The sequence below is a fragment of the Cupriavidus sp. CPT47-8839-RL05A genome (genome assembly GCF_058792255.1).
Genome location: NZ_JBYTEG010000005.1, coordinates 283399 through 325311, shown reverse-complemented (window position 1 = coordinate 325311; position 41913 = coordinate 283399). Strand labels below are relative to the sequence as shown.

General features: G+C 68.7%; 41 protein-coding genes (1 of these 41 only partly in view). 24 read left to right on the top strand and 17 right to left on the bottom strand.

Going from position 1 to position 41913, the window contains the following annotated elements; all coding sequences use genetic code 11:
- Positions 1-197 precede the first annotated feature (197 nt).
- Complete coding sequence (locus AC3WVS_RS08425) at positions 198-476, top strand: GIY-YIG nuclease family protein (RefSeq protein WP_492318212.1); 279 nt, start codon at positions 198-200, stop codon at positions 474-476.
- 68 nt (positions 477-544) lie between these two features.
- On the opposite strand, the gene AC3WVS_RS08420 is transcribed toward AC3WVS_RS08425, so the two are convergent.
- Together AC3WVS_RS08420 and AC3WVS_RS08415 are read right to left on the bottom strand one after the other, a co-directional pair.
- Positions 545-967 carry an organic hydroperoxide resistance protein gene (locus tag AC3WVS_RS08420; RefSeq protein ID WP_492318211.1) on the bottom strand — a complete coding sequence of 141 codons (423 nt, stop codon included), beginning with the start codon at positions 965-967 and terminating at the stop codon, positions 545-547.
- Positions 968-1014: 47 nt separating this feature from the next.
- The gene (locus tag AC3WVS_RS08415; RefSeq protein ID WP_492318210.1) at positions 1015-1491 is read right to left on the bottom strand and encodes a MarR family winged helix-turn-helix transcriptional regulator; all 477 of its coding nucleotides are present in this window, start codon (positions 1489-1491) and stop codon (positions 1015-1017) included.
- A 181-nt stretch (positions 1492-1672) separates the two neighbouring features.
- On the opposite strand from AC3WVS_RS08415, the gene AC3WVS_RS08410 reads away from it, so the two are divergent.
- Together AC3WVS_RS08410 and AC3WVS_RS08405 are read left to right on the top strand one after the other, a co-directional pair.
- Positions 1673-3139: a DegQ family serine endoprotease gene (locus tag AC3WVS_RS08410; protein WP_492318209.1), complete on the top strand. Its 1467-nt coding sequence runs from the start codon at positions 1673-1675 to the stop codon at positions 3137-3139.
- Positions 3140-3399: 260 nt separating this feature from the next.
- Positions 3400-3732 carry a hypothetical protein gene (locus AC3WVS_RS08405; protein WP_010809792.1) on the top strand — a complete coding sequence of 111 codons (333 nt, stop codon included), beginning with the start codon at positions 3400-3402 and terminating at the stop codon, positions 3730-3732.
- 153 nt (positions 3733-3885) lie between these two features.
- Here the strand turns inward: AC3WVS_RS08405 and AC3WVS_RS08400 are convergent, their stop codons facing one another.
- The 5 genes from AC3WVS_RS08400 to AC3WVS_RS08380 form a co-directional block, all read right to left on the bottom strand.
- A complete protein-coding gene (locus AC3WVS_RS08400; protein WP_492318208.1) occupies positions 3886-5469 on the bottom strand; it encodes an MFS transporter in 1584 nt (527 codons plus the stop codon).
- On the bottom strand, positions 5466-5954 hold the full coding sequence (locus AC3WVS_RS08395; protein WP_492318207.1) for a MarR family winged helix-turn-helix transcriptional regulator: 489 nt from the start codon (positions 5952-5954) through the stop codon (positions 5466-5468). The genes AC3WVS_RS08400 and AC3WVS_RS08395 overlap by 4 nt, the downstream gene beginning before the upstream one ends.
- Before the next feature lie 123 nt (positions 5955-6077).
- Positions 6078-8048: a transglutaminase TgpA family protein gene (locus AC3WVS_RS08390; RefSeq protein ID WP_492318206.1), complete on the bottom strand. Its 1971-nt coding sequence runs from the start codon at positions 8046-8048 to the stop codon at positions 6078-6080.
- A complete protein-coding gene (locus tag AC3WVS_RS08385; RefSeq protein ID WP_492318205.1) occupies positions 8045-9067 on the bottom strand; it encodes a DUF58 domain-containing protein in 1023 nt (340 codons plus the stop codon). Before AC3WVS_RS08385 ends, AC3WVS_RS08390 begins: the two co-directional genes overlap by 4 nt.
- Before the next feature lie 5 nt (positions 9068-9072).
- Positions 9073-9999, bottom strand: a complete 927-nt coding sequence (locus AC3WVS_RS08380; RefSeq protein WP_492318204.1) for an AAA family ATPase — start codon at positions 9997-9999, stop codon at positions 9073-9075.
- 253 nt (positions 10000-10252) lie between these two features.
- Here AC3WVS_RS08380 and AC3WVS_RS08375 point away from each other — a divergent pair, with 253 nt between their 5' ends.
- A complete protein-coding gene (locus AC3WVS_RS08375) occupies positions 10253-11074 on the top strand; it encodes a phytanoyl-CoA dioxygenase family protein (protein WP_492318203.1) in 822 nt (273 codons plus the stop codon).
- 15 nt (positions 11075-11089) lie between these two features.
- On the opposite strand, the gene AC3WVS_RS08370 is transcribed toward AC3WVS_RS08375, so the two are convergent.
- Positions 11090-11932 carry an IclR family transcriptional regulator gene (locus tag AC3WVS_RS08370; RefSeq protein ID WP_492318202.1) on the bottom strand — a complete coding sequence of 281 codons (843 nt, stop codon included), beginning with the start codon at positions 11930-11932 and terminating at the stop codon, positions 11090-11092.
- A 118-nt stretch (positions 11933-12050) separates the two neighbouring features.
- The gene (locus AC3WVS_RS08365) at positions 12051-13652 is read right to left on the bottom strand and encodes an MFS transporter (protein ID WP_492318201.1); all 1602 of its coding nucleotides are present in this window, start codon (positions 13650-13652) and stop codon (positions 12051-12053) included.
- Positions 13653-13713: 61 nt separating this feature from the next.
- Between AC3WVS_RS08365 and AC3WVS_RS08360 the strand changes: the two genes are divergently transcribed.
- Complete coding sequence (locus tag AC3WVS_RS08360; RefSeq protein WP_492318200.1) at positions 13714-14694, top strand: LysR family transcriptional regulator; 981 nt, start codon at positions 13714-13716, stop codon at positions 14692-14694.
- Positions 14695-14747: 53 nt separating this feature from the next.
- On the opposite strand, the gene AC3WVS_RS08355 is transcribed toward AC3WVS_RS08360, so the two are convergent.
- Positions 14748-14957: a hypothetical protein gene (locus tag AC3WVS_RS08355; RefSeq protein WP_492318199.1), complete on the bottom strand. Its 210-nt coding sequence runs from the start codon at positions 14955-14957 to the stop codon at positions 14748-14750.
- Positions 14958-15097: 140 nt separating this feature from the next.
- Entirely contained in the window at positions 15098-15661 is a 564-nt protein-coding gene (locus tag AC3WVS_RS08350; protein ID WP_492318198.1) for a YggT family protein, read from the bottom strand.
- 238 nt (positions 15662-15899) lie between these two features.
- Here AC3WVS_RS08350 and AC3WVS_RS08345 point away from each other — a divergent pair, with 238 nt between their 5' ends.
- Positions 15900-16358 (top strand): MarR family winged helix-turn-helix transcriptional regulator, encoded by a 459-nt coding sequence (locus AC3WVS_RS08345; protein WP_011616392.1) that lies wholly within the window; start codon positions 15900-15902, stop codon positions 16356-16358.
- A 132-nt stretch (positions 16359-16490) separates the two neighbouring features.
- Positions 16491-17180, top strand: coding sequence for a glycine zipper 2TM domain-containing protein (locus AC3WVS_RS08340; protein WP_492318197.1), 690 nt, complete (start codon positions 16491-16493; stop codon positions 17178-17180).
- Here the strand turns inward: AC3WVS_RS08340 and AC3WVS_RS08335 are convergent.
- The 3 genes from AC3WVS_RS08335 to AC3WVS_RS08325 form a co-directional block, all read right to left on the bottom strand.
- Positions 17177-18718: an acyl-CoA synthetase gene (locus AC3WVS_RS08335; protein ID WP_492318196.1), complete on the bottom strand. Its 1542-nt coding sequence runs from the start codon at positions 18716-18718 to the stop codon at positions 17177-17179. The genes AC3WVS_RS08340 and AC3WVS_RS08335 overlap by 4 nt on opposite strands.
- A 127-nt stretch (positions 18719-18845) precedes the next feature.
- Positions 18846-19556: a dienelactone hydrolase family protein gene (locus AC3WVS_RS08330; RefSeq protein ID WP_492318195.1), complete on the bottom strand. Its 711-nt coding sequence runs from the start codon at positions 19554-19556 to the stop codon at positions 18846-18848.
- Positions 19557-19650: 94 nt separating this feature from the next.
- Entirely contained in the window at positions 19651-20358 is a 708-nt protein-coding gene (locus tag AC3WVS_RS08325; protein WP_492318194.1) for a phospholipase D family nuclease, read from the bottom strand.
- A gap of 235 nt (positions 20359-20593) precedes the next feature.
- Here AC3WVS_RS08325 and AC3WVS_RS08320 point away from each other — a divergent pair, with 235 nt between their 5' ends.
- On the top strand, positions 20594-20800 hold the full coding sequence (locus AC3WVS_RS08320) for a dodecin (protein ID WP_010809809.1): 207 nt from the start codon (positions 20594-20596) through the stop codon (positions 20798-20800).
- A 177-nt stretch (positions 20801-20977) separates the two neighbouring features.
- On the opposite strand, the gene AC3WVS_RS08315 is transcribed toward AC3WVS_RS08320, so the two are convergent.
- Positions 20978-22645: a ShlB/FhaC/HecB family hemolysin secretion/activation protein gene (locus AC3WVS_RS08315; RefSeq protein ID WP_492318193.1), complete on the bottom strand. Its 1668-nt coding sequence runs from the start codon at positions 22643-22645 to the stop codon at positions 20978-20980.
- Positions 22646-22828: 183 nt separating this feature from the next.
- Complete coding sequence (locus AC3WVS_RS08310) at positions 22829-24247, bottom strand: collagen-like triple helix repeat-containing protein (RefSeq protein ID WP_492318192.1); 1419 nt, start codon at positions 24245-24247, stop codon at positions 22829-22831.
- A gap of 729 nt (positions 24248-24976) precedes the next feature.
- On the opposite strand from AC3WVS_RS08310, the gene AC3WVS_RS08305 reads away from it, so the two are divergent.
- The 14 genes from AC3WVS_RS08305 (at position 24977) to AC3WVS_RS08240 (ending at position 39021) form a co-directional block, all read left to right on the top strand.
- Positions 24977-26164, top strand: coding sequence for a collagen-like triple helix repeat-containing protein (locus tag AC3WVS_RS08305; protein ID WP_492318191.1), 1188 nt, complete (start codon positions 24977-24979; stop codon positions 26162-26164).
- A gap of 368 nt (positions 26165-26532) precedes the next feature.
- Complete coding sequence (locus AC3WVS_RS08300) at positions 26533-26709, top strand: Flp family type IVb pilin (protein WP_492318190.1); 177 nt, start codon at positions 26533-26535, stop codon at positions 26707-26709.
- Between the two features lie 24 nt (positions 26710-26733).
- Positions 26734-27210: an A24 family peptidase gene (locus AC3WVS_RS08295; RefSeq protein ID WP_492318189.1), complete on the top strand. Its 477-nt coding sequence runs from the start codon at positions 26734-26736 to the stop codon at positions 27208-27210.
- Between the two features lie 72 nt (positions 27211-27282).
- Positions 27283-27759 carry a TadE/TadG family type IV pilus assembly protein gene (locus AC3WVS_RS08290; protein ID WP_492318219.1) on the top strand — a complete coding sequence of 159 codons (477 nt, stop codon included), beginning with the start codon at positions 27283-27285 and terminating at the stop codon, positions 27757-27759.
- Between the two features lie 29 nt (positions 27760-27788).
- Positions 27789-28742 carry a Flp pilus assembly protein CpaB gene (gene cpaB / locus AC3WVS_RS08285; RefSeq protein WP_492318188.1) on the top strand — a complete coding sequence of 318 codons (954 nt, stop codon included), beginning with the start codon at positions 27789-27791 and terminating at the stop codon, positions 28740-28742.
- 19 nt (positions 28743-28761) lie between these two features.
- Complete coding sequence (locus AC3WVS_RS08280) at positions 28762-30174, top strand: type II and III secretion system protein family protein (protein ID WP_492318218.1); 1413 nt, start codon at positions 28762-28764, stop codon at positions 30172-30174.
- 46 nt (positions 30175-30220) lie between these two features.
- Positions 30221-31462 (top strand): CpaE/TadZ family protein, encoded by a 1242-nt coding sequence (locus AC3WVS_RS08275; protein WP_492318187.1) that lies wholly within the window; start codon positions 30221-30223, stop codon positions 31460-31462.
- A 1-nt stretch (position 31463) separates the two neighbouring features.
- Positions 31464-32780, top strand: coding sequence for a TadA family conjugal transfer-associated ATPase (locus AC3WVS_RS08270; protein WP_492318186.1), 1317 nt, complete (start codon positions 31464-31466; stop codon positions 32778-32780).
- The gene (locus tag AC3WVS_RS08265) at positions 32773-33699 is read left to right on the top strand and encodes a type II secretion system F family protein (protein WP_035815910.1); all 927 of its coding nucleotides are present in this window, start codon (positions 32773-32775) and stop codon (positions 33697-33699) included. The genes AC3WVS_RS08270 and AC3WVS_RS08265 overlap by 8 nt, the downstream gene beginning before the upstream one ends.
- Positions 33700-33730: 31 nt before the next feature.
- A complete protein-coding gene (locus AC3WVS_RS08260) occupies positions 33731-34729 on the top strand; it encodes a type II secretion system F family protein (protein WP_492318185.1) in 999 nt (332 codons plus the stop codon).
- Entirely contained in the window at positions 34726-35589 is an 864-nt protein-coding gene (locus tag AC3WVS_RS08255; protein ID WP_492318184.1) for a tetratricopeptide repeat protein, read from the top strand. The genes AC3WVS_RS08260 and AC3WVS_RS08255 overlap by 4 nt, the downstream gene beginning before the upstream one ends.
- Entirely contained in the window at positions 35586-35933 is a 348-nt protein-coding gene (locus AC3WVS_RS08250; protein WP_492318183.1) for a DUF3613 domain-containing protein, read from the top strand. The genes AC3WVS_RS08255 and AC3WVS_RS08250 overlap by 4 nt, the downstream gene beginning before the upstream one ends.
- A complete protein-coding gene (locus tag AC3WVS_RS08245; protein WP_492318182.1) occupies positions 35930-37618 on the top strand; it encodes a TadG family pilus assembly protein in 1689 nt (562 codons plus the stop codon). Before AC3WVS_RS08250 ends, AC3WVS_RS08245 begins: the two co-directional genes overlap by 4 nt.
- A gap of 38 nt (positions 37619-37656) precedes the next feature.
- Entirely contained in the window at positions 37657-39021 is a 1365-nt protein-coding gene (locus AC3WVS_RS08240) for a sigma 54-interacting transcriptional regulator (protein WP_492318181.1), read from the top strand.
- Between the two features lie 21 nt (positions 39022-39042).
- Here the strand turns inward: AC3WVS_RS08240 and AC3WVS_RS08235 are convergent, their stop codons facing one another.
- Positions 39043-39399 (bottom strand): YgiW/YdeI family stress tolerance OB fold protein, encoded by a 357-nt coding sequence (locus AC3WVS_RS08235; protein WP_492318180.1) that lies wholly within the window; start codon positions 39397-39399, stop codon positions 39043-39045.
- A gap of 137 nt (positions 39400-39536) precedes the next feature.
- Here AC3WVS_RS08235 and AC3WVS_RS08230 point away from each other — a divergent pair, with 137 nt between their 5' ends.
- Together AC3WVS_RS08230 and AC3WVS_RS08225 are read left to right on the top strand one after the other, a co-directional pair.
- A complete protein-coding gene (locus tag AC3WVS_RS08230; protein WP_439669590.1) occupies positions 39537-40685 on the top strand; it encodes an exonuclease SbcCD subunit D in 1149 nt (382 codons plus the stop codon).
- On the top strand, positions 40682-41913 hold the 5' end (the start) of the coding sequence (locus AC3WVS_RS08225) for an AAA family ATPase (protein ID WP_492318179.1). The gene runs 1831 nt beyond the window's last position; the window shows 1232 of its 3063 coding nt (coding positions 1-1232); it begins with the start codon at positions 40682-40684; the stop codon falls past the right edge of the window. The genes AC3WVS_RS08230 and AC3WVS_RS08225 overlap by 4 nt, the downstream gene beginning before the upstream one ends.

Sequence of the window (41913 nt, the reverse complement as noted above, 5' to 3'; positions counted from 1 at the left end):
AACAGGTCCGTGAAACAGCTCCGCGCCGATGATAGTGCGGATTCCCGTGTGAAAGTAGGTCATCGCCAGGCTCTTATACCGCAGAACCCCCAGCCCCAAAGGCTGGGGGTTTTTGCTTTGGCGCGGCGCAAGATGGAATGGCTCGCCGCCGCCGCTCCGGCGTAATACCATTACCGCTGAATCCCCATTACCCATCCATGTCGGCTGACAGCGCCTGGTACCTCTATCTGCTCGAATGCACCGGCGATTCCATCTACACCGGGATCACGACCGATGTTGCCCGCCGCTTCGCCGAGCATCTGTCCGGAAAAGGCGCTAAATACACGCGATCGCGAAAGCCGATACGCGTCCTGGGCCAACTGCGCTTCGACACGAAATCCGAAGCGTTGAAGGCGGAAATCGAGATCAAGCGCCTGAGTTCGACGCAGAAGCGCGCATTTTGCGCGCAACTGCCAACAGGCGAGCCGGCCCAGTAGCCGCAGGGCGACAAAACAAAAAGGCCGGTATCGCCTTCGCGATACCGGCCTTTTCCATGCCTGCAGGATCAGACCACAGCCAGCGTCACGTCGATATTGCCGCGCGTCGCGTTCGAGTACGGGCACACCTGGTGCGCCTGTTCGACCAGCTTTTCAGCAGCCTCGCGCTCGAAGCCCGGCAGCGAGATCTTCAGTTCGACCTGGATACCGAAGCCTTGAGGGATCGGGCCGATGCCGACCGCGCCTTCGATCGTGGCATCGGCGGGCACGGTGATCTTCTGCTGGCCGGCCACGTAGCGCATGGCGCCCAGGAAGCAGGCCGAATAGCCGGCAGCAAAAAGCTGTTCCGGATTCAGGCCATTGCCGGCGCCACCCATTTCCTTGGGCACGGCCAGCTTGGCGTCGAGCTGGCCGTCGGACGTGGTGGCACGGCCGTCACGGCCGCCGGTGGCGGTGGCATGGGCGGTATAAACGACTTTTTCGAGTTTCATCTAAAGCTCCGGTTTGTTGCCCGAGAGGGGCGTATCAATGCTTGCCGTCAGTCCGGCAGGCTGGAATCGGTCCGCGCCTGTTCAAGCGTCGACCGCAGTGCATGCAGGCGCTGCGTCAGGGCCTGGATCTCTTCGACCGGGCACTGCGTGGCGCACAACATCTGTTCAGGAATACGCGCTGCGCGCTGGCGCAATGCGTGGCCGGAGTCGGTCAGGCTGACCAGTACCCGCCGTTCGTCGGCTGCGTCACGTGTGCGCGTGACCAGCCGCGCCGTCTCCAGCCGCTTCAAAAGCGGCGTCAGCGTCCCCGAGTCCAGCGCCAGCCGCGCGCCGAGTTCCGAGACCGTCAGCGTTTCTGCCTCCCACAACACTAGCATCACCAAGTATTGCGGATAAGTAAGTCCAAGCTCACTTAACAGCGGCTTGTACAACTTGGTCATGGCCAGTGAGCTCGAATACAGCGCAAAGCACAGCTGGCGATCCAGTAACAGCAAATCTGGGGAGGGGTCCGTGTCGCGTTCCATGACGATATATTAGACGCAATTAGATTGTGCGCAATATAAATTTTCATTTCCGGAAATGTGCTCGATACGCCCGTGCATGGCCAGGTGCTGATCCTTAAGTCTGTTTTAAGTCTGGGTCGCTAGCATGACCGTGTTGCGTCGCAAAATGCCGACGCCTGATGCACAAGGAAAGGAACCACACATGATGCGCCAGACCATTGCTCGCACGGCCGTTGGTATCGCGGCCCTTGCCGCCCTTGGCGGCGGCTATGCCTATCTGCAGAAGGAAGTCATCACGCCGGGGTACGCGGCACCTGCGCCAGCCGCCGCGCCTGCGCAGCCGGTGGCCGCCGTGGCCGCACCGACGGATTTCTCCGGCATCGTGGCACAGTACGGGCCCGCCGTGGTCAATATCAGCGTCACCGCGCGCGCCCAGCGCACCTCGGCGCAGATGCCGCCGGGCATCGATCCGGACGATCCCCTGTTCCAGTTCTTCAAGCGTTTCGGGCCGCAGCTCCAGGGTCCGCAGGGCGGCCAGCAGCAATTGGTGCGCGGACTGGGCTCGGGCTTTATCGTGAGCCCGGACGGGCTGATCCTGACCAATGCGCACGTCGTCGACGGCGCGCAGGAGGTCACCGTCAAGCTGACCGACCGCCGCGAGTTCAAGGCCAAGGTGCTCGGCAGCGATCCGCAGACCGACGTGGCCGTGATCCGCATCGATGCCAAGAACCTGCCGGCCGTGCGCCTGGGCGATCCTTCGCGGGTGCGCGTGGGCGAGCCGGTGCTGGCGATCGGTTCTCCCTATGGCTTCGAGAACACGGTGACCGCGGGCATCGTCAGCGCCAAGTCGCGCTCGCTGCCGGACGATACCTATGTGCCGTTCATCCAGACCGACGTTGCCGTCAATCCCGGAAACTCGGGCGGGCCGCTGTTCAATCAGCGCGGCGAGGTGGTCGGCATCAACGCGCAGATCTACAGCCAGACCGGCGGCTACCAGGGCCTGTCGTTCGCGATCCCGATCGACGTGGCCACCAAGGTGCAGCAGCAGCTGGTGGCGCATGGCAAGGTCACGCGCGGGCGTCTTGGCATCAGCGTGCAGGAGGTGAACCAGGCGCTGGCGCAATCGTTCGGGCTGCCCAAGCCCACTGGTGCGCTGGTCAACTCGGTCGAACCCGACAGCCCGGCCGCGCGCGCTGGCCTGAAGCCCGGCGATGTCATCATGCAGCTGGACAATGACGTGATCGACCATTCGGGCGACCTGCCCGAGCACGTGGCCGATATCAAGCCGGGCACGCAGACTTCGCTGAAGATCATCCGCAAGGGCCAGCCGATGACGCTGTCGGTGACGGTGGGCACGGCCAAGGACCGGGCCGTCGCACAGAAGGGCGGCAGCAGCGAGGCTGGCGGCCGGCTGGGGCTGGCGGTGCGCCCGCTCACGCCGGCAGAGAAGCGTGACAGCGGCATCGACGGCGGCCTGGTGGTCGAGGACGTGACCGGTCCCGCTGCGCGCGTCGGCATCCAGCCGGGCGACGTGATCCTGTCGCTCAACGGCACGCCCATCAGCTCGGCCGAGCAGCTCAGGTCGCTGGTATCGAAATCGGGCAAGCAGGTGGCACTGCTGGTGCAGCGCGACGATGCGCGCATCTTCATTCCGCTCGACCTGGGCTGATTGCCGCGGGCACGCCAGACTGCCCGCAAGCCGTTAACTGGCAAGGCTTTGTTGCCCGCGCGGGCCGTATACCCCGACGTATACCGACACGTATACGAAGCCGGTATACGGCCCGCTAAGCCTTGCCGGAGGCGGGATTCAGCGCAACGAACTGCTTACAGAAAGCGCGCCAGCAGGTATTATCTCGACTGCGATGCACGAAGCATGCGGCGGCAGCCCCCGCCGACCCTGGTTCTGCTGAATCGACAAAGAGGAAGTCTATGCAGTTGGATTTCACCCGCGCCATCACGCCGGGTACCGATAGAGCGCGGCGACTGACGTCCACGACGTCCACCGCCGGCTCCGCGCCGAAGCCCCGGCGGCGCAAGAAGGTTGTCGCCCCCCACTGGGAGCGCGGCTATCGCTCACACTTCTACCGCAACGAACGCGGCGACAAGCTTGGCGAAGTGCGCCTGTCCGAGCGCGGCGATATCCCCGTGGTCTACCACTGGGCCGCCGGCAATTACTCTGGCGCAGAAGGCTCGCTGGCCCACGCCCGTGCGCGCGTGGAAGAGACCATCGGTTTCGGCATGCGCCAGCTGTCGCTGTTCTGAGCAGGTACTTCGCCGGTGCCGCATCCGCCGGCACTGCGACCCGTCCGCGCCATCGCCTCGTGCGCGGTGCCTTCGCTTCTCCCCAAGATTCCGCGTCTGTTCCGCAGTAGTTCCAGTCGTCGCACCGCTTGCGCGTAGCCGCTCGCGCGGGCTTCAGGGCAGCCGCCGCTGCAGCAGCATGTACGCCGCCGCGCCCAGCGCCAGCACCGCAATCAGCCGATAGATATCCTCGCAGGCAATCAGCCCGGCCTGCTGCTCGATCAGCCCGCTCAGTTGCGCGAGCGCGCCCAGGTGGGCCTGCGCCGCATCGAAGCCGCGCGCGGCCAATGCCGCCTGCATGGCAGCCATCCAGTGTTCGGTTTCGGCGGGGCGCTGGCCCACCGCGTGCAGCAGGCTGTCGTGCACCGCGAACTGGCGGTTCTGCAGCAGCACCGCACCCAGCGCCGAGGCAAAGGAGCTGGCGACCTGCCGCATCAGGTTCTTGCTGCGGTAGCCATGGGCGAATTCATCGGGATCCAGCGCCCGGAACGTCAGCCCGGCAATGGGGATGATCACCAGCACGCCGAACAGGCCCTTGCCGACCAGCCCCCATGCCAGCGCCGGCGGGCCGGCGTCGGGCGGCATCTGCGAGAACCACCATGCCGTGGCGGCCATCAGCACCAGGCCGGCGACCATCAGCGGCTTCTTGCGCGTCAGGCGCGGCGCCACCTGCAGGTAGACGAAGATGCCGGCCAGGCTGACCAGCGCGGCAAAGGTGTTGAGCCAGCCGGTGGCCGCCAGCGGGATCTTGAGCGCCTGCTCGGCGTAGATCGGGAACAGGTAGCCGCTCAGGTTGCTGATCATGTAGTACACGAAGTACATCGCCAGGCCGGTCAGGTACACCGGGTGGCGCAGGGCGCGCAGGTGCAGCACGGGTTCGCTGTGGTGCCACTGGTGCCACAGGAACACGGCCAGCAGCGCCAGGCCCGCGGCGGCCACCAGCGCGAGCCGCAGCGGGTGCGAGAACACGTCGAAGCGCGCCTCGGTCAGCGCCGCCTGCAAGGTCACGATGGCGGCGCCGAACAGCAGCAGCGGCCCGAGCGCGGGGCCGCCGGTATCGGTGCGCGGCTCCGCATCCGGCAGCAGCAGCCAGGCACCCAGCGTGGCCAGCGCGGCGAACGGCAGCACGCCGTAGAACACGTCCTGCCATACGCCATGGTCGATCAGCTCGGCGGCGAAGGCCGGGCCCAGCGCCGACGCCGAGAAGATGCCGATCATGAAAATGCGGGTGGCGCGCGGGCGCGCCGTCGGGCCGAACAGCACGTTGACCAGGATGCGACAGCTGGTGAACAGCGCGCCGCCGCCCACACCCTGGATAAAGCGCGCCACCACCATCTGCGGCAGCGCATGGCTGGTTGCGGCCACGACCGTGCCCGCCATGAACAGCAGTAGCGCCCCCGTCAGGTAGTAGCGGTAGCCGAACCGGCGCGACAGCCATTGCTGCTTCAGGATCATCAGCATGCTGCCCACGGCGTAGGCCGCCTGCACCAGCGCGAAGCTGCGCGGGTCGGCGTCGAGGCCGCCGACGATATGGCTGGAGGCAAACACGAACATGATGTTCTCGAGGAACTCTACGCCGGTGGCCAGCGCCAGCAGCATCATCAGCAGGGTCTGGCGCTGCCTGTGGCTCAGCCAGCGCAGCCACCGCATGCTGACGCGCAATCGCCACAGAGGCTGCCAGGGTGAGCCGGGATTCATGGCTGGAGCCCCTCCAGGGTCTGGTGCAATTGGGTCAGCGCACGCGTGGCGCCGGCCAGGCCACCTGCGCCGAGCGGCGCCCAGGCCTCGCCGTAGGCGCCATGCACCGCCGGCGCGGCGCGCTCCAGCAGCCGGCGCCCGGCCGGGGTCAGGGTCAGCTCCAGGCTGCGCCGGTCGCTGGCCGACGCCCGCCGGCGCAGCAGCCCGCGCGCTTCCAGGCCGTCCAGCAGCCGCGTCATCTGCGTGCGCGTGGCGTCCAGCGTGGCGCCCAGCTCGGACGGCATGCTGGGCCGGTTTTCGTCGACGGCAAGCATGCTCAGCAGCAGGTACTGGCTCATGTCCAGTTCGAACGGGGCCAGCGCCTGGTCGATATGGCCGCGCAGCAGGCGCGCGGTGCGCAGCAGCAGCCTGGAGGCCAGGATCAGGTCGCGCGGGGCCTCGGGATGGCTGGCGCAGAAGCGGTCGATGCGTTGTTCGAAAGACATGGCTGGAGGCGTTGCGATCCACGCGAGCGGCGGATCGGTTACATTCGATATAGTTACAGATGTAATTATATCAAGCGAAGCTAATCCCGACAGGGCGTGTCGGCCGGCGTGGCTGGCGGGGGCTTAATGCCGCAACGCCGCGGCGATATGGCGAATGCCTGCCCGCATCGCTGCCAGCGCCTGCGCATGGCCCGCGGCCGGCAGGTTGCCGTAGCGCAAGTCGACATAGGCGGCGCTGACGGCAGCGATCGCGTCGGCCGCGCGCGGCAGCCGCGCACTGGCGCGCGCGGCGAAGTCTTGCGGTCCTTCGGCCTGGGCGCGCTCGCAGCCGTGGCGGGCCAGCAGGGCGCAGAAGCGGGCATAGGCCGTATCGACCGGGTCTGCCGGCCCGCGGCGCCGCCACAGCGGCACCAGCGCCAGCAGGCACAGTGCGCCCAGCACGCCGGCCAGCAACTGCCCGGCGCCCACGCCGGCGCCGAGTGCCAGCAGCAGCCGCTGCTGCTGCGCATGGTCGTACTGCAGCACCCAGCGCTGCCAGGTGTAGACGACGCCTTCATAGGCCCAGCGCAGGTCCTTCAGCCAGGCCGGTTGCTGCGACGGCCGCCAGTCCGCGGCTTCGCTGCCCACTACCGCATCCAGCCCCTGTTCGATGCGGCCCGGGGCAACGGCGCTGGTCGGGTCCACGCGCACCCAGCCGCGGCCGTCGAGCCAGACCTCGGCCCAGGCATGCGCATCGGACTGGCGCACCACGTAGTGGTTGCCGATGGGGTTGTACTCGCCACCCTGGTAGCCCGTGACCACGCGCGCGGGCACGCCGGCGGCTCGCATCAGGAAGACGAAGCTGCTGGCGTAGTGCTCGCAGAAGCCGCGCCGGGTGTCGAACACGAAGCTGTCGACCTGTTCGCTGCCCAGCGGCGGCGGGCTCAGCGTATAGGCAAAGGGCGCCGCCGCGAACAGCCGCAGCGCGGCCTGCACGCGCGCGGCGGGATCGGCATGGCGGTCGGCCCATTGGGCGGCCAGCGCGCGGGCGCGCGGATTGCCGTCCGGCAGGCTCAGGGCCAGCCGGCGCGTGGCGGGTGTCAGCGCTTCGGGCGCGGGGGACAGCGTGGAATGCGTGCGATAGCGCATGCGCTGGTCCACCGGTCGGCGCACCATGAATTCGCCGTCGGGTGTGGCGGCGGCGTCCACGCCGGCGGACAGCGCCTGGCCGCGGTCCAGCGCGAACAGCCAGCGCTGCTGGCTGGGCTCGAGCGTAATGCTGATGTCGATGCCTTCCGTGTTGCCACCGGCGGGCGCGGGCGCCAGTTGCTGCCGGCGCTGCCGCGACGGGTGCCAGGTGGTGCCGTCGTATTCCCACAGCACCAGCGCACGCCAGTACAGCGCTGCGGCGGGCAGCGGCGGGCCGGCGACCTCGGCACGCAGGGCGACTTCGGGCGAACGGATCAGTTGCCCGACGCTGCCCGGCCGCATGGTGTCGCTGATGCCCGTAGTGCCGCGCGGCGCCGATTGCGGCAGTTGCCACAGCGGATGCTCCAGCCGCGGGAACAGCACGAACAGCGCCAGCGCCCAGGGCAGGCCCAGCAGCGCCATGCGTCCCAGCAGCGGCCAGATCGCCAGCCGGCTGCGCGCCTCGGGGTGGTGCAGCAACAGCCAGTTGCGCAGCACCCAGGCGCCGATTGCCAGGCTGTACAGCGCCAGCCAGAACGGCTGGTCGGACAGGTACAGCGTCAGCAGCAGGTAGAACGACAGCTGCGTGACCAGCGTCGCGTCCGACAGCGCGCGGCATTCCAGCAGCTTGAGGATGACAAAGGCGCCCAGCAGCGCCACGGCGAGCTCGCGCCCCATGCCGCCGCCGTCCTGCCACACCAGCGCGCTGGCCACCAGCAGCACCATGACCGCGGTGATGCCGAGCATCCAGCGCGAGGGCAGCGGCGCCCGCCGCCGCCACAGCAGCCAGCGCCAGCCCAGCAGCAGCAGCAGCAGCAGGCTGACCGCCACTGGCAGCGTGCGTGCCTGCGGCGCCAGCACCAGCGCCAGCTGGCCCAGCAGCAGCCCATGGTCGTCATGCTGCAGCGGCCGCGCGACGGGTTTCACGCCCGGTCTCCGGCGCGGCAGGCCGCGGGCCGTTGCGGCCATAACGCCAGCGCTTCCAGGCAGGCGCGCCGGTGGCTGGCGCCGCGCGCCGGCGGCAGTTCTACGCCGGGCAGGCGCAGGCCGATCTCGGCATCGTCACCGGCGGCCAGCAGCCACGCGCACAGGCGCGACAGCCGCGCTTCCGCCTCCATGCCGGCCGGGAGTGCGTGCCAGTCCAGCCAGCGCGCCGGCTGCTGCGGCGGATCGCCGGCGCGGCTGAGCCAGCGGCCGGTACGCGCGCTGTGCTTCCAGGCGATGCGGTGCAGCGGGTCGCCGCTGCGGTAGCGGCGCAGCTGGTCGATGCCGTCGTCGCTGCTGGCCGCGCTCGCGGCCGTGTGCACGCCATCGCCAGCGTCGGGCCGATATGCGGCAGGCGGTGGCGGGGCGTCGGGCTCCGGGGCGGGATAGACCAGCGTCGACAGGTCCAGGTCCGCATAGCTCCAGACCCGGAACAGGCCGAACGGAAAGCGGCTGGCGATCGCCACGCGCGGCAGCACCAGCCGGCCCCGGCGCGCAGTCGGCACGTGCAGGGCGAGCATGCCGCCGGAGTTGCCATCGAGCGTCAGCATGGCGGTTGCCACGTTTGGCAGCGTCGGCACGCGCGCCTCGATGCCGATGCGCGCGTCGGCATCGCGGTTGTCGATGCGCAGCTGGAACACGGCATCCTGCCCGGCGTGAGCCGGCGCCGCCGGGCCCGCGGCCACGGCGAGGTCGAGCAGGTTGCGGTAGGCCAGCCACATGCAGGCCATGCCGATGCCGGCCAGCAGGAAGGTCAGCGCAAAGCCCAGGCTGATGCTGTAGTTCAGCGAAGTCAGCAGCATCGCCGCCAGCACGACCGCAAAGCCGACGCCGCCGCGGGTGGGCAGGATATAGAGGTGGCGGCGGTCCAGCAGCAGTATGCCCCCGGTAGGGCGCCGGCCCGCCGTGCGGCACTGCGCCATGGCCGGCGCGCCGCGGAGCACGCTTTTGCGCGCCGCCATGGCCTTCAGGGAATGGCCACGCCGGCCTGCAGCGCGGCCAGTTCGCCAGCAACGGCGGCGTGGCCGCCCGCGCCGGCCGGCAGCAGCCGGTGCGCGGCCACCGCGGTGAAGACCGCCTGCACGTCTTCCGGCAGCACCATGTTGCGCTGCGCCAGCAGGGCCCAGGCGCGCGCGCAGGCCAGCAGCGCCAGCCCCGCGCGCGGCGACAGCCCCGCGGCAAAGCCGCCGTGGCTGCGCGTGGCCTGCACCAGCGCCAGCACGTAGTCCACCAGCGCCGGGCTGGCGTACACCTGTGCGGCAGCCTCCTGCAGCGCCAGCACCTGGCTGCCATCCATCACCGGCGGCAGCTCCGGCGCGCTGGCGCCGCCCAGGTACAGCACGCGCTCGAAGGCGGGGTCGGGATAGCCGAGCGACAGCCGCATGGTGAAGCGGTCCAGCTGCGATTCGGGCAAGACATGCGTGCCGATCTGCTCCAGCGGATTCTGCGTGGCGATCACGAAAAACGGCGACGGCAGCGCGTGCGTGGTGCCGTCATGGGTCACCTGCCCCTCGGCCATGGCCTCGAGCAGCGCGCTCTGGGTCTTGGGCGGCGCGCGGTTGATCTCGTCGGCCAGCACCACCTGCGCGAACACCGGGCCGCGATGGAAGCGGAACTCGCCGGCGTCGCGGACAAAGACCGAAACCCCGATCAGGTCGGCCGGCAGCAGGTCGCTGGTGAACTGCACGCGCTGGTATTGCAGCCCGAGCGTGCGCGCCAGCGCATGGGCCAGCGTGGTCTTGCCGACGCCGGGTACGTCTTCCAGCAGCAGGTGGCCGCGTGCCAGCATGCAGGCCAGCGCCAGCCGCACCTGCAGCGGCTTGCCGAGAACGATGCGGCCCAGCTGGGCCTGGGCCTCGGCCAGCGAAGCGACGATGCGTGGGCGAGCTGTCACGTTGGACCTCGGCGCAAAAGGTGGAAATAGCGGGTGGATGCAGGGAATATCGGGTGAAGACCAGCGCATTGTAGCGGCGCGGGCGGCACGCAGCACCGTCTGTTTCCGTACGGAGAGTGGGTGCCCCGGTGCTGTCTGCATGGTTATGGTGCAGCGTCTGCGCCAGATTGCGCCGGTTCTGGCATCATGAGCCTGTCGGGCCACCGCGGCCCTTCCCATTCCTCTTTCCGCTGCCTGTACCGCGCCTGCTGCAATGACCTCGCTGGACCCCTGCGCCGACCTGCCTTCCTCCGTCCTGTCTGCCGATGCCGGTGCGCTGCCGCGCCTGGTGCAGGCCTTCCACGCCAACGGGTTCGTGATCCTGCGCGGCTTTGCCGACGAGCCGGCGTGCGCGGCGCTGGAGGCGGTGACGCGTGAGCACCTGGCCGCGGCGGTGCCGCCGGTGGAGTTCGAGGCCGACCTGGGCTACCCCGGCGCGCCGGCCGCGCGCGATGCCGCCGGCGGCGGCACGGTCAGGCGGCTGCGCCAGGCCTACGGGCGCGACGAGGTCTTCCGCCGCTGGGCCAGCGACCCGAAGCTGGTGCCGGTGGTGCAGGCGCTGCTGGGCGAGCCCGCCCGCATCACGCTGGCGCACCACAACTGCGTGATGACCAAGCATCCGCACTACGGCAGCCAGACCGGCTGGCACCGCGATACGCGCTACTGGTCGTTTGCCCGGCCGGAACTGGTGACGGTGTGGCTGGCGCTGGGCGACGAGGACGAGCGCAACGGCGTGCTGCGCGTCATCCCGGGGTCGCACCAGGCGAAGCTGGAGCCGGGCCAGCTGGACCCGGCCGAATTCCTGATCGAAGCCCACCCGGCCAGCCAGCCCCTGCTGGATGCCGCGCAGCCGCTGGCGCTGCACCGCGGCGACGTGCTGTTCTTCGACAGCCGGCTGTTCCATGCGGCGGGCCGCAATGTGTCCAACGCGGTCAAGCTGTCCGTGGCGTTTGCGTATTTCGGGGCCAGCAACCGGCCGCTGGATGGCACGCGCTCGGCCGAGTTCGGCAGCGTGGAGCTGCCCGCGGCAGTCTGATCCCCGCGGCTGCGCTCAGGTGCGCAGCCCGACCAGCCCTGAGATCTTCTCCGAAGCTTCCAGCAGCGGCGGCAGGAAACGCTCCAGCATCTCCTGTGCGCTGGTGCGGTTGGCCTGGCCGCTGATATTGATGGCGGCGATGGTGTGGCCGGCGCGGTTGCGGATCGGCGCGGCCAGCGACACCAGCCCTTCTTCCAGCTCCTGGTCGTTGAGCGCCCAGCCGCGCTTGCGGATGTCGGCGACGATGGCCTTGAGCGCGTCCACGTCGGTGACGGTGCGGCTGGTGCGCGCGCGCAGGTCGGTGGCGCGCAGCACGCTGTCGAGCTCGGGCTCGGCCAGGCCGGCCAGCAGCACCCGCCCCATCGACGAGCAATAGGCCGGCAGGCGGCTGCCGATCGACAGGTTGATGGTCATGATCTTGCGCGCCGGCACGCGCAGCACGTAGACGATCTCGGTGCCGTCCAGCACCGAGATCGAGCAGCTTTCATGCACCTGCTGCGACAGCGTCTCCATGATCGGCTCGGCCAGGTTCCAGAACGGCATCGAGGTCAGGTAGGCGAAGCCCAGGTCCAGGATCTTGGGCGTCAGCCGGAACAGGCGGCCGTCGGCCTGCACGTAGCCCAACCCCACCAGCGTCAGCAGGATGCGGCGCGCGCCGGCGCGCGTCAGGCCGCTGGCCTGGGCGATCTCGGTCAGCGTCTGGGCCGGGTGCTGCGCGTTGAAGGCCCGGATGACCGACAGCCCGCGTGCAAAGGACTGCACATAGCTGTCGCTCGGCTTTTCGGGCGTGGCGGCGGCGCTGTCGGCGGTCTGCGGTGCTTGCGGCGGGTTCTGGCGGGAATCGGTGGGGCTGGCCATTTGCGTAGCCCGGCGCGGTTCGCCGGATTGGCACGGAAAGGCCGAAAGGGTAGAGGAAATGGCGGGATTGCGCCAGTACCGGCCCAGGACATGGCCTGGCGCCTGGCGCGTGGGTTCCTTACCGGAAGCTGCGCTGCGCAAGCACGAACACTGCCGCCACCACGCACAACACGGCAAAGCCGTGCAGCATGTCCATGCCGGCCAGCAGCGTGGCCTGGCGGTCGACTTCCAGCGAGATTTTGGCCAGACTCGTTGCCGAGAGCGCATCCGGCGCCTGCAGCACCGGGTTGTAGCGGGTGATGTGCTCCACCAGGTGGGTGCGGTGCTGCGCCAGGCCGTCCTGCATGAACACGCTTGCCAGCCCCGTGCCCATGGCCGAGGCGATCTGCTTGCACACGTTCTTGAACTGGTAGGCGTGCGAGAAATCCTCGACCGGCACTTCCAGGTAAGTCATCGACGCCACCTGCACCATCAGCAGCACCGGCGTCAGCCCTTCAAGCAGCACCACCGGCACCAGCGCGTAGTCCGGCGCGCCCGGCATCAACTGCTGCGACAGCAGCATCGCCGCGCACGCGTAGACCACAAAGCCGATGGCGATCACGCGCCGCTTGCGGAACACCAGCGCCATGCCCAGCGTGATGAGGATGGCGCCGATGGCCGACACCGTGCCGCTGGTCGACAACAGCATGCAGGTGGTGCGGAAGGTCAGCCCCAGGCCGGTCTGCGTGAGCGAGGGCAGCAGGAACGACCAGGCCGACGAGAGCAGGTAGTACAGCGTGTAGAAGCCGAGTCCGTACAGGTACTGGCGCCCGGCCAGGCGCGAGAAGTCGATCCACGGGTCCGGATGGCGATACAGCCGCCAGCCGCTGAAGGCGAACAGTGCCAGCCCGCACAGCGCGGCCAGCGGCATTTCCAGCGAACTGAAGAAGCGCGTGTAGCGCATCTCCTGCAGCGTGTGCAGGAACACCAGCGCGCCCAGCGCGGCGCCGATGGCGGCGGGCCAGTCCAGTGTCGATACCGGCGGATGCGGGTCGCGCGGCGCGCGGGCCGGGTAGGTCAGCGCCACCGACAGCAGCACCGGCAGCGCAATGCCGGCCTGGAACAGGAACACCGCGCGCCAGCCGATATCGTCCAGGAAGATGCTGGTCAGCCAGGGCGTGATCGCCAGCATCGAGAACGCGCCGCCGCCGAAGCGCAGCATCAGCGGGCCGCGCTCTGCCGGCGTCGACACCAGCTGCACCAGGATGCGCGAGGCCGCGAACAGGCCGCCGGCGCCCAGCCCCTGCACCGCCTTGCCGGTGATCAGCCCGGTGGGGCTGGCAAACTCGGCGCAGATCAGCGAGCCCAGGACAAATACCAGCAGCGCCCCCATGGTGAAGCGCTTGTAGGTGATGCGGCGCGCGACCTGGTCCAGCACCATGTTCATCAGCACCGCGGTGGCCGCGTAGGCCGAGATCGCGTACAGGTAATCTTCCGGCGCGGCACCGACGCCGCCCTGGATATGCTGGCTGGCCACGCCCATCATCAGCGTGGACGAGAAGTCGATGCCGGTCACCAGCCCGAGCGTCAGGCCGAACAATGAAAGACGCCAGTGACCCATTTCCGGGTGACTGGCGAGTTGCATGCGCGGGCGCTGGGGTGTGGGGGCGGCGGGGGCTGGGGCTGCTGGAACTGCGGGGGCTGAGGCGTCCGGTCCAGCCGGGACAGGCTTTTGTTGCATCGCTCAAGCATAATGTAGGCCTGCCGTCGGGAACTACAGCTTGTCAGGGAAACATTGTCCGGTGAACGAAACAATCCAATGGAATGATTGGGAGGCGTTCTGCTGCGTGGTCGAGCAGGGGACGTTCACGGCCGCCGCGGAGCAGCTGGACTGCCCCAAGTCGCGCGTCTCGGCCGCGGTGGCGCGGCTGGAAACCGCCATCGGCGCCAAGCTGCTGGAGCGCACCACGCGGCGCATGCGCCTCACGGATGCTGGCAAGGCGGTCTACCGCGATGTCGCCCCCTTATTTGCGCGGCTGCGCGAAATTCGCCAGGAAACGCTGGCGCGTGAAGAGCGCGTGCAGGGCGTGCTGCGCATCGCCACACCCTATGAGTTCGGCGCCCAGCAGCTGGGTGGCGTGATCTGCCGCACGCTGGCGGCGCACCCGGCGCTGGACGTGGCCGTGGAAATCACCCAGGGCCTGGTCGACCCGATCCGCGACGGGTTTGACGTGGCCTTCGTCGTCGTCGATACCGACCTGCCGGACTCCGGCACGGTGGCGCGCCGCATCTACCATGTCGAACGCGGCCTGTTTGCCGCGCCGGCGCTGGCGGCCAGCCTGCCGGCGCAGTTGCGCCCGGAAGACCTGGCCAATATGCCGACGCTGACCACACCCGGCGACACCGTCTGGGAATTCACCCGCGACGGCCAGACCGTGTCCGTGCCGATCCGTCCGCGCATGCAGACCCACAACGCCGAACTGCGCCTGCAGGGCGCGCTGGCGGGGCTGGGCATCGCCCGGCTGTCGGTCATTTATTGCGAGGCCGAGATCGCGCAGGGGCGGCTGGTGCGCGTGTTGCCGGACTACCCGCTGCCGCCGCTGCGCGTATTCGCGCTGCTGCCGGACCGGCGCCTGCAGCCGCGCAAGGTGCGGGCCTTCATGGAAGCGATCGAATCGATGATGGTGTCCGAACTGGAGCCCGAGGCGGGCCTGGACGGGGGGATGGGGGCGGAAGCAGCCGCGAGCGTGCAGGCTGAGGGAGAGGCCCGTCCGGCGGGTTGAGGGCGCTGGCGGGCCGCCACGGCCGGGGCCGTGGCAAGGGAAGGGGCAGGGACTCAGGCGCCGTCGGTGAACGCGTCGCGGCGGTCGGTGGTCCTGGCGCCGTCCAGGAACGGATCAGCCTTGCCGACGTGGGCGATGCTGCCGTCCAGGCGGGCGATGTCGGAAACGGGTTCGGAGGCGTGGGCAGCGGCCGCGGCAAACGACAGGCTGGCGGCGCACAGCAGGGAAAGCGCCAGGCTGCGGCGTTGGGCGATGGTCTTCATGGTGTGAGGTCCTTCTCAGGCAGGGTGCGTGGCGGAAGCGCCACGGTGCCTGTAATGTAGGACTTCACACTGAGCAGAAAAAGGGTCAATTCTCGATACACTGTCCAAGATTCTGGACAATGTGCCGAGCCGCCGCTGGCTCAGTAGTGCATGCCGAAGATGCTGGCGCCCAGCCGCGCGATCACCATCAGCAGGATCTGCGCGATCACGAACAGCACCAGCGGCGAAACATCGAAGCCGCCCAGGCGCGGCACCACGCGCTGGATCGGGCGCAGCACCGGCGCGGTCAGGTGGTCGATGGCCGGGGTGATCGGCGAATGCGGGTTGACCCACGACAGGATCGCCATCAGCAGCGTGACCCACATCACCAGGCTGATCGCCCATTTCAGCACGTAGAGCAGGGCGGTCAGCAGCATGGCCGGCAGGAAGCCGAGCAGGTCGATGCCGCTGAGCAGCGCGACCAGCACCAGGAACACCACCGCGGTCAGCCATGCACCCACTACCGTGGCCCAGTCGATGCCGCCCACCCCGGGGATGACCCGGCGCAGCGGGCGCACCAGCCAGTCGGTGATCTGGAACACCCCCTGGGACACCGCATTGCGCGTAGGCAGCCGCGTGAGCTGCATCCACACGCGCAGCAACAGCGCCATGCCGAACAGGGTGAAGACGGTATCCAGCAGGAAGAGAGCGATTTCCGAGAACATCGGTGCGTTTTCCGGTGACGGGTGAAGGTGTCTGCAACCGCACAGATTCTGCCATAGCCGGACGCCGGCACGATGCAACTGTGCGTCGGGCACGCGACCTGGCGGACAGGTTTGTGCTGGCGGCGCGGTGCGCGGCCCCTATAATTGCGTGCGCCCCGGTTGCGGGACCGGCCGCGTGCCCGTGGTCTTGCGCGTTGTTACAGCGCTTACCTCCTCCTTTGCGTTTTTTCGCCACCTTATGCCCAGCAAGTCCGCCCCGTCCCGGAAATCCACATCGCTTACCAAGGCCGACTTCGAGGCCCTCTCCGATTTCCGCTACCAGTTGCGGCGCTTCCTGCGATTTTCCGAAGATGCGGCGCGCGCGGAAGGGCTGACCGTGCAGCAATACCTGTTGCTGCTGCATATCCGCGGTTGTGCCGACAAGGACTGGGCTTCCATCGGCGAACTGGCGGAGCGGCTGCAGGCAAAGCAGCACGGCGTGGTGGCGCTGGTCAACCGCTGCGAGGCGGCGGGGCTGGTCAGGCGCCGGCTCAACCCCGAGGACCGCCGCGTGGTGCAGGTGCACCTGCTGGCCAAGGGCGAGCGCTACCTGAACCGCCTGGCGATGCTGCACCGGACCGAGCTGGAATCGCTGCGCGGCGCTTTCCGCGTGGCCCGCATCACCCAGTTCAACGACGACGGCGCCGAGCGCGCCTGAGCCCCGGCAGGCCAGCACTGCCAGCCGGTTACAGGCAGTTACCAATCACAAGTTCCGGTGACACCCGCTGGCCGCCGGCGGCCCTAGACTCGCGCGCATTCCCCAACACGCGCAGCGCGCAGGAGTCCTGACATGTCCATCCCCCTTCGTTCGGTTGTGCTTGCGGTGCTTGGCGCCGGTGCGCTGGCCGGGTGTGCCACGCCGTATGGCTACGACAACGGCTATGGCGGAGGGTACGGCGGCAGCTACGGTGGCGGCTATAGCAGCAGCGGCTACGGCAGCAGCGGCTATGGCGGCAGCACCACCATCAGCGGCTACCCGGCGCAGCAGGGCTACCCGCAGGCATCGGGCTACCCGCAGGGGTATCCGCAGCAAGGGTATCCGCAACAGGGTTACCCGCAGCAAGGCTATCCCCAGCAGCCGTATCCACAGCAGTCATATCCGGACGGCAGCTACGGCAACAACTACGGCAACCAGGCCTACGGCGTGCGCTACGGCTGGGTCGAGGCGATTGAGGTGGTGCCCGGCCAGCCGCCTTCGACCAGCGGCGCGGGCGCCGTGGTCGGCGGCATCGTGGGCGGACTGCTGGGCCACCAGGTCGGCGGCGGCCGCGGCAATACCGTGGCCACCATCGGCGGCGCGGTTGCCGGTGCGGTGGCCGGCAACGAGGTCGAGAAGCGCACCGGATCCTCGGCCGCGGCTTACCGTGTGCGCGTGCGCACCAGCGACAACGCCTACCTGACGCTGACGCAGTCCAACGCCTACCAGATGCGCATCGGCGACCGCGTCAAGGTCGAGAACGGCGTAGCCGTGCCGTACTAAGCGCCGAACAGCTGCGCGTAGTCCTCGCGCAGCTGGCGCTTGAGCAGCTTGCCCGCCGTGTTGCGTGGCAGGTCCGCGACGAACACGATGCGCTTGGGCACCTTGAACGGCGCCAGCGCCTGGCGCGCATGGGCGATCAGCTCTTCCTCGGCGGCGTCTTCATGGCCGCGCTTGCGCACCACGCAGGCGGCCACTGCCTCGACCCACTTCGGGTGCGGCAGCGCGAACACCGCTGCCTCGGCCACCGCGCCGTGGGTGTACAGGCACTCTTCCACCTCGCGGCTCGATACCAGCACGCCGCCTGAATTGATCACGTCCTTGATCCGGTCCACCACGTACAGGTAGCCCTCGGCATCCATATAGCCGAGGTCGCCGGAATGGAACCAGCCGCCGGTGAAGGCTTCAGCGGTCTGTTCGGGCTTGTCCCAGTATTCCGTCAGCAGTTGCGGCGAGCGATGCACGATCTCGCCCAACTCGCCAGGCGGCACGTCCTGCATGGTCTCGTCGACGATGCGGGTCTCGACGTTCAGTACCGGCCGGCCGGCGGAGGCGGGGCGCCCGGCGTGTTCGTCGGGGCCCAGCACCGTGGCCAGCGGCCCGATCTCGCTCTGGCCGTAGCAGTTGTAGAAGTGCAGTGCCGGCAGCTTCTGCTGCAGCTCAAGCAGCACCGGCACCGGCATGATCGAGGCCCCGTAGTAGGCCTTGATCAGCGACCCCAGCCGCGCCGGATCGAAGTCCGCATGGCGCAGCAGCGCGATCCACACCGTGGGCGGCGCAAAGAAGCTGGTGATGCCCTCGGCGTGGATGGTGCGCAGGCAATAGCCGGCCTCGGGGCTGTCGGCGATCAGCGTGGTGCCGCCGCACAGCAGCAGCGGCATCAGGAAGACATGCATCTGCGCCGAGTGGTACAGCGGCAGCGCGGCCAGCGAGTAGTCCGATTCGCGGATATCGCAGGCGGCAATGGTGCTGACGTATTCGGCCAGCAGCGCGCGATGGGTCAGCACGGCACCCTTGGGGGCGGAGGTGGTGCCCGAGGTGTACAGGATCTGCGCAGGCGTGGTGTCGGTGAGCGAATCGGACACCGGTGCCGCGGGGCCGCTGGCGGCGGCGGCCAGGACATCGCGCACCTTGCCGCCGTGCAGCGTGCCGCTGACCTTGCAGGGCAGGCCGTCGACGCGGTCGGCCAGCGCCGGATCGGCAAAGATCGCGCTGGCGCCCGATTGCGTGACGATGTACTCGGCTTCCGCGTGCGTCATCGAGAAATTGACCGGCACATGGATCAGGCCGCTGCGCAGGCAGGCCAGCCACAGCAGCACATAGGCGTCTGAGTTCTTGCCGAAGGCGGCCACGCGGTCGCCGGGGCGCAGGCCCCATTGCGCCAGCGCGCCGGCCACGCGGGCCGCGGCCTCATCCAGCTGGCGGTAGGTCCAGGCCCGTTCGCCGAAGCGGATCGCGGTCTTGCCCGGGCTGCGCCGCACGGCGCGGGCAATGGCGTCGGGAATGGTGTTGCGCAGGGCGCGCTGCTGCTCTGACTGCATGGTGGTCTCCATTGTTATGGTTTGGGGTCCAGCAAGTCTTGAAGCCAAGCGCCGAGGATAAAGGCTGCCGCCCGGCCATGGCAAGGCGGCAGCGTCTCGGGGTGGGACTACAGCGCGTCGGGGTGGACTACAGCGCTTCCGACAGGAACACCAGCGCGCGCCCGTGCGCCAGCGCGGCGCTGGGCTGGTGGTAGGAGCCGCGCGCCCAGCAGTTGAAGCCGTGGTCCGCGCCCTGGTAGACGTAGATCTCGCTGCCGGGTTTGCCGGCCATGGCGTCGCGCACGCCTTGCACGGCCTCTGGCGGGATGTGCGCGTCGAGCGCGCCGTAGTGGAACTGCACCGGCACACGGATGTTCGCCGCCTCTTGCAGCTGGTTCTGGATGCCGCCGCCGTAGTAGGGCACGGCCGCATCCACCAGCCCGCGCGCCGCGCTCAGGTACGACAGCAGGCCGCCGAAGCAATAGCCCACCGCCGCCACCTTGCCGGCGCCGGTGTGCTGGCGCAGCACCTGCACCGCGGCGGCAATATCGTCCAGCGCGGCCGTGACATCCACCGCCTTGCGCAGCGCCATGCCGCGCGCCATGTCGTCGCCTTCGTAGCCCAGTTGCACGCGTGGCGCCTGGCGCCAGAACACGTCGGGCGCCAGCACCGCATAGCCGTCGGCGGCGTACTGGTCCGCCACGGCGCGGATATGTTCGTTGACGCCGAAGATCTCCTGCAGCAGCACAATGCCCGGCGCGCCGGGCTGCACGCCTGCCGGCGGCAGGCTCAGGTAGGCATCGAAGCTGCCCGCTGCGGTGTCAACGCGGATCCACTGGCTGTCGGGGATGGCTGTCATGGGGAAAGGCTCTCCGGAAGGGCTCTGAACAGGAAAGCTGCAAGTTTGCCACTGCGCGCCGCTTCGTGCAGGGCAGGGCGCCCTGCTGCTGCCGTCAGTACGCGCGCGACTGCTGGTAGCGCTTGTTCCAGTTGTCGGTGTAGGCCCTGACCACGGCGGCGTCGCCGCGGATCAGCATGCCGTTCTCGGCGTTGCGCTCCTGCGCCGACTTGGTGAAGTTGAACGATCCGGTGAAGACTGCCTGGTCGTCGAACACCATCACCTTGTTGTGCGCAATCGCGGGCTTGTTGTCGATCACCACCGGCACGCCGGCATGCTTGAGGTAGGTGGCACTGGTATAGCGCTCGGACTGCTGGCTCTTGTCCAGGATCACGCGCACGTCCACGCCGCGCCGGTGCGCCTGCGCCACGGCCTCGGCAATCGGTGCGCTGGTGAACGAATAGGCCTGGATCAGCAGGCGCTGGCGCGTGCTGCGGATGGCATTGATCAGCAGCGCCTGGCAACTCGCGCCATCGGGCACGAAGCACAGCGTGTAGCCGCTGCCATCGGCAAACGGCTTGGCCGGCACCGGCTTCGCATCCGGCGGCTGGGCCGGCTTGCCGGTGCGCGTGGGAAAGTGGTTGGCGACGGCCTCGTTGAAGGTCTCGCTGATGCTGTTGGCGATGGTGTCGGTCACCTGGTCGAAGGTGGAAGCCGAGCGGGCATGCGCCAGCAGCGCGAAGGGACTGAACGAGGTGAAGGCCGACACGGCGGCGGCCAGGCCCAGGCCCAGCACGGCCCGGCGAATGAATCTGTAAGTCACGGCGGATCTTTGCGTCGGTGAATGACGGCATGCGCGCGCCGCGCGCCGCATGCCGTCGGGGCGGGGTTCGCAGCGTAGCAGCCGCATACGCCACTGGCAAAGCGTGATTGTGTAACAGGATCTGCGGCCGGCTATGCGCTGCAGCATCGGTGCACCGCCGCTGCCCTTGGGACTATCCGCACCCGCGCCTATGATGGATGGAACCCCCGCGGGGCCGCCCGCCAAGGAGAGGGATATGAGCAACCATACCTACAAGCTGGTCGAGATCGTCGGATCTTCACCCGATGGCTGCGACCAGGCCATCCAGAGCGCCATTGCCAAGGCCGGTGAAACCATCAAGAACATCGACTGGTTCGAAGTGGTGGAAACGCGCGGCCACATCACGAACGGCAAGATCGCGCACTACCAGGTCACGCTGAAGATCGGTTTTCGCGTGAGCTGAGTGCGGCGCCGCGCTTGCGCGGCGGTATTGCGTGCCGGCACGGGCTGCGCTGCCTGTGCGGGTTGGTGCGCGTGCTCGCTCCGGACGCAGCCTTCGAGATAAAAAAATCGGCCGACGCGAGACTGCCGTCGGCCGGGTGCAGGGAAACCTGGTGTCGTCAGCCCAAACGCGACCAGCTCAGTCGAACTGGTACGAATAAGTCATGTTGATCCGCGGCGACCGACGGCTTGCATTGGTCGGCTTGTCACCCACCGGTTGTGCCACCGAAATATCCAGCGTGTAGTAGCGCCGGTCCGAGAAGCGCGCGCCAATGGCTACCGATGATAGGCTGCGGTGCGACAGCGACATGCTGTTGGAGAACACGCGCGCCACGTCGGCCGACACATAGGGCTGGATGGTGCGCAGGTAGTTCATGTCGGGCAGGAACAGGCGGCTGATTTCCGCCGAGGCCCCCCAGCCCTTGTCGCCCGCCACTTCGCCGGCGGGATAGCCCAGCCCGAAGAAGCGTCCGCCGAAGCTGATCTGCTCGCCCGAGGCCAGGCGGTCGCCGCTGTACTGGCCCGCCGCGGCCACGGTGAGGCCGAAGCCCGCCGGCAGGTCTTTCGACTGCGACAGCAGCAGCCGCGTGCGGAAGAAGCTCAGGTCGTTGGTGTTGTTCTGGCGGCTCGCGCCCAGCGCATCGAAACCCTTGTACAGGCCGAGCGTGGCGTTGCGGCTCACGCCTTCGCCGCGCTGAACGTAGGTCAGCTCCGCGGTGCCCACGCGCACGTTGGTGCCCAGCGTCACGCGCGTGCCGGTGGCGGTGTGGGTGTACCGCTCGAACTGGTCGGCGCCGTAGAAGCCGCCGGTCAGCGTGAGCGTATGCGCGTTGGACAGCAGCAGCGGATAGCTGACTGAGCCGCCGATGCGCTTGGTGTCGTTGACGTAGCGCGGGTTGAACCCGATCGCCTCCAGCGTGGCGTTCTGCGGCACGCCTCGGTAGTGCGAGGCATTGAGCCGCGCGATCATGCCCTCGGTGCCGAGCGGCTGCGCGTAGCTGGCGGCGTAGTACTCCTCGTTGTCGCGGCCCTTGGGGAACAGTGCCGAGACCGAAATCTGCTCGCCCAGCGGCGTCAGGCTGTTGGTGGTCGCGGTGGCAATGGCGCGCAGGCCTGGCGACATGTATTCAATGCCGGTGCCGAAGGTGAACGGCTTGCGCTTGACGTCGAGCACCATCTCGCAGGCGCCGTCGGTGGTGGTCGGCGGCTGCACCGTGGCCGCCACCTGCAGCCCGGGCTGCAGGGCCAGTGCATTGACGTAGTGTTCGAATCGGTCCTGGCGCAGCGGGCGGTCCTGCTGCAGCTTCTCGGCAATGGCGCGCAGCCGGCCCTCTGCCGGGCCCGCCTTGCCTGTGACCGTCACCTTGGCCACATAGCCTTCGACCACGGTGATCAGCACATCGCCGTTGGCAAAGTCCTGCGCCGGCACGAAGGCAAACGAAAGCGGATAGCCGCGGTCCTTGTACATCTGCGTCACCGTGTTGGCCGCTTCCAGCAGCTGCGCCACCGTGATCTCGCGATTGGCCAGCGGCTTGAACTGCGCGGCTACCTCCTCGAACGGCAGCGTCTTCGCGCCTTCGATGCGAAAGCGGCGCGGTGTCAGGCGTGTATTGAGCAGGTCCTGCATGGCCGCCTGCGGCCGTTCGACCTGCACTGTCACGCTGCTGTCGGGCCGGGCCGGAGCAATCTTCGGGAGCGTCTGGGTTGGGTCGCCCTGGACCGGGCTGCGCGGATCGGCCTGGACCAGGCCGTGATGGAACGCGCCGACGCCGACCAGCAGCGCGGCAACGCGATGACGTGCACGCATGGCAAAACCCCTGTAAGGAAATACTGCGGCTATTGACGTCGCGTGCCACTGGCGCGGGGATTGCCGCTACCCCCGGGCGCCTGCTGTCCGATGCTGCCGGCTCAGCGCGTGGCCGCTACGTTGAATCTGGTGTGCTCCGCTGCCCGCGATCAGGCGATCGCCAGGGCAGCGGCTGAGGCAGGATTACTTCTGGCCGAGCGCACCGGTCAGGCCGCCCAGCAGGCCGCCAACCAGGCCGCCGATCGGGCCGGTGGCGCCGGTGGTCGAACCCTTGCTGGTGGTGCTGCCCGCGGTGGAGGTGGCGCCACCGGTCACGGCGGCGACAACATTGGTGACGGGAGCCAGCGGGCTGGTGGTGCCGGTGCCCGCCGCGGCGCCGGTGACGCCGCCCACCACGCCATTCACCACGCCGCTGACCGCGGTGGTGACCGGTGCCAGCGGCGAACCGGTGCCGCCGCCGGTGGCACCGCCAAGGCCGCCGGTGATGCTGCTCACCAGGCTGGTGACAGGCGCCAGCGGCGAACCCGTACCGCCAGCGCCTGCACCGCCAGTCAGCCCCCCGGCCAGCGCAGTCACCGGTGCCAGGACCGGGCTCAGCGCGCCCAGGCCGCCGCCGCTGGCGGGCCCGTTCACTGCGCCGCCCAGCGATGCCACGGTCGTGCCGGTGGCGCTCACCACGCCGCCGACGCCCGAGACTACCGGCGTGTTGGTCTGTTGCAGCTTGGTGCCCGCCGTGGCCAGCGCACCGCCCACGGTTGCGAGCAGGTTGTTGGCCGGGGCGCCCAGGCCCGTGGCCGCGCCCAGCGTCTGCGTGGCGCCGGTCAGCTGCGAGGTGATCGGCACGATCAGCTTGCTGGTGGTAATGGTCACCTGCTCGACTGCGCCGGTCGACAGGACCGTGGTCAGCGTGCCGCCGGCGTTGCTTACCGTGTCGCCCAACTGGTCCACCACCGTGCCCAGCGGCGAGGTCAGTGGCGCCAGCGGCGCGAGCTGGCCGGTGCCCAGGCCGCTGACAGCGGTGCCGGCGCTGGACACTGCCTTGCCGAGTTCGGTGACCACATTGCCGGTGCTGGCGACCGTGGTGCCAACCGGATTGGTCGAATTGGGGATGCTGCCCAGGCCCGCTTGCAGGCCCGTGGCCAGCGCGCCCACGGCATCGCCGGTGGAGGCCACCACGCCGCCGAGGCCGCTTTGCGTCTGTGTCGGCACCAGCGGCAGGTTGGCGCTGCCGAGCTGGTTGCCGAGGTCGGTGACGGTGCTGCCCGTATTGCCCAGCACCGTGCCGGCATTATTGATGACCGTGGCGGTCGGGGTCAGTGCGGTAGGCGTTTCGCCGCCGCCAGTGTTGCCGCCGTTGCCACCCGTTCCACCGGTACCACCCGTGCCGCCGCCCGTGCCACCGGTACCGCCGCCGGCGACGTCGGTGCTGCCGCCGGAGCCACCCATGCCGCCGGTGCCATCGGTACCCGTGGTCTTGGTGCCGCCATTGGTGCCCGCCGTGTCGCTGGTGCCCATGGAGGTCGATCCGCTGCCGCTGGCGCAGCCACCCAGGGCCAGCAAGGTTGCGAGGAGTGCCGTTACGGCGAGTTGTTGTTTGCGCATGTTCTGTTCCCTCATTCCCGTCGTTTAAATCGCTCGGCCGCGCAACGCGTTCGCATTCTGCGTGCGGCGGTGACGGATATGGCGCAATCGGTATGCCAGCGCTGCGGCGCGTCCTGGAACGGACCCCGCGGAAGTCGGGTGTGGTGCCCGCAAAGCCTTGCCGGGTACGGCTTCCAGGGGAGCCGTGGGAACCGCTTGCGGCGCTGCCGGGGATGGGGTGTCAGGGCGGCCGCGCGTTACGCGTTACGTAACGTGTGTCGTCTGCAGGGAACAAGACAGCCGGAACGGCGGGCTCGCGGCGACGGCGAACCAGCCAGGAAAGCGCGGCGTGCCACGCGCTGCCGACGCCTCCCGTCACGGTCATCCGCGCCGCCGTGTTCCCGTATCCCGGAACACGTTACGTAGCACGTAACACATCAGGCCCGCGCCGCAACGACGTTTGTGCCCGCCCGATTGCTACCCCGCGTCACCCGCTAATCCGCGCCAGGCAAGGCTCGCAGCGCCGTGGCCGATTCCGTGCCGGCACCGCTGGCGCCGCTGGCACGCGCCTTGCCATTGGTTGTCCAGACGCGCCGACGATCTCGCGTTCCACTGTCTTGCGGTTCCGGTTCGGAGCGGTCCGCCAGAGGAACAAAGCGGGACACCGGGGAGGCTCGTCGGCAATCCCATGCGGCGTACATAAGACAAGACGGCCGGCAACACCGTGGCCAACAAGACAGGAGAAGGACAATGAATATCAAGCATCCGTCGCAGCATGGCATGACCTCACTGGCCGCGGCAGGCGTGGCCGCCCTTGCCTTGCTGATGGCAGGCTGTTCGTCGAGCGGTGGCGGCAGCGGCGCCAATCCGCGGCCCAACAGCAACATCGACACGCCGGTCACGCCGGGACCGTCCGCATCGGGCGAGACCACGCCCACCGCCAAGGTGACCGAAGGCGCGGGCAATACCGTGGTGGCCACGGGCAATGCCATCAGTGACATCGGCAAGAGCATCCAGGAAGCGCCGCTGCCGTTGCTGCCCACTCAGGCGCGCGAAGGCGCCGGCGGCGTGGTGATCAAGGCCGGTAGCGCCATTGGCTCGCTCGGTGCCGGCGTGCGCGACGGGCTGGGGCAGATGGGTTCGGTCGACAACCCGGTTGGCGTGACTGTGGCCAGCACCAGCAACGTGGTCCACGACGTGGGCGAGGCGTTGATCAGCGGCGGCGACCTGGTGTACGGCCTGGGCACCGAGAAGCTGGCGCCGCTGGCTCCGGTGACCACCCCGGTGGGTGGCCTGGTCAGGCACGTGGGCATCGCGGTGCACGACAGCAGCGGCAAGCTGCACAGCGTGCTGTCCGAAGGCCCGGTCGCGCAGGTCACGAATACGGTCAGCAAGGTCATCGTGCCGCTGACCAGCAAGGTCACCGACGGCACGCAGACACTGGGCGCAGCCACGCACCTGGGCGAGCCGGGCAACGGCCTGCTCTACAAGGTCGGCAATACGGTGGCGGCCGGCGGCAGCATGATCAGCAACACCCACGCACCGGTGGTCTCGCCGCTGGGTGGCGTGGTGACTGAGGCCGGCAAGACGGTAGCGGCCGCTGGCGCGATCCTCAACGGCAATGGTCAGGGCGGCGGCAACCCGCTTGGTGGCCTGCTGAGCAACCTGCCGCTGGCAGGCGCGGGCGGCGGGTACGGTGGCGATGGCGGCCATGGCGGCAACCTGCTCGGCGGCGTGTTGAACAACCTGCCGCTGGCCAAGGTCGGTGGCGGCGGTGAGGGCGGTTCCGCGGGCGGCGCGCTCGGTCCCGTGACCTCGCTGCTGGCGCCGGTGACCGGGCTGGTCGGCGGGCTGAAGCAAGGCGCACACGATAGCCAGGGTGGCAGCGGTGACCACAAGACGTTGCAACTGCCGCTGGTGGGAGGCCTGCTGCACTGAAATGTCTCATACCGGCTAGGTGTTTTCACGGTGCGCTGTCGCTCATCACCCCGTCGCAGCGCATCTTTTTATTTTGGCTGGCATTGCGGCCTATGACCGCAATGCCAAGTTGCAGGCCGGTTCCCGGCCGGTCTGCCTGCTCTTTAACAACCTGTGACCCGGGCGTGCCGGGTCGTTTCAAACGCGCGTCTTAACCCCTTTGGGTCATTGCTATCACCCGTAGGAGGGGTATGGTTGAGACATTCCATGTCTTAAAAAGAAAGCGCAGCAAGCGTGAAAAGTCGATAAAAGAGCGGGCCACAGAGCACCGTGATAATCGAACGGGGGAAGCGTGATCGCGGCATCAGATCACTTCGGGAGTGGAAATCATGAAACGACTCATTGCACGCTTTATTAACGATGAGCGCGGGGCGACGGCTATCGAGTATGGCCTGATCGTCGGGCTTGTCGCTCTGGCGATTGCCGTCGGCGCTGGCAAACTCGGCACGGAGCTTAACGCCAGCTTCGATCGGCTTTCGGTCACGGTTTCGGGATGGTTCAAGTAAACAAGCCGAAACCATAAGACCGGCGTGATTGCCGCGCTCCTCTGCGCGGCGACCCTCTACACAGACTTCCTCCATCGGCGCGTTCCCAACGCCTTGCTGGCGGCTGCCGTGCTGGCCCTCGGGCTGTCACTGCTCGCCGGACAGGGCATGGAACTGCCGCTGACCACGCGCCTGATCGGCGCCGGGCTGGGCCTTGCGGTCACGCTGCCGGTATATGCCCTCGGGCAGATGGCGGCGGGTGACGTCAAGTTCCTGGCGGTGGCGGGGTTGTTCACCGGGCCGCAAGGACTGGTAGTGGCATGGGTCGTCGGCAACCTGCTCGGGCTGGTGCACGCGCTGCTGGCGCTTGCACGGGGCGGTCGCGCGCCGGCTACAAGTCAAGCCATCGATCACCAGGAAAGCGGACCTATTCCAACGGCGCAGTTTTCGCGGGCGCGCGGCATTCCGTATGCCGCGTACCTGGCCGTGGGCGTGCTGGCCTGGATGGCTGCGGGCCTTTAGCCGGACAGGCTAGTGGCAAGCAGGCTGCGCCGCCGGTCGGCGCGAAAGAACACCAAGGGACCGGGGTTTCAGATGTTGCTGCACGCAAGGGTCAACAGGGGGATCAACCGGCGCCGCCACGGCGCCGGCAGCGCTGCGATCGAGTTTGCGATCGTGGCGCCGGTGCTGCTCGCCATCGTGATCGGCATCGTCTACTACGGTGTGATGCTGGCGCTGCAGCAGGTGCTGACGCTGGCCGCCGAAGAGGGCGCGCGCGCTGCGCTGCGCTATCCAGCGGGCGTTTCCGGCTCAGGCCTCGCGGCCACGCAAGGCGCTCGCGTCGATGCAGCGGCTGCGATGGCGCGCGGCACGCTTCCCACATCCATCAGGAATTTGCTGTCCACCGGCAACGTTGCGCAGGCAGTGCCCTGTGTATCCGGCTCCACCGACGTCTGCGTGCAGGTCACGCTGAACCTTCCCACCACCAACATCCTCCCCGCCGTGCCGATGGTCCCGGTCCCCGCAACGCTGTCGGGCTCGGCAATGGTCCAGCTTTCTCCTGATATCTGAGCCGCCATGCCCATCCAAAGGAAATCCGCATGACCAGCAAGCAGATCCGACTCCTGGCGGTGGCGCTGCTTGGCCTGGCGCTGCTGCTTGCGCTGCTGGCGTGGCAAGTGGGCCGCCAGCCGGCACAGGCGCCCGCGGCATCGACATCCGCCAAACCGCTGCACGCAGTGGTGGTGACCACGCAAGCGGTGGAAGCGGGCAAGCCCCTTGCCGCCGAGTCGCTCAAGGTCGAGATGCTCCCGATCGATCCCACCGGCGCCTACAGCGAGGTGGCGCGCGTGACGGGGCAGGTGCCGCTGGTGGCGCTTGGCGCCAACGTGCCGGTGCTCGAAAGCCAGTTGCTGGCTGGCCTGGCCACGCAGGTACGGGAGGGCGAACGCGCGGTGGCCGTGTCGGTCGATGAAGTCATCGGCGTCGGCAACCAGGTGCAGCCGGGCGACTATGTCGATGTCTTCCTGGTGCTGCGCCGCGACCAGCAGGAGATCCCGGAAAGCCAGGCGCGCATGCTGCTGTCGCGCCTGCGCGTGCTGGCCTACGGCGTCGCCTCGGTCAACCGGCCGCAGAACGCCAAGCCGGAACAGATGATGGCGCGCCAGGAAGGCGCCAAGACCGCGGTGCTGTCGGTGCCGCTGGAGCAGGTCAGCCGGCTGGCGATGGCGCAGCAGTCCGGGCGCCTGCTGCTGGCGCTGCGCAATCCGCAGGACGAAGCCATGCCCAGCGACGGCATGTTTGCCGAACCCCCGCCCGCACTGGCCGCGCGCGCCGGCGTTCCCGCCGACGCGCCGCGCGCCGCCCCCGACAAGGCCATGGCCGGCGTGGTGCTGTCCGGCCTGGCCGCCCCCGCCGGTGCCTCCGCCCCCCGCGCGCCGGTGGCAGCGCCGGCGCCGCGGCCGTTGCAGGTTGCCGTGCCGCCCGCGCCAGCCCAGGCAAGACAAAGCGCAGGCGTGGAAGTCATCCGCGCGGGCAAGCGCGAGATCGAATAAGAACGTGGGCGCCGACTTTATGCATATCCAGAAGAAACCAGCCCATTCGACGGCCCTGCGCCGCAGGCTGATGCAGCTCGCGCTGGCCGCGATGCTGGCCACTACCGGGTGGTGCGCACTGGCGCCGCGCGCACAGGCGCAGGAAGTCGTGACCGCGCGCCAGTTGCGCCTGCTGGCCGGCGCGCAGAAGGAGATCCGCAGCGCGCAACCGGTGGAGCGCGTCGCGGTGGGCAACCCCGCGGTGGCCGACGCGCTGGTGCTGCGCACGCGCGGTGCCCCCAGCGTGCTGCTGGTGGCCAAGCAACCTGGCGTGACCGACGTGATGGTGTGGACGCGCGGCGGCGCCGAGCCGCTGACCTACAACGTGCAGGTCGACGCCATCGCGCCCGATGCCGATGGCGCGAAGCTTGGCTATTCCGCGGCCGCTGCCACCATCACCGGCCAGTCGCCCGACGCCTATGCCGCGGCGCGCGCGCAGGCAGCGGCGCGCGCGGCCACCAACGGCAAGAGCGATGGCAAGCCCGGCCTGGTGGTGGACCGCTCGACCGTGCCGCTCTCCGGCACCGTGCAGGTCGACGTCAAGGTGGTGGAGATCAGCAAGACCGTGCTCAAGGAAGTCGGCATCAACTTCTTCCGCAACAACTCCGGCTTTGCCTTCGGCACGTTCTCGCCATCGACGCTGAACAAGTTCACCTTTACGCCCGGCAGCGGCGGCGCGCCGGGCAGTTTCAGTGCCGACATCGCGTCGCCGATGAGCAATGCCTTCAACCTGGTGGCCGCGTCGCTGACCCACGGCATCTTCGCCAATATCAGCCTGCTGGAGGCCAACGGCCTGGCGCGCGTGCTGGCCGAGCCCAGCCTGGTGGCGCTGTCCGGCCAGAGCGCCAGCTTCCTGGCCGGCGGCGAGATCCCGATCCCGGTGCCGCAGGCGCTGGGCACCACTACGATCCAGTTCAAGCCATTCGGCATCGGGCTGACGGTGTCGCCCACGGTGCTGTCGGCCGACCGCATCGCGCTGAAGGTGGCACCGGAGGCGAGCGATCTCGACCCATCGCGCGGCATCTCGATCAATGGCGCGGTGGTGCCCGCCATCGTCACGCGGCGCGCCGACACCACGGTGGAACTGGGTGACGGCGAGAGCTTCGTGATCGGCGGGCTGGTCAGCCGCAACACCGTCAGCAACGTCAACAAGGTCCCGGTGCTGGGCGACCTGCCGGTGATCGGCGCCTTCTTCAAGACCCTGAATTTCCACCAGGAAGACCGTGAGCTGATGATCGTGGTCACGCCGCGCCTGGTGAACCCGCTGGCCAAGGGCGCGCCGGCGGCGCAAGCTGTTGGTGCCGATGGCCGCACCAACGGCAACCCCAATGTATGGGGCTGGTATGTGCTGGGCGAATACGCGGACCCGACTTTGCCGGGTTTCTCAAAATAGCCGCCGGCCGTGCCGGCAGGCATGGCCAACGGCTTGAGGCAGAGAGATGGACTATTTTCTGTTGCATGCAACACAGGGCGAAGTGAAGGACTGGCTGGGCAAGGTCCTGGGCGGGCTGGGCACGCTGGTGGCAGAAGGCGGCGCCCAGGAAGCCTTTCTCGAGCGCGCGGCCCAGCTGCGCCCGGGGCTGGTGTTCCTGCATTTCTCGACGGAGCTGGCCGGCGCGTCGGCGCGGCTGGGCGAGCAGCTGCTGCGGCTCTTCCCAGGCCTGCCGCTGGTCGCGGTGGGCCACGCCGACGAGCCTGGCATCATGCTCGCGGCGCTGCGCGTGGGTGTGAAGGACTTTATCGACCTGCGCGACGCGCCTGCCGATGCCGAGGCCGTGGTCAAGCGCCTGGCCGTGCCGGGCGAGCAGGTGCGCCCGGCCGAGTCGGCGCGCGAGGGCAAGATCGTGGCGCTGCTGGGCGCACGCCCCGGCGTGGGCGTGACCAGCCTGGCCGTGAACCTGGCCGCGGCGGCACGCCGCCACCTGCCGCTGAACGAAAAGACCGACGCGCGCGCCGAAGTGCTGCTGCTGGACCTGGGCCTGCCGGCGCGCGACGGCGCGCTGTACCTGAACCTGAGCCCGGGCTTCCACTTTGTCGAGGCGGTGCGCAACCTGCGCCGCTTCGACCAGGTCTTCGTGCAGACCGCGCTTACGCGCCACGGCAACGGCTTATGCGTGCTGCCGCTGCCCGCGGCGCTGGGCGAGCTGCGCGACATCTCCTACTCCGAAGCCATCAGTCTGCTGGAGCGGCTGCGCGCGTTTTTCGACATGCAGATCATCGACCTGGGCGGCTTCGGCAATGCCGAGTTCACCGCGCAGATTGTCAAGGCCGCCGACAGCGTGGTGCTGGTGGCCGACCAGAGCGTGGGCGCGATCGTCTCGGCGGCGGAGCTGGTGCATGAACTGCGCGCGCGCGAGGTGGAGCGCGACGACCTGCACCTGCTGGTGTCGCGCTTCGATGCGCGCCTGGGCGTGGATGCCGCGCAGATCGCGCACCGCGTGGGCGTGCAGTCGGTGGGCACGCTGCCCGACAGCCGCGCACCGCTGGTGCTGGCCATGAACCGCGGCGCGGTGCTGGCCGACGACGATCCGCACGACCCCTATGTGCGCGCGCTGGCCGACCTGCTGGCACGACTGGGCTACCGCGCGGCGCAGGCCAGGGAAACCAGCCTGCTGGCGCGCATGAAGGACAAACTGCCTGAGGCGCTGCGCGCGGTGCGCGTGGCACGCATTGGAAGCTGACATGACGCAAGCGATTGAATTTTCCGACCACGCCCCCGCACCGTTCCCGGTCTCGCAGGAATTCCAGAACATCAAGGAAGCGGCGCACGAGCACCTGCTGACCCGCATCGAAGAGCTCGGCGCAGAGTTCGGCCGCTGGTCGCGTACCGCGATCCAGCGCTTTGTCGACCTGGAACTGGAGAGCTTTACCCGGTTGCGCCGTATCCCCATCAACGAGGCTGAGCTGCGCCAGATCGCCGAGGCGCTGACCAAGGAGCTGGCCGGCTTCGGCCCGATCGAAGACCTGCTCAACGACCCTGCGGTGGAAGACATCCTGGTCAACGGCCACCTCGACGTCTACGTTTCGCGCCACGGCGTGCTGGAGCGCATCCCGGTGCGCTTTAACGACAGCGGCCACCTGCTGCGCATCGTGCGCCGCATCCTGGCGCCGATCGGCAGGCGGCTGGACGAGTCCAACCCGATGGTCGATGCGCGCCTGCCGGACGGCGGCCGCATCAACGTGGTGATCCCGCCGCTGGCGCTGGAGGGCCCGGTGGTGTCGATCCGCAAGTTCCGCAAGGACCCGATGACGCCTGCTGACCTGCAGGCGCTGGGCACCATGAGCCCCGAGATCTGCGACCTGCTACAGGCCGCGGTGCAGGCGCGCTGCAATATCCTGGTGAGCGGCGGCACCAGCTCGGGCAAGACTTCGCTGCTCAACGCGCTGGCCACCTTCGTGCCGACCACCGAGCGCGTCATCACCATCGAGGACACCGCCGAGCTGGCGCTGAACCATCCGCACGTGGTGCGGCTGGAAAGCCGTCCCGGCGGCTTCGAGGGCACCGGCGTGGTGTCGATCCGCGACCTGCTGCGCAACAGCCTGCGCATGCGCCCGGACCGCATCATCGTGGGTGAAGTGCGCGGCGGCGAGGTGCTGGAAATGCTCCAGGCGATGAGCACAGGCCACGACGGCTCGATGGGCACTATCCACGCCAGCAGCCCGCGCGAATGCCTGTACCGGCTGGAGATGCTGGCCGGTTTTGCCGGCTTCCAGGGCAGCGAGGCGAGCCTGCGCCGGCAGATCGCCAACGCCATCGACTTCATCGTGCAGATCGCGCGGCTTTCCAACGGCAAGCGCCGCATCGTCTCGATCACCGAGATCACCGGGCTGGGCGACAACATCATCTCCACCCAGGAGCTGTACCGCCACGAGCCCTACGTGAACCCGGACGGTACCGAGACCGACCGCTGGCTCTCGCTCGGCCTGCTGCCGCACTCGCCCAAGCTGGCGCGCATGCGCGGACCGGGCTTCATGCTGGACGACCGCTTCGATGTCTAGCGCCACGCTGCTGCTCGCCGCCATGGCCCTGGTCATCACCGGCCTGGGCCTGCTGCTGCTGGCCAGCGCGCAGGCGCGTGCGCGCCGCGAGCAGCAGCAGGCCTTCCTGCAGGCGCAGACCGAGCAGGTGCGCCTGCGCTATGCGCAGGCGCCGGATCCGGCGCTGCAACTGCCCGCGCGCGACCTGCGCCGCCGCTGGGACGACTTCCTGCGGCGTGCCGACCTGGCGCCGACGCGCCGCACCGCCATCGTCTGGATCACGCCGGTGGTGCTGTGCACGCTGGCCGGCGCGGTGGCGGGGCAATGGCTGGGCGCGGTGTCGGCCCTCATCGTGGCGCTGGCAGTGGCGGCGTTCGCGGCATGGAACCGCGTGCGCCGCCTGCACAAGAAGCTGCTGTCGCAACTGCCCGGATTCCTGGACGGTGTGGTGCGGCTGATGACCATCGGCAGCAGCGTGCCGGCCGCGTTCCAGAACTCCATCGCCAATACCGAGGCGCCGCTGCGCCAATGCCTGGTGCAGGCAATACACCTGCAACGCGCTGGCAAGGAGCTGGACCAGGCGGTGCTGCAGGTCGGGCGCGTGTACAAGGTCGAGGAACTGGTGCTGGTGGCTTCGGTGCTGCGCCTGTCGGTGCGCTACGGCGGCCGCGCCGATGTGGTGATGGAGCGCACCGCTGCCTTCATGCGCGACCGCGAACAGGCCCAGCGCGAGCTGATGGCGCTGTCGGCCGAGACCCGGCTGTCAGCGTGGATCCTGGGGCTGCTGCCGTTGGTGGTGGCCGGCGGCCTGTTCATGCTGAACGCGGGCTACATCATGATGATGTGGAAGGATCCCACCGGCAAATCGATGCTGCTGTCGGCCCTGGCGCTGGAAGTTGCCGGGGCCTTCATGCTGTACCGGCTGGCCAAGTCGATCTGAGCGGCATGCCAGCACGCAGACAAGAGCCAACATGGACCGCCTGACACTGATTTCGCTCAGCCTGCTGGTCGCCGCTTGCGGCGTGGGCGTACTGACGCTGCCGCTGTTGCGCGACTGGCGCCAGCGCCGGCTGGCGGCGCGCACCATCGACGGCGCGCTGGCACGGCAGCGCGCGGCAGAAGCCGCCCAGGCCACGCACGCCACGGCTCCCGCCGCGCCGCAGGGCAGGGGCGGGGCGGCTACGGCGATCGGGGCGCAACTGGGCGCGCGCGTGGGCGAGCGCATCAACGCCCACTGGCTGGATTCGCGCCTCGGGCGCGCGGTGGTGACGCCGGAAGACCAGCAGTTGCTGGAGCAATGCGGATGGTACGGGCCGCAGTCGCGCATGCTGTTCGGCGTGCTGCGGCTGGGGTTGCCGTTGGCCCTGGCGCTGGCTGCCATGCTCTGGCACGTGGGCGCGGGTGCCTTCGCCATCGTCGCGTGGGGCTTCGGCACGTTTGCGCTGGCCTACCTGGCCCCCAAGTGGCACCTGCGCCGCCGTGCCGCGGCGCGCCTGCGCATGGTCGATGACGAACTGCCGGTGCTGATCGACATGCTGCGCCTGCTGCAGGGCGTGGGCCTGTCGATCGACCAGAGCCTGCAGGTGATCGTGGCCGAGTTCGGCAGCATGCTGCGCGTGCTGGGGCCGGAGCTGGCACGCGCCAACCAGCAGTTTGCCTCGGGACGCTCGCGCGAACAGACGCTCTTGCGCATCGGCCGGCTGTTCGACAGTGAAGACCTGAAGAGCCTGATCACGCTGCTGACGCAGGTGGACAAGCACGGCGGCGCGGTGCAGGAGCCGCTGCGCCTGTTCGGCCTGCGCATGCAGGAGGCGCGCAAATCGCGCATGAAGGACGAGATCGGCCGGCTCACGGTCAAGATGACCGCGGTGATGGTGGTGAGCCTGCTGCCGGTGCTGCTGATCCTGACCGCGGGCCCCGGCTTCCTCGGGGTGATCCGCATGCTGGCACATATGGGAGGGACGCGATGACGCGCTCAGTCGGTCCGGCGCTGGGCCGGATCTCGAAAACGGCGGCGTGCCTGCTGCTGGCGGCGCTGTCCGGCTGCGCCGCCAATCAGAACGGGGCCGCGGCCATGCATGACCGGGCCGAGGCCCAGGTGGAACTGGCCAAGCTGCGCGACAAGACCGCACGCGCCGAATACAGCGAGCAGGCGGTCTACCTGGGCCTGATCCGCAAGATGCAGCAGGACGGGCTTTACTTCGCCTCGCTGGCGCATATCGAGGTCTACGTGAAGCGCTTCGGCGCCGGCCCGGAGATCCAGGCGATGCGCGCCGATGCGCTGCGCGAGACCGGGCAGGACAAGGCTGCCACCGATGCTTACCAGCAACTTGCAGCGACGTCGCAGGGCGAGCAGGCCGCGCATGCGCACCACGGGCTCGGCCTGCTGGCGGGGCGCCAGGATGACTTTGCGCGCGCCGTCACCGAGCTGCGCCAGGCCGCCGCGCTCGACCCTGTCAATCCGCGCATCTCCGGCGACCTGGGCTATGCGCTGATGCGTGCCGGCGCGCTGCAGGACGCGCGCGTGCCGGTGATGCAGGCGCTGGAACTGGATGCGCGCAATCCGCGTGTGATCAGCAACGCCGTGGTGTGGCTGATCGCCGACGGCAAGCGCGCGCAGGCCAACGCCATGATGCAGAAGGCCGCACTGCCGGAAGCCACGCGCAGCGCCATCCGCAAGGAAGCCGACCGCATCGCCCGCGCCACCGCGGCGCGCGACCGCGCAGCGGCCCGCCCTGCGCCGGCAGTGCGGGCGCCATCGAAACCCGCCACCACCGCACCGGCCACCTCGGTGGCGGCCGTGGCCGCAACCGCAGGGGCTACCCCATGACCGCCACGTTCCGCATTGCCATCCCCGCGCTCTGCCTGCTGATGCTGGCGCCCGCCGCGCAGGCGCAGACCGACCGTGCCACGACCGAGGCCGCCGCCACCGGCATGCCGGCAGGCAGCCCGGCACAACGCGAGATTGGCGCCGACACGCGTGCCATCCTTGCCATCCAGCGCGAAGGCTCGCAGGCCGGCCCCATGCTGCCGATGCACGGCGAGCAGGCCGCGCTGGGCTATGAGCGCTACATGAACAGCTTCCGCTTCGCGCTGCCGGAGTTCTACACGGGGCAGGCCAACGCCAGCACCGCGCGTGCCGGCTCCGCCGGCCAGATGATGGGCGGCAAATGAGCTTGCGCCAGCCGCGGCTGCGCCGGGCAGCCACTTCGGCACGCGGCGCCATCAGTGTGATGGCGGCGCTGCTGATCGCCACCGTGGCGATTGCCGCGCTGGTGTCGATCGACGTGGGGCATGTGTTCATGCGCCAGCGGCAGTTGCAGAACATGGTGGACCTGGCCGCGATGTCGGCGGCGCAGCAGCTCAAGCGGGCGGATACGCCGGCCAATCTCAACGGCGCCGTGCTGGGCACCGTCAGCAATATCGGCGCGAAGAACGGCTATCCGTCAGGCATTGCAATGGGTTGCAGCGATGCCGCCGGCGGCGGCGCGGATGCCATGACCGCCTGCCTTGGCGTGTGGGATCCGGCGACCAGCGGCCCGAAGCATTTCAGCGCTACGTATGAAGCAACCAAGGTCTCGCCCAATGCCGTGCGCGTGCAGGCCACGCAGACTGTGCCAATCCTGTTCGTGATCAATGGGGGGAGCGGCCGGCAGCTGTTTGCGGAATCGATTGCCAGTGGCAGTCCGCCGGTGGCGGCGTTTTCGCTGGGTACTGGGTTGCTGGACGTCTCCACCGCCAACAGCATGCTGAGTGTGTTGTTGGGCAATACGGTGAGCTTGTCGTTGGTGGACTGGCAGGGACTGGTCAATACCACCGTGACGCTGGACCAGTTGCGGCTCAAAGCGGATGTCGGCACGGTGGACCAGTTGTTGAATACTTCATTGAACCTGCGTGATTTCTACGCGCTGGTGCTTGGCGCCGCTGGCCGCGACGCGCTGCTGACGACGATGCTGGGCAGCCCGCCAACCGCGCTCGGGGCCAGCGGGGCGGCTGCTACGGTGTCACTGGCCAGGCTGCTTGATCTTGGTGTGATGGCGCCTGCGGCATCGTCGGCGGTGGAGGTGGGCCTGAACGTGGCGCAGTTGCTGCTCGCCTCCGCGCAGGTGGCGCGAGGGGATACGGCAGTTGCCCTGCCGCTGAACATACCCAATCTCCCGCTTGGCCTGGGGGGCATCAGCGCCAACCTGCGCGTGATCGAGCCGCCGGTGACGGCGGCAGGTCCGGCGCGACAGCTCTCCAGCAACCCGGACACCTGGCAAACGACCGCAAGCTCATCCCAGGTAAAACTGACCCTGATGCTCCAGATCACCTCAAATATCCTGAAACCGGTACTGGACGCCAACTTGAACGTGCCGCTCTATCTCGATGTGGCCAACGCCACCGCCGACCTGACCAAGCTGCAATGCGCGGCAAATCCTGGGGACCGCCGTGCCACGATGCACGTCAAAAGCGGTCTCGTTACGGCGTGCCTCACCGATGGCTGCACGGGTAGCGATGTGGTGCTCGGCCAGGCTAAGCTGGGGCTGTTCGACATTGCGGACGTGATTGCCACGGACGTCCCACGCTATGGCAGCACGGCTGGCCAGGAGGTCACGCTGGCACCGGGCGGGCATGCGCAAGTTGGAACCGCCGATCCGTTTGGCGGGTTGTTCTCGCAAGTGCTGGCCCTGAAGGTGCGGACCAAGCTGCTGGGCATCCTTAGCGTGCCCATTGATCTCGGCCCGCTACTCGCGCCGGTCGGGGCAGCGCTCGACGCATTGATCCCGCCGCTGCTCGCCAGCCTCGGCATCCAGCTAGGCACCGCCGACCTCTGGGTCCACAGCATCGACTGCAACAATGCCGAACTGGTGTACTGAGCCATGATCGCGCCAAACCGCCTGATGGCAGAAATCGAATGAAGACAGACCGCTGGGCCTACGAAAACCTTGAAGTCTACGTGTGGGAAGGCAAGTACGAGATTGCCGACCGCGTCACGCGTTTCCTGGCGCCGCTGGGCGTGGACGTGATCCGCGCCGGCGCGCTCGAAGCCTTGCCCGCCGAGCCGCGCCTGAAGCCCTGCATCGCGGTGATCAGCGTGTCGGTGATCGGCGCGGCGCGCTTCTCGCTGGACTGGGAGGCCGCGCACGGCATGCCGGTCATCTGGGTGGCAGGCCCCGGCCGCGAGGCCGATCCCGGGCGCTTTCCGCCGGAGTACGCGCATATCCTTGCCGATGACTTCACCGGCGCCGACCTGCGCAGCCAGATCGGCAAGCTGCTGCCGCAACTGCTGGCCACGGATGCGCCCGGCGAACGCGAGGCGGACCTGGTGGCCGGTTCGCCGGCGATGTGCCAGCTGCTGCAGCATGTGGAGACCTTTGCCGACTTCGGCAGCAACGTGATGCTTTATGGCGAAACCGGCGCGGGCAAGGAACGCATTGCGCGCCTGTTCCATGAGCGCAACGGCACCTACGGAAAGGGACCGTTCGTCGCGGTCAACTGCGGTGCGATCCCCGACGGCTTGTTCGAGTCGCAGTTCTTCGGCCATGCCAAGGGCGCGTTCACCGGCGCCTCGTTCGCGCACCGTGGCTATTTCGAGCAGGCCAACGGCGGCACGCTGTTTCTCGATGAAATCGGCGACCTGCCGCTGTTCCAGCAGGTCAAGCTGCTGCGCGTGCTGGAAGAGAACGTGATCACCCGGCTGGGATCGACCCTGGCGGTGAAGCTGGATTTCCGGCTGGTGGCGGCGACCAACAAGGACCTGCGCGACGCGGTGCGGCAGGGGCGTTTCCGCGCCGACCTGTTCTTCCGCCTGGCGGTGATCGAGATGCGCATCCCGAGCCTGGAAGAGCGTGGCCAGGCCGACAAGGTAGCGTTGCTGCAGTCCTTCCTGCGCCATATGCTGGGGGAATCCGGCTTCGACGCGCTGCCGCCGATGCCTGACTGGCTCAAGGGCGCGGTCGGCACCGCCTATTTCACCGGCAATGTGCGCGAGCTGCGCAACCTGGCCGAGCGTGTGGGCATCACCGTGCAGCAGACCGGGCACTGGGACGAAGAGCGCATCCGGCCGCTGTTCCGCTCGCTGCATCCGGGTGCGTTCGATGGCGGCGAGCGCAACGACCTGCGTGCCGATACGGAAGAGCGCCGCCGCATCCTGGCCGCGCTCGATGCCAATGGCTGGCGGCGGCAGGACACGGCGGCAAGCCTGGGCATCAGCCGCAAGGTGCTGTGGGAAAAGATGCGCAAGTACCAGATCGCCGACAGCGAGGCCGAGCCGGTCTGAGCGCGCGCATCAGGACACGCCTCAGGGCAGGCGGATCTCCTTCACGTCGAAGTGCGATTCGCCGATCAGCTCCTTGTCGTATTCGCCGACCAGTTCCACTGTGGTTTGTGCATCCACCGGCTTCTGTGCCGGCCAGAGCTTGGCCTTGATCTTCACCTTCATCTGGCCGGTGCCGTCCGAGAACAGGTAGCGCTCGTCGCCGACGCTGCTGACGATCTTGCCGCGCAGCACGGCCTGCTGGTCGTCCTTGCCATCTGCCTGCAGCGCCTTAACGGTCATCACCGGGACGGCCGACGGGCCGGTGTACTGGGCGCTGGCGCCGGCGGCGGCCAGTCCCAGCACAAGGGTCAGGGCAGTGGCGGTCAGGATGCGTTTCATGTGCGTTCTCCGTAAATTTCAAATTTGGGGCGACTGCATGCATGATGCGCGCGCCCGCCTGAACCGTTGCTGAACGGGCAGTCAGGTCGCAACGCATTATGATGCGGGTTTCGCCTTTGCATCTATCGGATCCCGGATTGCGTTTCCTTCACACCGCCGACTGGCATCTCGGCCGGCTCTTCCATGCGCGCAGCCTGCTGGAAGACCAGGCCCATATCCTCGACCAGTTTGTCGAACTGGTCCGCACCGAACGCCCCGATGCCGTGCTGATCGCGGGCGACGTCTACGACCGCGCCGTGCCGCCGCCTGAAGCGGTGGCCTTGCTCGACGACGTGCTGGGCCGCATCGTCATCGACACCGGGGTGCCGGTGGTGATGATCGCCGGCAACCATGACAGTGCGCAGCGGCTGGAATTCGGCGCGCGGCTGATGCGGGCCCAGGGCCTGCACGTGGCCGGCCGCACGCTGGCCGAGGCGGCCTGCGTGACGCTGCACGACACTCACGGCGAGGTGCGCATCTACGCGCTGCCGTACGCGGAACCGGCGGTGGTGCGCGATGCCATGGGCACCGACCTGCCATCGCATGAAGCCGCGCTGCGCGCGCAGCTCGATGCCATCCGCGCGGTGCATCCGCCGGGCGTGCGTGCCGTGGTGGTGGGCCACGCCTTCGTGGTGGGCGGCGCGGCAAGCGAATCGGAACGGCCGCTGTCGGTGGGCGGCAGCGGCGCGGTGGCCGCGGACCTGTTCGCGGGCTTTGACCTGGTGGCGCTGGGCCACCTGCACCGGCCCCAGACGCTGGGCGGCGGGCGCGTCCACTATGCGGGCTCGCTGCTGAAGTATTCGCTGTCAGAGTGCGCGCACGACAAGTCGGTGTCGCGCATCGAACTGGGCGCGGACGGGGCGGTCGCCATCACGCCGGTGCCGCTGCAGGCCCTGCGCGATGTGCGGGTGGTGGAAGGCGAACTGGCCGCGGTGCTGGCGGCGGGTGTCGATGATCCGCAACGCGATGACTACATCCACGCGCGGCTCACCGATACGGGCGCGCTGCTGGACCCGATGGCCAGGCTGCGACAGGTCTATCCCAATGCGCTCGCGATCGAGCGGACTGTGCTGGCGCGCACCGGCACGGCTTCGGAGGCCGGGCGCAAGTTGCGGCAACTGGGTACCGGCGAACTCTTTGCCAACTTCTTCCGCGAAGTGGCGGATGCCGAGCTGGAACCGGACCAGCGTGCCGTGCTCGACCAGGTGCTGACCGGGATCGCCGCCGCGGACAGGGAGTCGGCATGAGACCGCTGCATTTGACGCTGCAGGCCTTCGGCCCCTTTGCCGCGACCGAGCAGGTCGATTTCACGCGGCTGGGCGAGCAGGCCTTTGTGCTGATCCACGGCCCGACCGGCGCGGGCAAGACCACGCTGCTCGACGCGATCTGCTTTGCGCTGTACGGCGATACCTCCGGCGGCGAGCGCAGTGCGCAGGCCATGCGCAGCGCCAACGCCGCGCCCGCGCTGCGCACCGAGGTGACGCTGGAGTTCAGCCTGGGCGCGCAGCGCTGGCGCGTGGTGCGCTCGCCGGTGCAGGAGCGGCCCAAGCAGCGCGGCGAGGGCTGGGTGACCGAGCCGGCCAAGGCCCAGCTGGACCTGCATGACGGCAACGACTGGGTCAGCAAGGCCAGCCAGCCCGCCAGGGTCAGCGATGCCGTGCGCGACTTGCTGGGCTTCGACAGTGCCCAGTTCCGCCAGGTGATCGTGCTGCCGCAGGGGCGCTTCCGTGAATTGCTGACCGCCAGTTCGCAGGCGCGCCAGGCCATTCTGGAGCGTCTGTTCCGCACCGAGCTGTACCGGCGCGTGGAAGAGCTGCTGAAGGCCGAGGCCGCCGGCATCCGCCGCGATGCCGAGCGCATCACCATCCAGCGCGACGAAGCGCTGCGCCAGGTTGGGGTGGCATCGGCGCAGGCGCTGGCAGAGGGAATCGAGACATTGCAGGCCGAGTTGCGGGCGCTGCAAGGGCAGGAACAGGGCGCGCGCGCCACGCTGGCCGCAGCGCAGGCGGCGCTGGGTGCCGGCGAGCAGGTGGCGGCGCGCTTGCAGGAACGCCAGCAGGCGCAGGCCGGGCACGCCGCGCTGCTGGCGCGCCAGCCAGCCATGGAGGATGAGCGCGCGCGCCTGCACGCCGCCCAGCGCGCCGCGCGTGTCAGGCCAACACTGCAGGCGTGGCAGGCCGCGCAGCGCGACCAGGCCGCCAGCGCCGTTGCCTTGACGCAGTCTGGCGAGCAGGCGGCGCGCGCTGCGCAACAGGCCACGCAGGCGGCTGCTGCATTGCAGGCCGAAACGGCACGCGCTGAAGCGCGCCAGTCCGCGCAGCGCCGGGTTACGCAGCTGGCAGACATGCTGCCGCGCGCGCAGCAGCTGGGTGCGCAGCTGGCCGCGCTGCAGGCGGCCGAAGCCAGGCAGGTGGCAGCCGCCACCGCGCGCGAACGCGCCGCTGCACAGCTTGCCACGCGGCAAGCCGATGCTGT

Bases quoted from the DNA above. Each gene is read 5' to 3' on its own strand.
- AC3WVS_RS08425 (WP_492318212.1), top strand. From the start codon at position 198: ATGTCGGCTGACAGCGCCTGGTACCTCTATCTGCTCGAATGCACCGGC.
- AC3WVS_RS08420 (WP_492318211.1), bottom strand. From the start codon at position 967: ATGAAACTCGAAAAAGTCGTTTATACCGCCCATGCCACCGCCACCGGC.
- AC3WVS_RS08415 (WP_492318210.1), bottom strand. From the start codon at position 1,491: ATGGAACGCGACACGGACCCCTCCCCAGATTTGCTGTTACTGGATCGC.
- AC3WVS_RS08410 (WP_492318209.1), top strand. From the start codon at position 1,673: ATGATGCGCCAGACCATTGCTCGCACGGCCGTTGGTATCGCGGCCCTT.
- AC3WVS_RS08405 (WP_010809792.1), top strand. From the start codon at position 3,400: ATGCAGTTGGATTTCACCCGCGCCATCACGCCGGGTACCGATAGAGCG.
- AC3WVS_RS08400 (WP_492318208.1), bottom strand. From the start codon at position 5,469: ATGAATCCCGGCTCACCCTGGCAGCCTCTGTGGCGATTGCGCGTCAGC.
- AC3WVS_RS08395 (WP_492318207.1), bottom strand. From the start codon at position 5,954: ATGTCTTTCGAACAACGCATCGACCGCTTCTGCGCCAGCCATCCCGAG.
- AC3WVS_RS08385 (WP_492318205.1), bottom strand. From the start codon at position 9,067: ATGGCGGCGCGCAAAAGCGTGCTCCGCGGCGCGCCGGCCATGGCGCAG.
- AC3WVS_RS08375 (WP_492318203.1), top strand. From the start codon at position 10,253: ATGACCTCGCTGGACCCCTGCGCCGACCTGCCTTCCTCCGTCCTGTCT.
- AC3WVS_RS08370 (WP_492318202.1), bottom strand. From the start codon at position 11,932: ATGGCCAGCCCCACCGATTCCCGCCAGAACCCGCCGCAAGCACCGCAG.
- AC3WVS_RS08365 (WP_492318201.1), bottom strand. From the start codon at position 13,652: ATGCAACAAAAGCCTGTCCCGGCTGGACCGGACGCCTCAGCCCCCGCA.
- AC3WVS_RS08355 (WP_492318199.1), bottom strand. From the start codon at position 14,957: ATGAAGACCATCGCCCAACGCCGCAGCCTGGCGCTTTCCCTGCTGTGC.
- AC3WVS_RS08350 (WP_492318198.1), bottom strand. From the start codon at position 15,661: ATGTTCTCGGAAATCGCTCTCTTCCTGCTGGATACCGTCTTCACCCTG.
- AC3WVS_RS08345 (WP_011616392.1), top strand. From the start codon at position 15,900: ATGCCCAGCAAGTCCGCCCCGTCCCGGAAATCCACATCGCTTACCAAG.
- AC3WVS_RS08340 (WP_492318197.1), top strand. From the start codon at position 16,491: ATGTCCATCCCCCTTCGTTCGGTTGTGCTTGCGGTGCTTGGCGCCGGT.
- AC3WVS_RS08335 (WP_492318196.1), bottom strand. From the start codon at position 18,718: ATGCAGTCAGAGCAGCAGCGCGCCCTGCGCAACACCATTCCCGACGCC.
- AC3WVS_RS08330 (WP_492318195.1), bottom strand. From the start codon at position 19,556: ATGACAGCCATCCCCGACAGCCAGTGGATCCGCGTTGACACCGCAGCG.
- AC3WVS_RS08320 (WP_010809809.1), top strand. From the start codon at position 20,594: ATGAGCAACCATACCTACAAGCTGGTCGAGATCGTCGGATCTTCACCC.
- AC3WVS_RS08315 (WP_492318193.1), bottom strand. From the start codon at position 22,645: ATGCGTGCACGTCATCGCGTTGCCGCGCTGCTGGTCGGCGTCGGCGCG.
- AC3WVS_RS08310 (WP_492318192.1), bottom strand. From the start codon at position 24,247: ATGCGCAAACAACAACTCGCCGTAACGGCACTCCTCGCAACCTTGCTG.
- AC3WVS_RS08305 (WP_492318191.1), top strand. From the start codon at position 24,977: ATGAATATCAAGCATCCGTCGCAGCATGGCATGACCTCACTGGCCGCG.
- AC3WVS_RS08300 (WP_492318190.1), top strand. From the start codon at position 26,533: ATGAAACGACTCATTGCACGCTTTATTAACGATGAGCGCGGGGCGACG.
- AC3WVS_RS08290 (WP_492318219.1), top strand. From the start codon at position 27,283: ATGTTGCTGCACGCAAGGGTCAACAGGGGGATCAACCGGCGCCGCCAC.
- cpaB (WP_492318188.1), top strand. From the start codon at position 27,789: ATGACCAGCAAGCAGATCCGACTCCTGGCGGTGGCGCTGCTTGGCCTG.
- AC3WVS_RS08280 (WP_492318218.1), top strand. From the start codon at position 28,762: ATGCATATCCAGAAGAAACCAGCCCATTCGACGGCCCTGCGCCGCAGG.
- AC3WVS_RS08275 (WP_492318187.1), top strand. From the start codon at position 30,221: ATGGACTATTTTCTGTTGCATGCAACACAGGGCGAAGTGAAGGACTGG.
- AC3WVS_RS08270 (WP_492318186.1), top strand. From the start codon at position 31,464: ATGACGCAAGCGATTGAATTTTCCGACCACGCCCCCGCACCGTTCCCG.
- AC3WVS_RS08265 (WP_035815910.1), top strand. From the start codon at position 32,773: ATGTCTAGCGCCACGCTGCTGCTCGCCGCCATGGCCCTGGTCATCACC.
- AC3WVS_RS08260 (WP_492318185.1), top strand. From the start codon at position 33,731: ATGGACCGCCTGACACTGATTTCGCTCAGCCTGCTGGTCGCCGCTTGC.
- AC3WVS_RS08255 (WP_492318184.1), top strand. From the start codon at position 34,726: ATGACGCGCTCAGTCGGTCCGGCGCTGGGCCGGATCTCGAAAACGGCG.
- AC3WVS_RS08250 (WP_492318183.1), top strand. From the start codon at position 35,586: ATGACCGCCACGTTCCGCATTGCCATCCCCGCGCTCTGCCTGCTGATG.
- AC3WVS_RS08245 (WP_492318182.1), top strand. From the start codon at position 35,930: ATGAGCTTGCGCCAGCCGCGGCTGCGCCGGGCAGCCACTTCGGCACGC.
- AC3WVS_RS08240 (WP_492318181.1), top strand. From the start codon at position 37,657: ATGAAGACAGACCGCTGGGCCTACGAAAACCTTGAAGTCTACGTGTGG.
- AC3WVS_RS08235 (WP_492318180.1), bottom strand. From the start codon at position 39,399: ATGAAACGCATCCTGACCGCCACTGCCCTGACCCTTGTGCTGGGACTG.